Source organism: Micromonospora sp. WMMD730 (assembly GCF_049178955.1).
Taxonomy (GTDB): Bacteria; Actinomycetota; Actinomycetes; order Mycobacteriales; family Micromonosporaceae; genus Micromonospora; species Micromonospora wenchangensis.
Genome location: NZ_JBMHML010000002.1, coordinates 2,524,863 through 2,582,533 on the forward strand (window position 1 = coordinate 2,524,863; position 57,671 = coordinate 2,582,533).

At 74.8% G+C, this 57,671-nt stretch carries 31 protein-coding genes (2 of these 31 cut by a window edge); 15 read left to right on the plus strand and 16 right to left on the minus strand.

What is annotated here, in order from left to right; translation table 11 throughout:
• Positions 1-2,924, minus strand: the beginning of a protein-coding gene (locus tag ACN265_RS11120) for an SDR family NAD(P)-dependent oxidoreductase (RefSeq protein WP_421407232.1). 4,963 nt of this gene lie to the left of the window's left edge; the window shows 2,924 of its 7,887 coding nt (coding positions 1-2,924); its start codon is at positions 2,922-2,924; its stop codon lies off the left edge, out of view.
• An 836-nt stretch (positions 2,925-3,760) separates the two neighbouring features.
• On the opposite strand from ACN265_RS11120, the gene ACN265_RS11125 reads away from it, so the two are divergent.
• The gene (locus ACN265_RS11125; protein WP_204923165.1) at positions 3,761-4,690 is read left to right on the plus strand and encodes a sulfite exporter TauE/SafE family protein; all 930 of its coding nucleotides are present in this window, start codon (positions 3,761-3,763) and stop codon (positions 4,688-4,690) included.
• Positions 4,691-4,927: 237 nt separating this feature from the next.
• Positions 4,928-5,767, plus strand: a complete 840-nt coding sequence (locus ACN265_RS11130) for a fumarylacetoacetate hydrolase family protein (RefSeq protein ID WP_357933748.1) — start codon at positions 4,928-4,930, stop codon at positions 5,765-5,767.
• Positions 5,768-5,846: 79 nt separating this feature from the next.
• Here the strand turns inward: ACN265_RS11130 and ACN265_RS11135 are convergent, their stop codons facing one another.
• Positions 5,847-6,584 (minus strand): SDR family NAD(P)-dependent oxidoreductase, encoded by a 738-nt coding sequence (locus ACN265_RS11135; protein ID WP_420119187.1) that lies wholly within the window; start codon positions 6,582-6,584, stop codon positions 5,847-5,849.
• A gap of 261 nt (positions 6,585-6,845) precedes the next feature.
• On the opposite strand from ACN265_RS11135, the gene ACN265_RS11140 reads away from it, so the two are divergent.
• Genes ACN265_RS11140 through ACN265_RS11155 form a run of 4 tightly spaced genes read left to right on the plus strand, consistent with a single transcriptional unit; the run spans position 6,846 to position 11,119 of the window.
• Positions 6,846-7,532, plus strand: coding sequence for a (Fe-S)-binding protein (locus tag ACN265_RS11140; RefSeq protein ID WP_421407235.1), 687 nt, complete (start codon positions 6,846-6,848; stop codon positions 7,530-7,532).
• On the plus strand, positions 7,529-8,971 hold the full coding sequence (locus tag ACN265_RS11145; RefSeq protein WP_420119189.1) for a lactate utilization protein B: 1,443 nt from the start codon (positions 7,529-7,531) through the stop codon (positions 8,969-8,971). The genes ACN265_RS11140 and ACN265_RS11145 overlap by 4 nt, the downstream gene beginning before the upstream one ends.
• Entirely contained in the window at positions 8,961-9,482 is a 522-nt protein-coding gene (locus ACN265_RS11150; RefSeq protein ID WP_204923161.1) for a LutC/YkgG family protein, read from the plus strand. The genes ACN265_RS11145 and ACN265_RS11150 overlap by 11 nt, the downstream gene beginning before the upstream one ends.
• Positions 9,483-9,535: 53 nt before the next feature.
• Positions 9,536-11,119 (plus strand): DUF4139 domain-containing protein, encoded by a 1,584-nt coding sequence (locus tag ACN265_RS11155; protein WP_421407236.1) that lies wholly within the window; start codon positions 9,536-9,538, stop codon positions 11,117-11,119.
• A 45-nt stretch (positions 11,120-11,164) separates the two neighbouring features.
• On the opposite strand, the gene ACN265_RS11160 is transcribed toward ACN265_RS11155, so the two are convergent.
• From ACN265_RS11160 to ACN265_RS11170, 3 genes are all read right to left on the minus strand, one after another.
• Entirely contained in the window at positions 11,165-12,697 is a 1,533-nt protein-coding gene (locus ACN265_RS11160) for a polysaccharide deacetylase family protein (protein ID WP_421407239.1), read from the minus strand.
• A 112-nt stretch (positions 12,698-12,809) separates the two neighbouring features.
• A complete protein-coding gene (locus tag ACN265_RS11165; protein ID WP_421407242.1) occupies positions 12,810-14,186 on the minus strand; it encodes a glycosyltransferase family 2 protein in 1,377 nt (458 codons plus the stop codon).
• Position 14,187: 1 nt separating this feature from the next.
• Entirely contained in the window at positions 14,188-15,540 is a 1,353-nt protein-coding gene (locus ACN265_RS11170) for a nucleotide sugar dehydrogenase (RefSeq protein WP_204923157.1), read from the minus strand.
• 609 nt (positions 15,541-16,149) lie between these two features.
• Here ACN265_RS11170 and ACN265_RS11175 point away from each other — a divergent pair.
• The 5 genes from ACN265_RS11175 to ACN265_RS11195 are packed head-to-tail and all read left to right on the plus strand — an operon-like array spanning position 16,150 to position 28,330.
• The gene (locus ACN265_RS11175; RefSeq protein WP_204923156.1) at positions 16,150-17,025 is read left to right on the plus strand and encodes a DUF4132 domain-containing protein; all 876 of its coding nucleotides are present in this window, start codon (positions 16,150-16,152) and stop codon (positions 17,023-17,025) included.
• Positions 17,022-21,770, plus strand: a complete 4,749-nt coding sequence (locus ACN265_RS11180; RefSeq protein ID WP_421407244.1) for a hypothetical protein — start codon at positions 17,022-17,024, stop codon at positions 21,768-21,770. Before ACN265_RS11175 ends, ACN265_RS11180 begins: the two co-directional genes overlap by 4 nt.
• Positions 21,767-22,930, plus strand: a complete 1,164-nt coding sequence (locus ACN265_RS11185; protein WP_420118194.1) for an AAA family ATPase — start codon at positions 21,767-21,769, stop codon at positions 22,928-22,930. Before ACN265_RS11180 ends, ACN265_RS11185 begins: the two co-directional genes overlap by 4 nt.
• The gene (locus tag ACN265_RS11190) at positions 22,914-26,456 is read left to right on the plus strand and encodes a DUF5682 family protein (protein WP_421407246.1); all 3,543 of its coding nucleotides are present in this window, start codon (positions 22,914-22,916) and stop codon (positions 26,454-26,456) included. The genes ACN265_RS11185 and ACN265_RS11190 overlap by 17 nt, the downstream gene beginning before the upstream one ends.
• Positions 26,453-28,330, plus strand: a complete 1,878-nt coding sequence (locus ACN265_RS11195; protein WP_421407248.1) for a hypothetical protein — start codon at positions 26,453-26,455, stop codon at positions 28,328-28,330. Before ACN265_RS11190 ends, ACN265_RS11195 begins: the two co-directional genes overlap by 4 nt.
• Positions 28,331-28,355: 25 nt before the next feature.
• On the opposite strand, the gene ACN265_RS11200 is transcribed toward ACN265_RS11195, so the two are convergent.
• The 4 genes from ACN265_RS11200 to ACN265_RS11215 are packed head-to-tail and all read right to left on the minus strand — an operon-like array spanning position 28,356 to position 38,822.
• Positions 28,356-28,628 carry a phosphopantetheine-binding protein gene (locus ACN265_RS11200; RefSeq protein ID WP_420119049.1) on the minus strand — a complete coding sequence of 91 codons (273 nt, stop codon included), beginning with the start codon at positions 28,626-28,628 and terminating at the stop codon, positions 28,356-28,358.
• The gene (locus tag ACN265_RS11205) at positions 28,628-31,798 is read right to left on the minus strand and encodes a non-ribosomal peptide synthetase (protein WP_421407250.1); all 3,171 of its coding nucleotides are present in this window, start codon (positions 31,796-31,798) and stop codon (positions 28,628-28,630) included. Before ACN265_RS11205 ends, ACN265_RS11200 begins: the two co-directional genes overlap by 1 nt.
• A gap of 23 nt (positions 31,799-31,821) precedes the next feature.
• Positions 31,822-33,327 carry a class I adenylate-forming enzyme family protein gene (locus ACN265_RS11210; RefSeq protein ID WP_421407251.1) on the minus strand — a complete coding sequence of 502 codons (1,506 nt, stop codon included), beginning with the start codon at positions 33,325-33,327 and terminating at the stop codon, positions 31,822-31,824.
• Positions 33,324-38,822, minus strand: coding sequence for an amino acid adenylation domain-containing protein (locus ACN265_RS11215; RefSeq protein WP_421407252.1), 5,499 nt, complete (start codon positions 38,820-38,822; stop codon positions 33,324-33,326). The genes ACN265_RS11210 and ACN265_RS11215 overlap by 4 nt, the downstream gene beginning before the upstream one ends.
• A 139-nt stretch (positions 38,823-38,961) precedes the next feature.
• Between ACN265_RS11215 and ACN265_RS11220 the strand changes: the two genes are divergently transcribed.
• Positions 38,962-41,790, plus strand: coding sequence for a condensation domain-containing protein (locus ACN265_RS11220; protein ID WP_421407254.1), 2,829 nt, complete (start codon positions 38,962-38,964; stop codon positions 41,788-41,790).
• Between the two features lie 82 nt (positions 41,791-41,872).
• Here ACN265_RS11220 and ACN265_RS11225 read toward each other — a convergent pair whose 3' ends face one another.
• Entirely contained in the window at positions 41,873-43,978 is a 2,106-nt protein-coding gene (locus ACN265_RS11225) for a cellulase family glycosylhydrolase (protein ID WP_421407255.1), read from the minus strand.
• A gap of 551 nt (positions 43,979-44,529) precedes the next feature.
• On the opposite strand from ACN265_RS11225, the gene ACN265_RS11230 reads away from it, so the two are divergent.
• The gene (locus ACN265_RS11230; protein ID WP_421407258.1) at positions 44,530-45,582 is read left to right on the plus strand and encodes a LacI family DNA-binding transcriptional regulator; all 1,053 of its coding nucleotides are present in this window, start codon (positions 44,530-44,532) and stop codon (positions 45,580-45,582) included.
• 63 nt (positions 45,583-45,645) lie between these two features.
• Here the strand turns inward: ACN265_RS11230 and ACN265_RS11235 are convergent, their stop codons facing one another.
• On the minus strand, positions 45,646-46,725 hold the full coding sequence (locus ACN265_RS11235) for an SRPBCC family protein (protein ID WP_421407260.1): 1,080 nt from the start codon (positions 46,723-46,725) through the stop codon (positions 45,646-45,648).
• Between the two features lie 586 nt (positions 46,726-47,311).
• Between ACN265_RS11235 and ACN265_RS11240 the strand changes: the two genes are divergently transcribed.
• Positions 47,312-48,706, plus strand: a complete 1,395-nt coding sequence (locus ACN265_RS11240; RefSeq protein WP_204923146.1) for an endo-1,4-beta-xylanase — start codon at positions 47,312-47,314, stop codon at positions 48,704-48,706.
• A 245-nt stretch (positions 48,707-48,951) separates the two neighbouring features.
• Positions 48,952-50,265, plus strand: a complete 1,314-nt coding sequence (locus ACN265_RS11245; protein ID WP_421407261.1) for a PHB depolymerase family esterase — start codon at positions 48,952-48,954, stop codon at positions 50,263-50,265.
• A gap of 162 nt (positions 50,266-50,427) precedes the next feature.
• On the opposite strand, the gene ACN265_RS11250 is transcribed toward ACN265_RS11245, so the two are convergent.
• From ACN265_RS11250 to ACN265_RS11270, 5 genes are all read right to left on the minus strand, one after another.
• The gene (locus ACN265_RS11250) at positions 50,428-52,257 is read right to left on the minus strand and encodes an alpha-galactosidase (protein WP_421407263.1); all 1,830 of its coding nucleotides are present in this window, start codon (positions 52,255-52,257) and stop codon (positions 50,428-50,430) included.
• Between the two features lie 21 nt (positions 52,258-52,278).
• Positions 52,279-53,748: an arabinofuranosidase catalytic domain-containing protein gene (locus ACN265_RS11255; RefSeq protein WP_421407265.1), complete on the minus strand. Its 1,470-nt coding sequence runs from the start codon at positions 53,746-53,748 to the stop codon at positions 52,279-52,281.
• Positions 53,749-53,844: 96 nt separating this feature from the next.
• Positions 53,845-55,218, minus strand: coding sequence for a PHB depolymerase family esterase (locus tag ACN265_RS11260; protein ID WP_421407268.1), 1,374 nt, complete (start codon positions 55,216-55,218; stop codon positions 53,845-53,847).
• Positions 55,219-55,475: 257 nt separating this feature from the next.
• Entirely contained in the window at positions 55,476-56,459 is a 984-nt protein-coding gene (locus ACN265_RS11265; protein WP_204923141.1) for a LacI family DNA-binding transcriptional regulator, read from the minus strand.
• 485 nt (positions 56,460-56,944) lie between these two features.
• Positions 56,945-57,671, minus strand: partial view of a LacI family DNA-binding transcriptional regulator gene (locus ACN265_RS11270; protein ID WP_421407270.1) — the 3' portion only. Its footprint extends 638 nt past the window's final position; the window shows 727 of its 1,365 coding nt (coding positions 639-1,365); its start codon lies off the right edge, out of view — the gene reads right to left on this strand; its stop codon occupies positions 56,945-56,947.

Sequence of the window (57,671 nt, forward strand, 5' to 3'; positions counted from 1 at the left end):
GGGGAGATGCCGGTGCGGTGGTAGGCCCGGTCCAGGGCCCGCCGCTGCCCGTCGGGGCGCGGCGCGGTCAGGCCGAGGGCCCGCCCGTCGCTGGCCCCGCCGAGCCCCTTGATCACGCCGTAGATCCGGTCACCGTCGCGTTCGGCGTCGGCCAGCCGCTTGAGTACGACGCACGCGACACCCTCGCCGAGGGCGATCCCGTCACCGGTGCTGTCGAAGGGGCGGGACCGGCCGGTGGGGGACAGCGCGTGCGCCGAGGTGAACATCAGGTAGTCGTTGACCCCGTTGTGCAGGTCGGCGCCGCCGCAGATCATCAGGTCGCTGTCGCCGGCGACCAGTTCCTTGCAGGCGGCGTCCATCGCGGCCAGCGACGAGGCGCAGGCCGCGTCGATGGTGTAGTTCGGTCCGCCCAGGTCGAGCCGGTTGGCGACCCGGCCGGCGATCACGTTGGCCAGCACGCCGGGGAAGCTGTCCTCGGTGACCGTGGGCAGCAGCTCCTGCATCTGCTCGGGCACCTCACCGAGGTACGCCGGGAGCATGGTGCGCAGGGTTTGCGCGTGGCCCATGTCGCTGCCGGCCTCCGCGCCGAAGACCACGCCGGTGCGGGCGTGGTCCGCGCCGGGTGCGTCGTACGGGTAGCCGGCGTCGACCAGCGCCCGGTGGGAGACCTCCAGGGCGAGCAACTGGGTCGGGTCGATGCTGCTCAATGCGGCCGGGGGGATGCCGTAGCCGATGGCGTCGAACGGGACCGGCTCGATGAACCCGCCCCACTTGGAGACGCTGATCCGGCCGGTCTGTCCCGGCCCGACCTCGGGGGCGTAGTAGTGCTCGGTGTCCCAGCGTTGCGCCGGGACCTCGGTGACGGTGTCGACGCCGCTGAGCACGGTGCGCCAGAAGCTGTCCAGGTCGGGGGAGCCGGGCAGCATGCAGGCCATCCCGACGATGGCGATGTCCAGCGGCGCGGGCGGTTCCTCGATCTCGACGGCCGGCGGTGTGAGTCGGGCCCGCAGCGCGTCGAGCCGGTCGGCGTGGAAGCCGCGTACCGCGGTGGTGACGTCGTCGTGCAGCTCGGCGACGGTGGTGGCACGGTCGCGCAGCACGGCCACCTGGCCGGCCATGAACAGCCCCTCGCTTGCCTGGACGCCCTCGTCGACGGTCTCGACGACGTCGCCGGAGCGGCGCAGGCCCTTGCTGGCGATCCGCAGCCGGCCGACGTTGAGCAGCTCCAGCTGCTCCCACACCTCGCGGTTCTCCGCCCCGGCACCCTCCAGTTGGGTGCGCAGCTGGTGGAAGTCGTCGACGAACGGGGTGTGCAGGCAGCGGGTGGCGTGCCCGGGAGCGGTCTCCAGCAGCGCCGTGTGCTCGGCGGTGAGCGCCTCACGCTGGAACAACGGCTGGACCGCGCCGTGGGTCACGGCCTCGGCGGTGAACAGGTAGGCGGTGCCCATCAGCACGCCGATCCGGGCACCCCGGCGGGCCAGCGGGGCGGCCATCGTGGCCACCATCGCCGCCGACCGGGCGTCGTGCACCCCACCGGCGAAGAAGATCTGTAGCTGGGCGCCGGCGGCGGGATCGGTGTCGAGGTGGTCGTCGAGGACCGCCAGCTGGGCCTCCCACAGCGGGAAGCTCGCCCGGGGTCCGACGTGCCCGCCGCATTCGGCGCCCTCGAAGATGAACTTGCGCGCGCCGGAGCGCAGGAACTGGCGCAGCAGGCCGGGGGAGGGCACGTGCAGGAAGGTGCTGATCCCCTGCTCCTCCAGGGCGCGGGCCTGCGGTGGGCGGCCACCGGCGATGATCGCGCAGGCGGGCCGGATCTCCCGGATGACCTCCAGTTGGGCGGCGCGCAGCTCCTCGGGGGCGAAACCGAGCACCCCGACACCCCACGGGCGGTCGCCGAGCTGGGCGGCGGTCTCGGTGAGCATCCGGCGGCACTGGTCGGCGGAGTTGAGGGCGAGCGCGATGAACGGCAACGCGCCGCCGTCGGCGACGGCGGCGGCGAAGGAGGCCTCGTCGCTGACCCGTGTCATCGGGCCCTGGGCGACGGGCACCCGTACCCCGAGGGCCTCGGCCAGTGGGGCGTGCGGCTGGAGCAGGTCGGCGGCGTCGGGGCCGTCGACGGCGTCGAGCATCGCCGCGCGCATGCCGCGTACGGCGGTGGCGGTGTCGGGCCAGCGGTCGGCGAAGGCCGCCGCCAGCCAGCCGTCCTGGCCGACCGGGAGCAGTTCGCTGTCGCCCTGGTGCGGGCCGCCCCGGCGGATGCCGCGTACGCCGTCGCGCAGCACGGTCTCCGAGCCGTCCATCCGCCGGATGACGGCCTGCACGTCGGCCGGCAGCTCCGACTCGGGCATCAGGGCGAGTTGGGTGTCCAGCACGACGCCGGCCGCGCCACCGACCAGGCAGGCCCCGGCGGTGCGCGGGCCGATCCCGCCGGCCACCCAGACCGGCAGGTCGAGGGTGTCGTCGGCGACGAGCTGCTGGAGCAGGACGAAGGAGCTGAGCTCGCCGACCCGGCCGCCGCCCTCCATTCCGCGGGCGATCAGTCCGTGCGCGCCGGCGGCCGCCGCGGCGTGGGCCTCCGCCCGGCTGGTCACCTCCACCAGCACCCGGTGGTGCCCGGTGATCTCGGCCAGCGGCCACGGGCTCGTCGGCTCGACCACGATCAGGTCCACCCGGCCGGCGGCGGCGCGGTCCACCTCGGCGGGGCTGGCCTGGCAGCCGGCCGGGACCCGGATGCCGATCGGGGCGGACGACCAGCTCGCGGCGCGGGCGAGCGCCCGCAGCGACCAGTCGTCGCCGGTGGCCAGGTCGATGATGCCGCGTCCACCACCGGCTGCGGCGGCGGCCGTGATCCGTGGGCCGGGTTCCAGGACGCCGACGGGGTTGACGACCAGGATCAGGTCACGTGTGTACGGTGCGCTACTCATCGGGCTCCCACTTCGGTCGCGACGGATCGCGTGCTGACTAGGGGATTTGCCGGCAGTGGGCCGGCGAGCGCGTGCTGATTTGCCACAGTGAATGTCGCGCTGCGTCACAATCTAACGTCGCCTAGTTACAGCCCGGTTAAATTCGCCGATCATCGGGCGTGGGATGAAGATTTCCTACCAAGGCTACCGGATATGCCGTCGGGTTAACCAGGCACGATGTTCTTCGATGCGACCCTGCTGCCACCAGATCGTGCCATCGATGCTTGTCCGGTCATTTGCAGTTTTATTTCCAAACTGTTTTCTGGTGACCCGCGTAGTCCCTGGTAGTGGAGATCGGAGCTTCCCGTATCCCACTATGTGGAACAGGTCTTGCCATCGATTGCCGTATACATCAAAGATCCGTATCGGTATTCATGCCGTCATTACCCATAGATTAGCTATGGCATTCGTGAGGCGAGGTGGGATTGGTTTTCGATCTTTAGATTCCCTGGTGGGGCGCGGATTGATTGCCGACCGCGCATCCGTCCCACCCACCGCCGCTGACCTCGGCGGTGACCGCCGACCGGGCGACGAAGCCCTGCAGGCGTCACCGATAACGGCTCTGGGCTGGCAAAACGCCACCCCATGACGACGGTTGACGTACTCCCTTAACGAACGTTTCACGCGCTGTCCGCCGGGTGGTCGTACCCACCGGTGGCACACGCTCCGCGGGGGCGATTCCTCCGGCAGCACCGACCTCTGTACAGGCCGCGACCAGCCGGGACGGCCGTCACCGTGACGGTGGTCCGCCCCGGCCGCGCAGGCCTTCCCAATTCCCTTCCTGATCGGCGGTAATTGTGCGTAGCCTGCTTCTTCTTGCCCTTGTCGGCCTTGGTGCGCAACTGGTCGACGGCAGTCTCGGGATGGCGTACGGCGTGACATCCACCACATTGTTGCTGGCTCTCAACACGGGTGCGGCGAGCGCTTCGGCGACCGTTCACCTGGCCGAGATCGGCACCACCCTCGTCTCCGGCGCCGCCCACTGGAGGTTCGGCAACGTCGACTGGACGGTGGTCCGTCGGGTCGGCGTGCCGGGTGCCATCGGGGCGTTCGCCGGGGCGACCTTCCTGTCCAGCCTCTCGACCGCGACCGCGGCCCCGATCATGTCGCTGATCCTGCTGACCCTCGGCCTCTACGTGCTGATCCGGTTCACCGTCGCCGGCCTGCCCCGCGACCGGGTCGGCCTGCCCCTGCGCAAGCGCTTCCTCGGCCCGCTGGGGCTCGTCGCCGGCTTCGTCGACGCGACCGGGGGCGGCGGCTGGGGGCCGGTCGGCACCCCGGCGATCCTGGCCAGCGGCCGGCTGGAACCCCGCCGGGTGATCGGCTCGATCGACACCAGTGAGTTCCTGGTGGCGGTCGCCGCCAGCCTGGGCTTCCTGGTCGGCATCGGCTCGGAGAACATCAACTTCGGCTGGGTGGGCGCGCTGCTGCTCGGCGGCATGATCGCCGCGCCGATCGCCGCCTGGCTGGTGCGACTGGTCCCGCCCCGGGTGCTCGGCTCCGCCGTCGGCGGGGTCATCGTGCTGACCAACATCCGGACCCTGCTGCGCAGCGAGTGGATCGGCGCCCCGGACGCCGTCCGGTACGCCTGCTACCTGGTCGTCGTGGTGCTCTGGGTGGCGGCGGTGACCTGGTCGCTACGCCGGCACCTGGCCGACCGGCCGACGGCGCCGGTCGCCGTCGGGCCGGAGAGCGGTGCCGGAGAGCCCGCCACCACGTCGAGCTGACCCCCGGCGGCCGGCGGCTGCTCGACCTCCCGGGCCGGGAACAGGTCGACGAGCCGCCGGCCGTCCCCACCCGCCCGCCCGGGGCCACCGGGTACCCGCCCGTCGCCACCGGGTGCGGTTCGCCCACCGCAGTCGGGGCGACGCAGCGGGGCCGTCGTGCGGCACCGGGACGGCGGGTGCGCTGATCTACGATCCTGGATGGCGTCGGCGAGGCGCCCGATCGTGGAGAGGCAGCGGATGAAGCTGATGCGGGTTGGCCCGGCCGGCGCGGAACGGCCGGTGCTGTACGCCGACGGTCGGCACTACGACCTGTCCGCGCTCACCCCCGACATCGACGGCGCGTTCCTCGCCTCCGGTGGCCCCGACCGGGTCCGGGCGGCCCGCGACCTGCCGGAGCTGGACGTCACCGGGATGCGGGTCGGCCCGCCGGTGGCCCGCCCCGGCGTGGTGCTGTGCGTCGGGCAGAACTACGCCGCGCACGCCGCCGAGTCCGGAGCCGCCCCGCCCGAGACCCCGATCGTCTTCTACAAGGCGCCCAACACCGTGGTCGGCCCGTACGACGAGGTGCTGGTGCCCCGGGGCGCGACCGCGACCGACTGGGAGGTGGAGCTGGCCGTGGTCATCGGCCGGCGCGCCCGCTACCTGGAGTCGCCCGCGCAGAGCCTGGCCCACGTCGCCGGCTACCTGGTCGCCAACGACGTGTCCGAACGCGACTTCCAACTGCGCGACTCCGGTGGCCAGTGGTCCAAGGGGAAGTCCTGCGAGACGTTCCAGCCGCTCGGCCCGTGGCTGGTCACCCCGGACGAGATCCCCGACGTGCAGGACCTCGGGCTGCGCTCCTGGGTCAACGGCGAGCCCCGGCAGGACTCGCGCACCGCAGACATGATCTTCGACGTGGCGTACCTGGTCTGGCACCTGTCGCAGTACACCGTCCTCGACCCGGGCGACGTGATCAACACCGGCACGCCCGAGGGGGTGGCCCTGTCCGGCCGGTTCCCCTACCTGCGCCCCGGTGACGTGGTGGAGGTCGAGGTGGACGGTCTGGGCCGGCAGCGGGTCACCATGGCGGCGGCCTGACCGGCGGCCGGGGAGCCGCCGTCGGCACCGCCCGTCGGGTCGGCACCGGCCGGCGGGAGCCGGCGGCCGCAGCCCCGGGTCAGCGGACCAGCCGCAGGCCGGACATGCCGCCGTCGACGGCCAGCGCGGTGCCGGTGGTCGCCCCGGAGACCGGGGAGGCCAGGAAGGCGACCGCCTGGGCCACCTCGTCGGCGGTCACCAGCCTGCCGGTGGGCTGCCGGGCGGCCAACCGGCGCTTCTCCGTGGCCGGGTCCTGCGCCCCGGCGAGCAGCCGGGCCACCCACGGGGTGTCCACCGTGCCCGGCGCCACCGTGCACACCCGGATGCCGTCGCCCACCAGGTCGGCGGCCATCGCCAGGCTGAGCGCGTGCACCGCGCCCTTGGTGGCCGAGTAGACGGCCCGGTCCACCAGGCCCGCCGTCGCGGCGATCGAGGTGATGCTGACGATGGCGGCGCTGGCCGAGCGGCGCAGGTGCGGCAGGGCCGCCCGGCAGGCGCGGGCCACCCCGACCACGTTGACGTCCAGACACCGGTGCCACTCGGCGTCGTCGGCGGCCTCCACCGCACCGACCGCGCTGACCGCCGCACAGTTCACCAGCACGTCCAGACCGCCCAGGGTCGCCGCGACCCGGTCCATGGTCTGCTCCAGCGGGGCGGTGACGTCGGCGGTGAGCCGCAGGTGCGCCCCGCCGGCCCCGGGATCGCGGTCGAGCACGGCGACCCGCGCCCCGCGGGCGGCCAGCAGGTCGGCGACCGCCGCGCCGATGCCCGAGCCACCCCCGGTCACGGCGGCCACCAGGCCCTGGAAATCCGTCATCTCGGCACCTCGTCGACGGGCGGTGGAGGCCGGGGGACGCCCACCCGCGCCCGACGCCCACCGGGCCGGCACGCCGCGACGACCGACGGGCCACCGGCCCGCCCCGCCGGTGCGCAGGATGCCGCACCCCGCGCCGACTGCATAGATCATATAGAATTCGTCAATCACGTCCCGGCCGTGCGAGCGGGCACGGCAAGGTGGCGTGGCAAGGCGGCACGGCAACGAGGGCACGGCGAGGGGGAGCGGCGAGGGGGGGGCACGGTGCGCATCGCGTTGTTCGTCACCTGCCTCAACGACGCGTTCTTCCCCCGGGTCGGCATCGCCACCGTGACCCTGCTGGAGCGGCTCGGCCACACCATCACCTTCCCCGCCGGGCAGAGCTGCTGCGGCCAGTTGCACGCCAACACCGGCCACCGGGCCCCGGCCCGCGACCTGGAACGGCACACCGAGGCGGCGTTCGCCGGTCACGACGTCGTCGTCTCGCCGTCCGGCTCCTGCGTGGCCCACCTGCGGGCGCACACCCGGCTGCCGGTGCACGAGCTGTCCGAGCTGCTGGTGGACGTGCTCGCGGTGACCGACGTGGGGGCCCGCTTCCCGTACCGGGTCACCTACCACCCGACCTGCCACGGGCTGCGGATGCTGCGGCTGGGCGACCGGCCGCTGCGGCTGCTCGCCGCCGTGCGCGACCTGGAACTGCTGCCGCTGCCCGAGCCGGAGCAGTGCTGCGGCTTCGGTGGCACCTTCGCGCTGAAGAACGCCGCCGTGTCCGGGGCGATGCTCGCCGACAAGTGCGCCCACGCGGTCGCCACCGGCGCCGACTACCTGGCCGCCGCCGACAGCTCGTGCCTGGCCCACATCGGCGGTGGCCTGGCCCGCCGACCCGACGCCCCACGACCCGTCCACTACGCCGAGATCCTCGCCGCCACCGGCAGCCAGGCGATCGGATGACGCCCCCGCCGGGCCGGCACCTGCCCATCGTGGCGGCCACCCCGTTCCCCCGGGCGGCGGCCGGCGCGCTGCGCGACGCCCAGCTCCGGGCCACCCTGGGCCGGGCCACCCGCACCATCCGGGACAAGCGGGCCGCCGTGGTGGCCGAGGTGCCCGACTGGGAACGGCTGCGCGAGCGGGCGGCCCGGGTCAAGGACGACGTCATCGACCGGCTGCCCGAGCTGGTGGACCAGTTCGCGCGGGCGGCCACCGCCGCCGGGGCGACCGTGCACCACGCCGCGGACGCCGCCGCCGCCAACGCGCTGGTCACCGAGCTGGTCCGGGCGCGGGGCGTCGACCGGGTGGTGAAGGTCAAGTCGATGGCGACCCAGGAGATCGGCCTCAACGAGGCGCTCGCCGCGGCGGGGGTCACGGCGGTGGAGACCGACCTGGCCGAGCTGATCGTGCAACTCGCCGACGACACCCCGTCGCACATCCTGGTGCCGGCGATCCACTACCACCGGGGGCAGATCCGCGAGCTGTTCGCCCGCCGGATGCCCGGCTTCACCGCCGACTCGGACGAGCCCGCGGTGCTGGCCGGCGCCGCCCGGGAGTACCTGCGGCGGACCTTCCTGTCGGCCCGGGTCGCCATCTGCGGGGCCAACTTCGCGGTGGCGGAGACCGGTTCCCTGGTGGTCGTCGAGTCCGAGGGCAACGGGCGGATGTGCCTGACCCTGCCGGACACCCTGATCGCCGTGGTCGGGGTCGAGAAGCTGCTGCCCCGGTTCACCGATCTCGGTGACTTCCTGCGGCTGCTGCCGCGTTCGTCGACCGGTGAGCGGATGAACCCGTACACCTCGATCGTCACCGGGGTGACCCCCGGCGACGGGCCGCGCCGGCTGCACATCGTGCTGCTGGACAACGGTCGTCGCCGGATCGCGGCGGACCCGGTGGGGCGGGCGGCGTTGCGCTGCATCCGCTGCTCGGCCTGCCTGAACGTGTGCCCCGTGTACGAGCGGGTCGGCGGCCACGCCTACGGCTCGGTCTATCCCGGCCCGATCGGCGCGATCCTGTCACCCCAACTCACCGGGCAGGACGCCGGCCACAACGCGACCCTGCCGTACGCCTCGACGCTCTGCGGGGCCTGCTACGACGTCTGCCCCGTCAAGATCGACATTCCGGCGATCCTGGTGCACCTGCGCCAGACGGGGCCGAAGCCGGCCGCCGAGCGCGCGGCGATGGCGTGGCTCGCCTGGACGATGCGCGACCGTCGGCGGTGGCGGGTGGCGCTGCGCACGGTCCGCTCCGGCGGCCGGCCACTGCGGGTGCTGACCCGGCGGCACGGCGGACGGCTGCGCCGGGCGCCGTGGCCGCTGTCGGCCTGGACGGCGCACCGGGACGCCCCGCTGCCGGCCGGGGAGTCCTTCCGCGACTGGTGGCGGCGGACCCATGACTCCTGAGCTGAGCGCGCTCTTCGCCGCCCGCGCCGGTGACTACCGCGCCGGGGTGCACCCCTGCACCCCGGCGGAGCTGCCCGACCTGCTCGCCACCCTGCTCGCCGGGGCCACCGCCGTGGTGCTGCCGGCCGGGACACCTCCGCAGTGGACCGCCCGGCTGGGCCCGCCCACGCTGCCCGGGGACACCCTCACCGCCACCGAGCTCGACGCGCCCGGCCTGGCCGTGCTCACCGGCTGCGCGCTCGCCGTCGCCGAGACCGGCACCCTGGTCCTCGACGGGGGCCCGGCGCAGGGCCGCCGCCTGCTGACCCTGGTCCCCGACCACCACGTCTGCGTGGTCCGGGCCGCGCAGATCGTGGCCGACGTGCCCGACCTGGTGCGCGCCCTGCCCGACCCGACCCGCCCCGTCACGATGATCTCCGGGCCCTCCGCGACCAGCGACATCGAGCTGAGCCGGGTGGAGGGCGTGCACGGCCCGCGCCGCCTCGACATCGTCTGCCTGCCACCGGCGTAGCCGGCCCGCCTGTCGTTCCGGCCGGCGTGCGCACCCCGGCTACCCTCGCCGCCGTGGACGCTGTGGAGATCGAAGCACCCGTGGTCGCCGTCACCGTGTATCCGGACCGTGCCCGGGTCACCCGAAGGGCGAGCATCCGGCTGGCCGCCGGTGAGCACCGGCTCCGGATCGCCCCGCTGCCGTTGCGGCTGCGCCGGGACTCGCTGCGGACCGGGGGCGGGGGCCCGGCCACCGTCCTCGGTGTGGAGGTGAGCACCTGGCGGCAGGCCCGCAGCACCGACGGTCAGGTCGACGCGCTGACCCGGCGGGCCCGGGAACTGGCCGACGAACTCGCCGAGACCGACGACGCCGCCGAGGTCGAGACGCAGCGGCAACAGTTCCTCACCCGGCTGGCCGACCGGGCCGGCAGCACCTACGCCCGTACGCTGGCCGCCGGTGACGCCGCCCCGGCCGACGTGACGTCCTTCGCCGACGCGGTCGCCGCCCAGCTCACCGACTCCCACCGCCGCCGACGCGGGCTGGCCCGGCGACGTGTCGACCTGACCGAGGAACTGGCGGCCGTGCAGCGGCAGGTGGCCGACGCGGGCGGCAAACAGGCACCGGACCGGCTGGCCGCCGACGTGACGGTCGCCGTGGACGCCGACGACACCACCGTGGACCTGGAGCTGACCTACCTGGTCGACGGGGCCCGCTGGCAGTCCTCCTACGACCTGCGGCTGGTCGGCGACGCCATGACGGTCACCTGGTCCGCCCTGGTCACCCAGGACACCGGCGAGGACTGGCCGGAGTGCGCGCTCCAACTGTCCACCGCCCGCCCGGCGGCGGCCTCCGGCGTACCGGAGTTGTCGCCCTGGTACCTCGACCGGGTCCGGCCGGTCCCGGTGGCGCGGGCGGCGGCGAGCTTCGGTGCGCCGCCGCCGCCCGCGCCCGCCGCGGCCCCGGCCGGAGGCGGTGGGGCGGCCCGCGCGGGCGGGCCGCGCCCGGTCGTGCGGGAGAGCGTCGCCGAGGTCGAGCAGGGTGTCACCGCCGCGACCTACCGGCCGGCCCGCCCGGTGGCGGTGCCCGCCGACGGCAGCGCCTACCGGGCCGTCATCGCCGTACTGGACCTGCCGGTCCGCCTCGACCACGTGACCGTGCCGCTGCGGGCCGCCGAGGCGCACCTGCGGGCGACGGTCCGCAACACCTCCACGCACACCCTGCTGCCCGGCCCGGCGGCGGTGTTCCACGACGCCGACTTCGTCGCCACCACCCGGCTGCCGACCTGGGCGCCCGGTGAGGAGACCGAGGTGGCACTCGGGGTGGACGACCGGGTCCGGGTGGAACGCGAGCTGACCCGGCGCTCCGACACCCGGGCCGCGCTCGGCTCCACCCGGCGGCGGGACGTGGAGTACCGGATCAGCGTGGCCAACCACACCCCGCGACCGGCGACGGTGGAGGTCCGCGACCAGCTGCCGGTCTCCCGCGACGAGGCGGTGACCGTCCGGGAGGCCACCGTCGTCCCGCCGCCGGACGAGCGCACCGACCTGGGCGAGCTGACCTGGCGGCTGCGGCTCGGGCCGGGGGAGGGCGGCGACATCACCCTCGGGTTCCGGGTCGAACTCGGCAAGGGCGTGGAGCTGGCCGGCTGGCGGGAGTGACGGGCGTTCCCGCCGCGACCCGCCCGGCCGGGCGGGCCGCGGCGGTCACCCGACGGCCGTCACGGTGAGCGCGGCGACCGACGGGTGGGGCTGCCCCTGCGCGTCGTCGATCGCCACGGCCAACCCGCCGGTGGCACCCGGCCCGGTGGGGGTGGACACCCGCAGGGCCGGGCCGCCGTCGACCCGGGCCACCGTCACGCCGTCGCGCACGGTGACCGTGACCCGGTGGGTGGCCGCCGGGTCCACGGCGGCCTCGGCGACCACCCGGCCGGCACGCAGCACCGCCACCCGGCCGTGCGTCACCCGGACCGAGACCGTGGCGTCGCCGTTGACCCCGACCAGCAGGGTGACGGTGCCGCCGTCGGCGCGCAGGCCGCGCACGGTGGCGTCGGCCGTGTAGCCGGTCCAGTCCGCGCTGGCGTACGCGAGCAGGGTGCCGTAGGCGCGGCGTGGGCTGTCGGCGGGGAACCGGCCGCCGGTCAGCGGGGACAGGTCGGTCATCGGCTCACCGTGCTGGTCACGCCAGTCCCAGGGACGGGCGAACGGGTCGGTCACCACGGCGGGCACGGCCGTGCGTTCGACGACCGCGCTGACCAGTTCGGCGGCGGTGGTGCGGGCGTACACCTCGGCCCGTTCGACCTGCCCGTCGGCGGCCGACCGGCGGCTGCTCGGTTGCGGGGCGAGCGACTTGTTGGTCAGCGCGGCGACGAACCGGGTGGCGATCAGGTCGCGGCTGAACGCGGCGGCCTCCGGGTCGGTCGTCGCGTCCCCGATCTCGGAGAACGGGTACGCGAACAACTGCGGGCGGGGCAGCCGGTGGTCGGTGAACGCGGCGAACATCGCGTCGAAGTCGGCGGTCAACCGCTGCCGGTAGCCGGCCAGGCTCTCGCGCGCACCGGTGGCCGGCTCCCAGCGCCGGTGGGTCAGCGGGGAGCCGAGCCGCCCCGGCGCGGTCTGCACCCGGGTGTGCAGGTCGTGGGTGTGCGCCTGGAAGTCCCACCGACCGGAGCGGCGCATCCGGTCGATCTCCGCCCAGCTCAGGTAGTACGGCCGGTGGGTGCCCACCTGCGCGGTGATCAGGTAGGAGGCGGCCACCATGCGGTGCCGCCGAAGGATCGGGTCGGCGTACGACCACAGGCCTCGGGTGCCGTCGTCGAAGGTGAGGTAGACCGACCGGGGCGGGACGCTCCCGCCGCGCAGGTAGTCGACGTACTGGGCCGAGGAGATCGTCCGGTAGCCGGCGGTGCGCAGGGCGGTGAGCTGGGCGTCGAACGCCTCCGGGGTGACCACGTAGTGTTCCCGGCCGGTCGGTTCGGTCGCCGCCGGGTCGTCGCCGTGCGGCCGGATGTCGTGGTACGCGACCACCACCGGCGCGGCCCGGTCCGGCAGCCGCCCGGCCGTCTCGGTGAAGCGGCGCAGGTCGGCGGGGTCGACCCGGGTGACCGGGGTGTCGTGCTGCCCGCTGACGTGGCGGCGCAGGTCGTCGAGGTACCAGGACACCCCGAAGGGCGCCGCCACCACCAGCAGGGTGACCAGCGACAGCAGCCCGCCGAGCGCGCGTGGCCAGAGCCGGCTCACCGGAGCACCTCGCCCCGGGTGAACACCACCGCGTAGAGCAGCACCAGCGTCCCCGCCCCGGCGAGGGTGAGCGCGACCCGGGCCAGCCGGGTCAGCACCCGCCGCCCGGCGTTCACACCGTGCTCCGCGACCACACGCCGCGCCGGATCGTCCCCACCGACCAGGGCAGCAGCCAGGACAGCACGGTGGCGGACAGCACGCTCATCAACGGCCGGTACGCCCAGCGCGGGTCACCCGGGTTGTCCAGCCGGTAGGCCAGCCCCCACGCGGTGCCCTTGAGCAGCACCCCGCACAGGTAGAGCAACGGCACCGCCCACCAGCCGCGCAGCGGCGCCCAGACCAGGTGGGAGAAGGCCATCGCCGGGGCCAGCGCCACCCACAGCGCGTGTCCGTAGTAGAGCGCGGCCGGGCCGGGCCCCCGCCGCCACATGAACGTGCCGGTGAAGAACAGGTTCCGCACGTAGCTCTTCTTCCAGCGGGTCTGCTGGCGCAGGAACGGCCGCAGCCGGGCCGGCACGGTGGTCCACACCTTCGCCGAGCGGACGTAGCCGACCCGCCAGGCGCGCGGCGGGTGGTCCTCGTCGCGGACGAACGGCGAGTCGGCGAAGCGCCGCTTGAGCCGGTCGCCGATCCAGCGTTGCCCCAGCACGTAGCCGGTGAGCTGCCGGTCGGTGGCGAACCGGAACTCGCCGCCGAGGAACCGGTCGGCCGCCCAGGCGGGCAGGTAGTTGAGCACCGCCTCCCGCCGGAACACCGCCAGCGGGCCGGAGACGCAGGTGACCGCCCCGAACGACGCCTCGGCCGCCTTGGAGACCCGGAACTGGCCCTCGTACCAGACGTCCTGCACCCGGCTGAGCAGCGACTCGTCGGGGTTGAGCGCGCGGGCGTGGCCGCTGACCGCACCGAGGTCCGGTTGCCGCAGCAGCGCCTCGACGCAGCGTCCCACCGCGTCCGGGGCGAGTACGCAGTCGGAGTCGGTGAAGGCGAGCACCTCGCCGGTGGCGTGCCGGGCGGCGTGCACCAGGGCCCGCTTCTTGCCGACGTTGCGGGGCAGGTGCAGCACGGTGACCGGGAGTTCGGCGGCGAGCCGGTCGAGCACCTCGGCGGTGCCGTCGGTGGAACCGTCGTCGACCACGATCACCTGCAACGGGCGGTACCCGCTGCCGGTCATCGACCGGACGCACGCCTCGATGCCGTCGGCCTCGTCCTTCACGGCCACCAGCAGGCTGACCGTCGGGGACGGCGGCAGCGGCGGGAACGTGGCGGCGTGCCGGGGCTGCGCCGGGGCCTCGGCCGGGTCGACGTAGCGGGCGTAGGCCAGGTAGAACACGGCGACGGTGGCGGTGAGCACGGCGAAGCCGTAGAACGCCAGCAGCGGGGCGTACGGCAGCAGGGGCAACTGGCGAGCCAGCAGCACGATCAGCGGGAGCAGCGCGAGCACGGTGAGCAGCCGGCGCAGGCCGCGCCGGACGGGGGCGGTCGCCGGCATCTCAGACGACCTCCCGCCGGGGCAGTCCGGTGAGCCGGTAGGTGGCGTCGAGCACCATCGGCTGCCCGCGCAGCCACGCCTCGTCCAGGCCGGACTGGCGGGTGTGCACGACCACCAGGTCCCACTCCCGGTCGGCCGGGTCGGCGACCCGGTGCAGGAGCTGGCCGTCGGGGGTGCGGACCGTGTCGACGAGGTCGTCGACGAAGGCGACGTCCGCGCCGGCCCGGACCAGCTCGCCGATGATCTCCAGCGCGGGGGACTCCCGGACGTCGGCGACCCCGGGCTTGTAGGTCACCCCGGCCAGCAGCACCCGGGCCCCGAGCAGCGGGCGGCCGGCCCCGGCGAGCAGTTCCCGGATCCGGTCGACGACCCGGCGGGGGCGGGCGGCGATCCCCCGCATCGCGGTCTCGATCAGCGGTGCCTCGCGGCGCTGCCCACGGACCTGCCACAGCAGGTAGTGCGGGTCACACGGGATGCAGTGCCCGCCCACCCCCGGGCCCGGCTGGAAGGCCATGAACCCGTACGGCTTGGTGTCCGCCCCGTCGATCACCTCGGTGACGTCCAGGTGCAGGTCCCGGCAGAGGTCGGCGAACTCGTTGGCCAGGGCGATGTTCACCGCCCGGAAGGTGTTTTCCAGCAGCTTGGTCATCTCGGCGGCCTCGGGGGAGCCGAGCCGGTGCACCAGCGGGGTGATCCGGGCCAGCGCGGCGGCGGCCCGCGCGGTGCACTCCGGCGTGGTGCCGCCGACCACCCGGGGGGTGAGTTCCTGCCGGTGCCGGTCGTTGCCGGGGTCGACCCGTTCCGGGGCGAACGCCACGAAGACCTCCTGCCCGACCCGTAGGCCCCGGGCGGCCAGCGGCTCGACCAGCAGCTCCCGGGTGGTGCCGACGTAGCTGGTGGAGGTCAGCACGATGGTCTGGCCGGGGCGGGCGTGGGCGACCACCGCCGCGCAGGCGGCCCGCAACGCGGTGAGGTCGGGGGCGAGGTGCCGGTCCACCGGGGTGGGCACGCAGATCAACACCGTGTCGGCGTCGGCGATCTCGGCGACCGCGGTGGTGAGGCGCAGTGCCGGGTCGGTGGCCCGCAGCGTCTCGCGGAGCCGGCTCCGGTCGTCGTCGAGCAGGTCGGCCCGGTCGGCCCGGATGTCGTCGAGCCGGTCCGGGGAGATGTCCACCCCGGTCACCCGGGCGCCGCCGGCGACCAGGGCCAGGCTGGTCGGCAGGCCCACGTAGCCGAGGCCCACCACTGCGGTACGCGCACCGGGGCCGGCGACGGCCGGCTCCGGCGGGGCGACGGGGGAGACGGGGGCGGTGGTCGGGACGTCGGCCCGGGCGGCGGGCAGGAGCTGCGACATGGTCGGTGGCCCTCACGGAAGGTGAACGGGGATGACCCCAGAGTGCCGATCCGGTCGCCCCGTCGGCTGTCCGTCGAACAGCCGCCCGGCCGCAGAAAGACTACGGTCGGTGACTGTCCGTTCGGTCAGTTCTCGGCGCGGTGGCAGCCCGGACGCGTCGTTGTCGCCCCGGTGTCCTGACTCACGGTCGTCCCAGCCGACTCACCGGCCCCGCCGGTCACGGTGCCCTCGGCGGTCGACGTCGAGTAAGAATCATCACTGGCGGTGAGCCGCCGGCCGTGCTCCACCGCCCTGCCCCGGCCGGCGCGGCGGGCCGGGGCCGTGCCCCGGGGTGGCGCCACACCCCGGGGGTGGTCCGCCGGTCGCGGTCCGCGAAGCCTTGCCGGGCGCGGGTACGGCGGCTTGCCGGGCGCGGGTGCGGCGCGGTGCCGGGCGGGCGGGGTGGCGCGGCCCGCTGGACATCTCCCGGCACGCCCATCAATGGTCACCGACAGTGAGGTCGTCGTGTCGTTGCCGGGTCGTCACCGGGTGGCGGGACGACGCCCCGACTTTGTCGCCCGGGTGGGCTAGCCTCCGGTGTCTTCTTCCGTCGAGACGTGGAGTGTCCACATGGGATGGTCAGAGGTGTCGGGTGGCTACCAGGTCACTCTCCGCGATGGCGACGTCGTCGCCCGGAACGCGAAGGGGCGGGAACTGCGTTCCGTCCCGGCGTCCCTGCGCGACGATCCGACCGTGGTGGGGCTGCGGCAGCTCACCGAGTGGCTGGGCCGGCACGAGACCCAGTGCCGCACCGACATCGAACGCTGGATGGTGCGGTCGCTGCCGGTGCCGGTCGCGGTCCTGACCGAGGTGTGGCCGGACGAGGCGTGGCGCACCGCGCTCACCGACCTCGTCGTCGCGGTGCTCGACGACGAGGGCCGGCGCGACCCGGACGGCGTGGGCCTGCTCCGCGAGGTGGGCGACGGCCAGGTCGGACTGGTCGACCTCGACGGCGACAGCGTCCGCCGCAGCGCGGACCGGGTCGTCATCCCCCACCCGGTCACCCTCGACGACCTCGACGACCTGCGGGAGTTCGCCGCCGAACTCCAGGTCCGCCAGTCCGTCGACCAGCTCTTCCGGCAGACCTGGGTCCGGGGCACGGACGTCGACGCGACGGCGACCCGCTACGGCGGCTACGCCGGCGGCCGGTACGACCAGCTACGGCACCTGACCGCCCGCGCGACGTCGCTCGGCTACCCCGTCCGCGGCGGCAACGCGGTCTGCCGGATCGTCGAGAACGGCGTCACCGTCGAGGCCCGTTCCTGGGTCGGCGCGGACGACCCGTACTACGAGACCGAGACCGGTGACCTCGTCTTCACCGACCGACACGGCACCGCCCTGCCGCTGGGCGAGGTCGGCCCGGTGGCCTGGTCGGAGGGAACCCGGATGGCCGCCGCGCTGTACGCCGGCCGGGTCGTGGCAGCAGAGCAGGAGGAGGACCAGTGAGCGTCGACGCGACGGACCTGTTGGAGGCGGGCGCGGTGCTGCCCGTCGGCACGGTGGTGGCCAAGGACGACACCACCGACACCCTCACCGCCCGCCGGTACACCCACCCCGTCCTCGCCGGACGGACCGTGGTCCGGCTGGTCAGCGGCGCGCTCGGCGAGGCCGAGGACCTGTCCGTGGAGTTCCTCGGCTTCGCCCCACCCGAGCGGGTGACCCCGGTCGGCGTGGTCCGCCAGCAGGCGCTCGGCTTCCCGGCGTGGGCGCTGGTCAACGACCCCGCCAACGGCCACCACGCGCTCGCCCTGGTCAAGGAGATCGAGCGGCTGGCCCGCACGGCGCGCTCCCGGGTCGGCCCGGCCAAGGACGGCTTCAACGCCCTCGGCGAGCGGCTGGCCCGGTCGGTGCCGCACTTCCTGCCGACGTTCTACGAGGAGGCCGGCCGGGCGTTCCTCGCCGCCGACAGCGTCACCCACGCGGCGACGATGTTCGGCAAGGCCCGCGACGCCGAACGCGCCTACGGGCTGACCATCGACGAGGACCGCCAGCACGCCGTGTTCCTGGAGTTCGCGCTGGCCGGGGCGTTGACCGCGAAGGCGCTCTCCGGCCACGCCCGGGACCTGGCGACCCGGCGCACGCCCGCCGACGCGTACGCGATGTTCCTGCGGCTGTGCGTGGAGCGCACCCTGGGCGGCCTGCCGCCGTACGCGGCGATGCACACCGACCTGCGTCGGCTGGCCCGCGCCGCCGGCCTCGACCCGGCCACCGAGGACGAGCGGGTGCTCGGCGAGCTGCTGGCCGCGCCGGCCCTGCACCGGGCCCCGGAGGCGTTCTGGACGGCCTACCGGCAGCCACTGGCCCGGCTCGCCACGGCCGACCCCGCGCTGCGCGGCCGGCTGCTCGGGCTCACCCCCCGCAACTGCGGCGACGACGTCTGGCTGGCGGTGCTGGAGGAGGCCGACGCCACCCGCGCGCTGACCGGGCCGGCGGGTGCCGTCCCGGCCGAGGCCGAGTCGCCCGACGGGCCCGCCGGCTGGCTGCGCCGCTTCGACGAGCACCGGGAACGCCGCTCGTGGCGGGTCCGCAAGCGGCACCCCGGGCTGCTCGCCCTGGTGGAGCGGATGGCGGGACGGCTCAAGGCCGACGGGGTGCCGGTCGCGCTCTGCCGCGCCCACGACGCCGTGGACCTCGACCTGCTCGACACCTGCCTGGCGCTGGGGGTGCCCGTCGCGGATCCGGACGGCGACGTCCGGCACCGGCTGGACAACTGGTTCTCCGACGACACCGACGGCCGGCGTGACCTGGTCGCCGTCGCCGCCGACCCCCGGTTCCTGCCGATGCTGGTCGAGGGCGTCGAAAGGCGACTGCGCACCGGCGGGCGGGACCTGCGCGACCCGACGCCCCGGGTACGGGAGATCGTCGCGGTGCCCGGCCTGCGGACCGCCCTGCGCAGCTGGCTGGACGCCCTCGCCGACGCCGTCGGGCGACAGGGGCTGCCGACGCTCGACCACCACCTCGACCGGGTCGGCACCGTCGCCTGCCCGACCGGCTTCGCCGTCAACCCCGACGCGGTACGCCGGCTCGTCGACCACGACCTCGGCCCGGTCCTCGGCCGGACGCTGCGCTCCGGCCTGCTCGACGAGTACGGCTGGCCCGCCCTGGACGCCGCCGCCGAACGGCTCACCGGGTCGACGGCGGACGTGCAGCTCACCGGGCAGTGGCCGAACCTGCTGCTGCTCACCGGCGACCTGGTGACGGTCATCGGGCCGGACGGGGTGGAGCAGGAACACCTGATGCGGATCCCGGCCGGGGAGAACCGGTACCGCTGGCGGCTGGTGCTGCGCCACGTCGACGGGCAACTGCTGGTCTGCTGGGACCGGGGCCGGGACCGGGCCGCCTACTGGAGCGGCACCCCGGACGACGTCTTCACCCTCGCCGACGACGCCTTCACCACCTACCCCCAGTTGTCGCTGCCGCTGCCCGGCGGCGGGCGCACCATGGGGCGACGTCCGTTGCGGGTCGGCGACCGGGCCGAGCGGACCGGTGGCCGGGTCATCAGCGACGGCACCACCTACTGGCTGCGCGCCGCCGACAACCCGCTCGGCTGGCAGGAGTACGACCCCACGACGGGCGAGCGTGGACGGTTCTCCCGGCCGACGTTCTTCGAGGACGGCACCGTCGACGGCCGACCCCTCGACGCCGGCGCGTCCTGGCTGCGCCCCACCACGTCGTCCGACAGCCCGCTGGGCCGCGCCGACGGGCTGGCCGGCTGGCGGGTGCGGCGCACGGCGGACGGCGGCTGGTCCGGCGAGGCCGTGAACGGGCGGTCCTTCGCCCTGCCGGCGGGTGCCGCCGACGGCAGGCTCGCGGCGGCGGTGCGGTTCCCCGGCGCGGACACCACCTTCGGGCTGCTGCACGGTGGCCGGGGCGCCAACGGCGAGCTGCTGCTCTGCGCCGAGGACGGCTTCCTGCTCGGGCGCTACCCGTCCGGCGGTGAGCGGTCCGCCTTCGCCGCCGGCAGCCGGCTGGTGCCGCCGCCGGAGTACTGGCACTTCCTGCGGCCCCGCGACGAGGTCGGCTCGGCGGCGCTGCGCGGCGTCACCGACGCGCAGGCCGGCGCCCTGCTGGCCGAGGCCGCCGGGCTGGACGCCGACCAGGTGCGTGCCCTGGTCGCCCGGCACCTGCCGCAGCTCACCGCGCCCGCCCTCGTCGCCGGGGTCGCCGGGCTCGTCACCCGGGCCGCCGAGCAGGTGACGCGGCTGCGGACGCTGGCCGCCGTGCTCGACGGCGAGCAGGACAACGCCCTGCCGGCGCAGGAGGCCCCGGCCGGGGCACCGGCGGTCGACCGGCTGCTCTCCGAGGGACTCGCCGGGCTGATTCAGTACTGCTACAGCGCGGAGGACAGCTCCCTGCGGCTGATCTCCCGCGCGGGCGCCGCGCTCACCGGCACCGACCCGACGCCTGCCGCCCGGGTCCAGCTGGACGGTGACCTCGACTGGTTCGACCTGCTGGGGGTGCTGCCGGCCGCGATGTACCGGGCGGTGGCCCCGATCTGCCTGTCCGAGGTCCGCGAGGCGCTGCTGACGCTGCTGGAGGTGTGCGCCCGCTCCGGGCTCCTCGCCCCGGGCAGCCGGCTGCGGCGGGCCACCCTGGTCGCCGACGCCCACCAGCCGGTCGACCAGGTCCGGGGGCAGCTGCTGAGCGCAGGCGACCGGCGGCTGCTGGTGCTCGCCGTCGACACCGACGACCGGGAGGTCGACGTCCTCGACTGGACGCCGACCGGGCGGTTCTCGGCGGTGCCCGGCTTCCGGATCACCGAGGAGCAGATCCTGCCTACCGGTGACGTCACGCCGCAGCGGATCGACGGGTTCCTCCGGCTCGCCCGGGCCAACGAGCCGCTGGAGTGGCAGCCCGAGTGGGCCCGCACCCTGTCCGAGGCGGCGGGCATGAGCCACGCCGAGGCGGTCCTGCTGCTGGCGGGCCTGCCCCGGCTCGTGTGGGAGAAGGCCCCCGCCGAACTGCTGACCATCCTGGAACTGCCCGACCCGGCGGCACCCGCCGCGGCGGCCCGGTTCTGGGGCACCGGCGGTCGCGGCCGGCAGGCCTTCGCCAACCTGCTCGGGCGGCTGATCCCCGAGGACCCGGCGCGGCTGTGGGTCGACGGGCCCCGACAGGATCTGATCGTCGAAGAGTGGGTGCGGCGGCACGGGCCCCGGCGACCCGTGCCCGACGAGTTGATCGTCGGAGTGGACAAGGCCGAGGTGACCAGCCCGCTGCCGGCCTCGACGGTGCTCCACTGGGTCGCCAACGCGGCCACCGGCCGGTGGCTGGCCGGAGCCGACACCGGCGTCGTCGACGACGACGCGCTGATCGCGCTGACCAGGACGCTGCCGTGGCTGGCGTACCACCTGGCCGTCGACGACCCGATGCGGGCGGCGCTGCCGGTCGCCGCCGACCTGGCCCGGCAGCGGCTGGCCGACCCCGGCTTCACCGTCTCCATCGGGCACGTCGACGGCGCCAAACTGCCGGCGTTCACCGCCGCGTTCGGCCTGCCGGTGACGACCGGCCCGGCCGGCACCGAGGTCGGCCCGGTGCTGGTCCCGCCGACCGACCGCTGGCACCGGGTCCGGTTGTACCCGTCCCGGCTGTCCGGAACGGACGATCCGGCGCTGGCCGTGCTGCGGGCCCGCCTCGACCACGTCAACGAGCAGCTGCTCGCGGCGCTGCGGGCGCTGGTCGGCGGCCAGCTCACCGAGGTGGTGTCGCACGTCGTCCCGGCGATGGACGACGGCTTCGCGCAGGACCCGACCCGCTCGGCCCCCGACCTGGTCACCACGGTCGCCACGACGCTCGGGCTGGGCCTCGACGCGGCGGCGCTGTATCTGCAACTGCTCGCCCTGCCCGATCCGACCGACCGCAACGTGGCCCGGTGGACCGGCTGGAAGCCGGCCCGGCTCAAGGCGGCCCGCGCCGAGCTGGCCGCGATCGGGCACGTCGTGGTGGCGAAGCGGCCCCGGGCCGGGCGGTCGCTGTTCCTGCCCGGCGGCTGGTTGGCGCTCAAGGCGCCGCTGCTGCCGCTGGAACGGTGGAAGCTCCCGCTGCTGATCGGGGGCGAGGGCGGCGTGACCGCCCTGGGCATCGTCTCCCCGGTGGCTCCCCCGCCCCGGCTGTTCGCGCTCGCCTGGGCCCGGCTGTGCGACGGCGACGCACCCCGCTTCGACGATCTCGTTACGGAAGGCCGCCGATGACCACCACGACCACGCCTGCGGCCCGGCAGGTCCAGCCGGCCGAGCACGCCCACGCCGCCGAACTGGCGTTCCTCGCCGCGTACGACGACGGGCCCCGGCCGCCGGGCTGGCGGTTGACCCCGCGCGCGGTCGTCACGTTCATCGTCGGCAGCGGCGGTGTCGCGCTGGAACTGCCCCGGCAGGCCCGCCGCGACGACCTGCCCCGCACGCTGACCGTCACCGCCAAGTTCGTCGGGGAACGGGCGCTCGTCGAACGCTGCGTCGTGACCCTCGCCGGGGAACGGGGCCTACTGCTCGTCGGCGAACCGGGCACCGCGAAGTCGATGCTGTCGGAGCTGCTGTCCGCCGCGATCTGCGGCAGCAGCGAACTGGTCGTGCAGGGCACCGCCGGTACCACCGAGGACCAGCTCCGTTACGGCTGGAACTACGCGCTGCTGCTCGCGCACGGGCCGAGCGCCGCCGCGCTGGTGCCCTCGCCGATCCTGGCCGCGATGCGCACCGGCGCGGTGGCCCGGGTGGAGGAGATCACCCGCTGCCTGCCGGAGGTCCAGGACGCCCTGGTGTCGATCCTGTCCGACCGGCGGATCGCGGTGCCGGAGCTGTCCGGCACCGCCGACGCCACCGTTCCCGCCGCACCCGGGTTCACCCTGATCGCGACCGCCAACCTGCGCGACCGGGGGGTGTCGGAGATGTCGGCCGCGCTCAAGCGCCGGTTCAACTTCGAGACCGTCGGCCCGATCGGCGACCTGGCCCAGGAGATCGCCCTGGTGCAGCGGCAGGCCCGCGCCACGCTGGAGCGGGTGCACGCCCCGTTCGCCGTCGACGACGCCGTGCTGGAGGCGTTGGTCACCGCGTTCCGCGACCTGCGGGCCGGGCAGTCGGTCGAGGGCTGGGAGGTGGAGCGGCCGTCCACCGTGATGAGCACCGCCGAGGCGGTGGCGGTCGCGTCGTCGCTGGCGCTGGCGGCGGCCTACTTCCCCGGCGACCGGGACGTGGTGTCGCTGCTGCCGGGGCACCTGCTCGGCGTGGTCCGCAAGGATGACCCGGCCGACGGGGCCAAGCTGCTCGGCTACTGGGACGGCGCGGTGCGGCGACGGGCCGAGGACGGCGCACGCCTGTGGCGGCGGCTGTGGGAACTGCGCGATGTCCTCACCGACTGACCCGCCCGTGCCCGCCACCGGGGAGCCGACGGCGGTCGACCCCACGGTCGCGGTCGCCGCGCTGGCCGGGCACCGCCGCCCGTACCTGATCGGGGTACGGCACCACTCGCCCGCGCTGGCGGTGGCCCTGCCCCGGCTGCTGGCCGGGTACCGGCCGGAGGTGCTGCTCCTGGAACTCCCGCCGGAGCTGGGGCGGTGGCTGCCGTGGCTCGCCGACCCGGCCACCGTCGCCCCGGTGGCGCTGGCCGGGGTCCTCGGCGACGGCGGCGGGCCGGCGTTCTACCCGTTCGCCGACTTCTCCCCGGAGCTGGTCGCGGTGCGCTGGGCCGCCCGCAACGGGGTTCCGGTCGTGCCGTGTGACCTGCCGCTGGCCGACCCGGCCTGGCGGGAACGCGAACCAGGTGCCGCCCCGACGCCGGGCCGGTCGTTCGCCGACGCGCTGCGCGCCGCCGGCAGCGGGCGGGCCGACGAGGACCTGTGGGACCGCACGGTCGAGGCCCGCGCCCCGGGCGCCGACCCGGAGGCGGTACGCCGAGCGGCGCTCGCGGTCGGCTGGGCGCTGCGCGCCGACGCCGAGCGGGGGCCCGGGGTGTCCGCCCTGGACCTGCGCCGCGAGGCCCGGATGCGGCAGTGCCTGGCCGAGGCGGGGCAGCGGCGGGTCGCCGCCCTGGTCGGCGCGTTCCACGCCCCTGCGCTACTGGCCGGGGAGGAGGCCCCGGTGCTGCTGACCGGGCGGGAGGCCCCGCGACCGGCCGGTCCGGCCGGCGCACCGGCGGTGGTGACGTCGCTGGTGCCGTACACGTTCGGGCTGTTGGACGCCCGGTCGGGCTATCCCGCCGGCATCCGCGACCCGCAGTGGCAGCAGTCGGTCCTCACCGCCGACGGCGACCCGGTCGCGGTCGAGTCGGCGACGACGGACGCCGTGGTGGCGGTCTGCGCGGCGATCCGCCGGGCCGGTCACCCGGCGGGCCCGGGGGAGGCCCGGGAGACCGTCCGCCTCGCGCTCGACCTGGCCCGGCTGCGCGGCCTGCCCGCGCCGGGCCGGGGTGAACTGGTCGAGGCGATCCAGAGCGTGCTGGCCCACGGCGAGGTGCTCGGCCGGGGCCGGGCGGTGGCGCACGCGATGGAACACGTGCTCGTCGGGGACCGGCGTGGCGTGCTGGCCCCCGGCACCCCCCGTTCCGGGTTGGCCCCGGCGGTCCGTGAGCTGCTGGCCGGGCTGCGGCTGCCCGGTGCCGGCGACCCGGCCAGGGAGCTGCGGCTGGACCCGCTGCGCTCCGCCCTGGACCGGCGGCGGGAGGTCGCGCTGCACCGGCTCCAGGTCTGTGACGTCGCGTACGCCGAACAGGTCGGCGGCGCGGGCGTCGGCGGGGTGGACCCGGTCACCACCCGGTGGCGGGTGCAGTGGTCACCCCGGACCGAGGCGACGATCGAGGTGGCCGGGTTGCGCGGGGTGACCCTCGGGCAGGCCGCCGAGGGCGCGCTGGTGCAACGACGACGGCGGGAACGCGCCGAGGACGGCCCGACCGTCGCCGCCGTGATCACCGGCCTGGCGGACGCCGCGCGGTGCGACCTGACCGCGCTGGCCGCCCGCCGGCTCGCGGAAGTGGCGGTCACCGTGCCGGCCGAGGGCACCCTCGGTGAGCTGGTCACCGCGTTGGCGCTGCTCGACCGGCTGCGTCTGGGTCACCTGCCGGGCGGTGCCGACCTGCCGCCCGACGAGCTGGGCCGGGTCGCCGAGGCGCTGGAGAGCGCGGCGGTCCGCCAGGTCGACGGGCTGGCCGGCGCGCAGGACGTGGCCGACGCCGAGGCGCTGGCCACGCTCGCCCAGCGGGCCGACGCCGCCGGGGCGGGGTTGCGGCTGGCCGACTGCCTGGCCCGGCTCGCCGCCCGGGGCACCCCGCTGATGGCCGCCGCCGCCGGGGCGGTCCGGGTGCTGCTGGGCCTGCGGGAACCCGCCGCCTTCGGGCGACTCGTCGCGTCCTGGGTGGACACCGCGTCCACGCCCGCCGGGCGGCAGCAGCTCCAGGGCCACCTGACCGGGCTGCTGGTCGTCGCCGAACCGCTGCTGCGGGCCAGCGGTGAGGTGTTCGACGGGCTCCTGGAGCGGGTCGAGACCCTGCCCGACGAGGAGTTCCTCACCCGGCTGCCGGCGCTGCGCGCCGGCTTCCACGTGGTCAGCCCGGCCGGCCGGGACCGGCTGCTGGAGGTGGTCCGGGGTCGGCTCGACGACGCCGGCCCGGACGCCGACGTGGCGGTGCTCGACGATCCGGACGCCCTGCTGGTCCGGCTGCGGGCCGACGCGGCGGGCCGCCGGGCGCTCCTGGCGCAGGGCCTGCTCGCCGCCGAGCCGGCGGATCCGTCGCCGGAGCCGCCGACGGCCGCCGACGCGCCGCGGCCGGCCACCCGGCGGGCCCCGGCCGGCGGGCTGTCGACCGTGGACCGGTGGCGGCTGGTGCTCGGCAGGGAGTCGACCCGGGTCGGGTCGCGCGCCCGCCGGTACGCCACCGCCCTCGACGAGTTGTACGGGGCGGGCCGGGGCGAGGGGGCGGCGGCCGAGGCGGCCGGTCGCGCCGGTCGGGAGGCGTCCTTCCCCGGCGTACGGGAGTGGGCGCAGGAACTGTCCGCCCTGTTCGGCCCCGGCGTGCGCGAGGAGGTGCTGGCCCGGGCGGTGGAGGCGGGCCGGCTGGACGCGGTGACCGAGCTGGACCCGGCGGCGGTCCGTCCGTCCGTGGAACTGCTCCGCGACGTGCTCACCCTCGCCGGTGGGCTGCCGGAGTCCACGGTGGCGAGGCTGCGCCCGCTGGTGGCCCGGATCGTGGCGGAGCTGACCCGACAGTTGGCCGCCCGGCTGCGCCCGGCGCTGACCGGGCTGACCACCCCCCGCCCCACCTACCGGCCGGGCGGGCCGCTGGACCTGCCCCGGACGCTGCGGGCCAACCTGGCCACCGCCCGCCGTGACGCGCAGGGCCGGATGCTGCTGGTGCCGGACCGGCCGGTGTTCCGCACCCGGGCCCGCCGGGGGGTGGACTGGCGGCTGGTGCTCGTCGTCGACGTCTCCGGGTCGATGGAGGAGTCGGTGATCTGGTCGGCGCTCACCGCCGCCGTGCTGGCCGGTGTCCCGGCGCTGAGCACGCACTTCGTCGCGTTCTCCACCGAGGTGGTGGACCTGACCGAGCGGGTGGACGACCCGCTGGCCCTGCTGCTGGAGGTCAGTGTCGGCGGGGGCACGCACATCGCGGCCGGGCTGCGCTACGCCCGGTCCCTGGTCACCGTTCCGCAGCGGACGATGGTGGTGGTGATCAGCGACTTCGAGGAGGGGTACCCGATGGGTGGTCTGCTGGCCGAGACCCGGGCGTTGGTCGAGGCGGGTTGTCAGGTGCTGGGCTGCGCCAGCCTGGACGACACCGGCCGACCCCGGTACTCGGTGGCGGCGGCGGGCCAACTGGTGGCGGCGGGGATGCCGGTGGCCGCGTTGAGCCCGCTGGAGCTGGCCCGGTGGGTCGGGGAGCAGGTGCGGCGGTGACCGGCCTGCCACCGGTGACCGCACCGGTGCTGGCCGAGGTGTTGGACGCGCTGCCGGCCCGGTTGCGCCGCAAGGTCGACGACGCGGTCGTGCGGGCCGGCGGCTGGCCGGTCACCGGCACGGCCGGTGGGGTGAGCGTCCAGGTCGACGAGGCGACCACGGTGACCCTGGTGACGGTCGACGGGGTGGTGCGCCGCGCCGCCGACGCCCGGTGCAGTTGCCTGCTCGCGCCGAACTGCCTGCACCGGATGGCGGTGCTCGCCCTGGCCCCGGTGGACGACGGGGTCCCGGTGGACGACACGCCCCCGGTGGACGACGCGGCCCCGGTGGGCGACGCGGCCCCGTCGCCGGCCGCCGACCGGCCCGTCGATCCGGCTGCCGCCACCGGTCCGCCCACCGGGGTGACCGGAGACGCGGTGGCGGACGGCGCCGGATCGCCCCCCGCGCCCACCGGTCGGCAGCGGGCCGCCGCCGACGGGCTGTGGCGGGTGGGCGTGGCGGTGCTCGCGGCGGGGACCGTCGGCTGCGGGGTGGTGCTGCGGACCGCCCTGCTGCGGGCGGTGCACGAGGCCCGGGCCAACGGCCTGCACCGGGCGGCGGCGTCCGGCACCCGGGTCGCGGCCGGGCTGCGGGCCGCCCGGGAGGGCGAACCCCAGCACCGGCTGGCCGACCTGACCGACGACCTGCGGGAGCTGTTGTCCGTGTCCCGCCGGCTGCGCGGGGACACGCCGGCCGGTGACCCGGGTGCGTTGCTGGGCACCGCCCGGCGGACCTACGACCCGCAGGCCGGCCTGCGACTGTACGGGCTCTGCACGGTCCCCGTGGTGGCCGATTCCGGTTACGCCGGGGTGGTCACCTACCTGGCCGACCGCACCGGTCGACTCTGGACGATCGCCGATCTCGCCCCGGGCGACGTGGGCCGGGCCGCCGGGGCGGGCGACGCGACGGTGGCGGTGGGCGAGTCGGGGCTCAGCCACCGGCAGCTCACCCGGGCCGGGCTGGTGGTGTCCGGCGGCACCGCCTCCGAGTCGGGGCAGCTGGGTGCCGGCAAGGCGGTCCGGGCGGCGCGGGCCGCCGGGGTCGGCTGGGCCGACGAACCTCTCGCCGGGCTCTGGGCGCAGCCCCTGTCCGAGCAGGTCCGCCGGGCCTTCGGCGCGGTGGCCCTGCCGCTGCCGGAGCGCCCCGCCGGGGCCGACCTGCTCTTTGTGACCGTACGGGTGCTGGGCGGGCACGACCACACCGTGCTGGTCGGCACCGACGACGGGGTGGTCCTGACGCTGACCGTCGCCGACGAGCACGCCGCCCTGCCGCACCGGGCCAACCTGCGCCTGCTCGGGCAGGCGGTGGGGGCGCGGCTGCGCCTGGTGGGCCGCCTCGATCCGACCCGCCGGGCGACGGTGCAGGCGCTCGCCGTGGCACCTGTCGACGGCGACGGGCCGGGGCTCATCCTGCCGCCGAGCTGGGCGGGACACGCCGACCTCGGCTACGACCGGCTGCACGCGAGCCAGCTCAGGGCGGGCGACGGCGCGGTGGCGGTGGCACCGGACCGGCTCCCGGAGGCGGCCGTGCCGCGTCCCCGGCTCGGCGATCCCGCCCTGGGGCTGCTGCGCCGGCAGGTGGAGCGGGTCGTCTCGGGTGGCCGGGCGATCCAGGCGTTGGCCGATCCGACGGAGCGGACGCTGCGGCTGGCCCGCCTCGACCTCGGCGCGCACCTGCTCGCCGCGATGGGCTCGGCGGCCCGGGCCCGGCCCCGGGACGCCTTCGGGCGGCTCACCGACGACGACGGGCAGGCGTTCGCCGAGTCCTGGCTGGCGGTTGCGGTCTACGAGGAGGCGGCGTCCCGGGCGTCGGCGGAGGCGTCCTGGCTGCCCTGACAGTCCACGCCCGGGTGGCACGCCGTCAGCGGGTGTGGTCGTCGGGCCCGGCGGCGGTCAGCAGCGCGACCAGGTCGTCGAGGGTGTCCAGGGGACGACCCGGACCGTTCAGCTCGACCTCGACGTCGTACTCCGACTCGATCGCGTCGACCATGCGCAGCAGGCCGAGGGAGTCGACGCCGAGGGCGACCATCGAACCGCCGGTGAGCAGGTCGGTGGCCGCGACCTCACCGCCGGTGGCCTCGCTGACCAGGTCGGCGAGGCGCCCCCGCAGGTCGGTGGTGTCACTGGTGTCCATCAGCACTCCTTCACGGACGGCCGGACGATCTCGGCGATCTCGGCGATGGTGGGGGTGTCGAAGAAGGCGTCCAGGGGCACCTCGACGCCGAGCCGTTGCTGGATGCGGCCACTGATCCGGGTGATCGTCAGGGAGTGGCCGCCCAGGTCGAACAGGTCCTCGTGCACGCCGATGTCGGGAATCCGCAGCACCTCCTGCCAGATCGTCCGCAACTGGGCCACCACCGGGTCGTCGGCGGCCGGGGTGACGGCCCCGCCGGGTGCCGGTTCGCCGGGCGGCCCACCGGTCCCGGCCGGGTGGACCGGGTCGGTGGCCGGCGGTCGGGTGAGGTCGGCCGTGCGGTCCCGGGCGGCCAGGGCGGCCCGGTCGACCTTGCCGTTCGGGCTCGACGGCAGCCGGTCGAGCGGCACGAAGTCGGTCGGCAGCACGGCCTGCGGCAGGCTCGCCGCCAGGTGCCGGCGCAGCCCGGCCGGCTCGACGACGGCGTCGGCGCGGGGCACCAGGTAGGCGACGAGCCGGGGTTCGCCGGCGTCGGAGCGCAGCACCGTCGCCGCGTCGGCCACGTCCGGATGGTCGAGCAGCCGGGCGTCGATCTCGCCCAGCTCGACCCGGTGCCCCCGGATCTTGACCTGGTCGTCGGTGCGGCCGAGGAAGTCCAGCCGCCCGTCCGGCAGCCACCGGCAGCGGTCACCGGTGCGGTAGAGCCGCTGTCCGGGCCGTCCGAACGGGTCCGGCACGAACACCTCGGCGGTCAGGTCGTCGCGCCCCCGGTAGCCGTCGGCCAGTCCGGCGCCGGCCAGGTGCAGCTCGCCCGGCACCCCGATCGGCGTCGGCTGTCCCGTGGCGTCCAGCAGGTACGCCCGCACGTTCGGCAGCGGCCGTCCGATGGTGACCTCCTCCGGGTCGGCGGGGAGGTCGGCCATCGTGGCGTACACCGTCGCCTCGGTGGGGCCGTACCCGTTGACCAGGCGGGCGGTGCGGGCCCGCAGGTCGCGGGCCAGGGCGGGCGGCAGGGCCTCGCCGCCGGTGACGGCGACCAGCGGGGCCGGCGCGACCCCGGTGGCGTCCGGACCGGGCGTGCCGAGGCCGGCCTCCAGCAGCACCCGCCAACCCGAGGGGGTGGCCTGGGCGTGGGTCACCCCGGCGGCGCGGACCAGCCGCAGCACGCCCGCGCCGTCCAGCGGGCCGACCGTCGAGGCGACGACCACCCGGCCGCCGGTGACCAACGGCAGGAACACCTCCACGGTGGAGATGTCGAACGACAGCGAGGTCAGGTGCAGCCACCGGTGCGTGGGGCCGCCGCCCAGCAGGTCCCGGACGCCCAACAGCAGGTTGGTCAGCGCCCCGTGCCGCACCGCGACGCCCTTGGGACGGCCGGTCGAGCCGGAGGTGTAGAGCAGGTAGGCGAGGTCGTCGGGGGTCGGCGGCGCGAGGGGGGTGGTCGGCACCGGCCCGGCGAGCAGGTCGATCCCGTCCAGGGCGAGGGTGGGCCGGTCCGGCCCGGTCGCCGTGGCCGTCACCACCAGCGTGGGGTCGGCGTCGGCGAGGACGAGTTCCCGGCGGGCCGGCGGGTGCTGCGGGTCCACCGGCAGGTACGCCGCCCGGCAGCGCAGCACCGCCAGCAGGGTGACCACCGCCCGCCAGGACCGGTCCAGGGCGACCGCGACGATCGCCCCCGGCCCGACCCCGCGCTGTCGCAGCAGCCCGGCCAACCGGTCGGCGGCGGCATCGAGCTGGGCGTAGCTGAGCGTCAGGTCGTCGTCGACCACGGCCGGCGCGTGCGGGTCGGCGGCGACCCGGGCGGCGAACAGGCCGGGCACGCTCGCCCCGGCGGGGTACGCCCGGCCGGTGTCGTTCCACTCCCGGGTGACCCGGTCGAACTCGTCGGCGGGCAGCACCGGCAGCTGCGCCACCGGCCGGTCGGGGTCGGCGAGCGCGGCGGCGAGCAGGGTATGCAGGTGCGCCCCGATCCGGCGTACCGCGTCGGTCGGGATCGCCGCCGGGCTGTGCTGGAGGCTGACCGTGAGGCCGGTGGGGGCGTCCACGATCTGCACGTGCAGGGCGTTGCGGGCGGCGCCGCCGTACAGCGTCCAGTCGACCTCGCCGGCCACCCCGGGGAAGCTCGGCTCGCCGCCGCGTCGCCGGTAGCCGACGCTGACCGGGGTGACCGCCGGGGCGGGGCGCAGGCCGGGCACCGCGTGGGCCAGCGGCACGGCCCGGTACCGGTACACCTCGCGCAGCCGGTCCCGGACGGCGCGGGCGTGCGCCCGGAACGTGCCGTCGGCCGGCGCGACGGTGACCGGCAGTTCGTTGACGAACAACCCGATCCGGTCGGCCTGGTCCGGGGTCCGGGTGGACAGCGCCACCCCGATCGGCAGGTCCCGGTTGCCGTACCGCCCCAGCAGGGCGTGCAGCGCGGCGAACAGCAGCTCGAAGCGGGTGACCCCGAGCGACCGGGCCGCCGGGTCGATGCCGTCGACCACGTCGGCGGGCAGCGCCACCTCGACGGCGACGCCGGGCTCGGCACCGGTGGGCAGCCGGCGCAGGCCGGGCAGCAGCACGTCGCCGGGGCCGGACCAGTGCCGCGCCCAGAAGTCGCGGGCGGCCGGCAGGTCGGCGGCGATCCGCTGCTGCTCGGCCGCCGCGAGGCCGGCGTGGTCGTCGCCGGGCTGCCCCGGCGCGGTGCCGGTGCCCCGGGTCGGGTCGGCGGACCGGGCGGTGGCGTATCCGGCGGCGAGGTCGGCGACCAGCACGTCCTTGGAGGTGCCGTCGAAGACCAGGTGGTGGGCGGTGACCAGCAGCAGGTGGTCGCCCGCTGCCCCGGTCAGCAGGGTGAACCGGGCCAGCGGGCCGGTCCGCAGGTCGTACGGCCGGGCGATCTCCTCGGCGACCCGTTCGTCGGTCAGCGCGCCGAGGGTGACCGCCGGGCGGGTGTCGGCGGGCGTCAACCGGGGGGTGCCGTCCTCGTCGGTGTCGATCCGGGTGGCCAGGACGGGGTGCCGGGCGACCGTCGCCGCGCACGCCGCGACGAGGGCCGCCCGGTCCAGCTCCGCGCCGAACCGGATGCCCACCGCCAGGTGGTACGCCGTGCCGGCGACCCCGGCCTGTTCGGTGAACCAGACGGCGTGCTGCGCGAAGGTCGCCTCGGCGGTGCCCACATGCTCTCCCATGGTCGTGCTGTCGGTGCGGGTGGTCAGTTGTCGAACAGGGCGGTGAGCTGCCGTTTGAGCACCTTGCCGCCCTCGTTGCGGGGCAGCCGGTCCAGTAGCAGCAGCCGGGCGGGCAGCTGGTGGTCGGCGAGCCGGTCGGCGAGGAAGCCACGCAGCACCGGCAGGGTCAGCCCGTCCGGGCCGGCCTGCGGTCGGGCCACGACGGCGGCGGCCACCGCCGAGCCGAGCACCGGGTGCGGCACCCCCACCACGGCCACCTCGGCGACCAGCGGATGCTCGTGCAGCGCCGCCTCGACCTCGACGGTGGAGACCTTGAACGCACCGGTCTTGATCACGTCCTGGTGCCGGTCGGTGAGGTAGAGGTAGCCGTCGGCGTCGATCCGGCCCACGTCGCCCATCCGCACCCAGCCGTCGCGGAAGGTGGCCCGGTTCGCCGCGTCGTCGCGGTAGTAGGCGCGCGGGTGCGGGGCGCGCAGCCACACGTCGCCGGTCGTCCCGGCGGGCAGCGGGCGGCCGTCGGCGTCGGCGACCATGAGTTGCCCGCCGACCGGCCGGCCGACCGCGTCCGGCCGGGCCGGGTCGTAGATCATCGTGGTCTGCGCCGGGGCGGCCTCGGTGGAGGTGTAGTAGTTGACGATCGTGGCCTGCGGGAAGGCCGTGGCCAGCCGGGCCGCGACCGCCGGTGGCAGCGGCGCGGCGGTGGACCCGATCAGCTGTACGCCGCTGGTGTCGCGGTCCCGCAGCGCGCCGGAGTCGAGCAGCTCGATGGCGATCGACGGGACCACGAACACCGTCCCGGTGCCGGGGGCGGCGACCAGCCGGGCGAACCGGACCGGGGTGAACCGGGGCAGGGTGAGCGCGGCGGCCTTCGCGGTCAACGCGTTGAGCAGCATCGTCTGCCCGGCGTTGGTGCCGATCGCGAAGGCGTGCAGGAACCGTTGCGAGTGGGCCAGGGCCAGCCGGCGTGGGTGGTGCGGCGCACCGGCGGTGAGGTTGGCGTGCCGGGCGGCCACCCCCTTGGGTCGGCCCGTGGTGCCCGAGGTGTAGAGGATCTGGGCGAGGTCACCGGGGCGGGCGGCGGACGGGTCCCCGTCGTCGGGCCGGTCGGCGCGCAGCTCGGCGTCGCCGTACACCGCCACGCCGGGTGGGGCCGGCGGGGCGGGGGTGTCGTCGCCGTGCACGACGGCGGTGGCCGCGCAGTGGGTGAGCGCGTAGCCGAGCTGCCCGGCGGCCAGCCGGTCGGACAGCGGCACCGCCACCCCGCCGGCCCACAGGACCCCGCAGTACGTCACCGCGTACCGGACCCAGTCGCGGGGGCCGAAGACCAGGCCGACCCGGTCGCCGGGGCGCAGCCCCCGACGGCGCAGCGCGGCGGCGACGGCCCGTGCCCCGGCGGACCACCCGGCGAAGGTCAGCGTGGCCACCTGGTGCACCTCGACCGCCACCCGGTCGGGGTGCAGCCCGGTGCGCCAGTCGAGCAGCTCGGGCAGGGTACGCGGCGGTGGCGTCCCGGCGGGTGTCGTGGTCACCGCAACCCTCCCGCCGTCCCGACGCCCACCGGGGTCCGGTCGGCGGGGCCGGTCGTCCGGGTCCGGCGTTCCTCGAGGCCGACCAGGTCGTCCGGGGGCGCGTCGGGCACCTCGTCGTCGAACCGGGCCAGGGTGGGGGTGGCCAGCGACACCAGCGCGGTCAGCGCGATGCAGACCCCGAACAGCACGTAGAGCAGCCCGTGCCCCCGACCCGGTCCGACCCCGAGCACCGCGCCGACGGTGCCGGCCAGCGCACCGTCGGGCAGCAGCGTCGGCTCCACCACCCGGGCGGCGAACGGGGCGACGAGGCCCCAGCCCAGCGGCAGGGTGGACTGGGCGACCATCTGGTTGACCGCGAACACCCGGCCGTGCACCCGCGCCGGCACCTTGGTCTGGATGATCGTCTGGTAGACGCCGTTGACGATGCCCAGCGCCAGGTACATGCCGAACGCGCCGGCCCCGATGAGCAGCAGGTTGGGCCGCAGCCCGGTCAGTACGGCGGCCACCGCGATGCCGAGGGTGCCCAGCAGCACCGCCCGCATCCGACGGTGCCGGGGGCCACCCCACAGCAGCATCACCAGGCCGCCGGTGGCCGCGCCGACCCCGCCGGTCAGCGCGACGCGGGACACGTCGGTGAGGTCGGCGAAGCCGAGCACCAGCGGGGAGAGCAGGAACAGCACGGGGAACAGGAAGAAGTTCAGCGCGGCGAAGAACGCCAGCATGGCGCGGAACTCCCGTCGCCGCAGCGCGTAGCGCAACCCGGCGACGATCTCGGTGCCGATGCCCTCGCGGCGGCGCAGGGCCAGCGTGCGGGGGAACCTGACGACCGCCAGCACCCCCACCGCGAACAGGTACGACGCCACGTCGACGAGCAGGATGCCGCGCAGCCCGATGGTCTCCAGCAGGGCGACGGCGAGCAGCGGCACGGTGAACTGGGTGAGGCCGACGGCGGTCTGGGTGAGGCCGTTGGCGTGCCCGAGGAAGCGTTTGGGCACCAGTTGCGGCACCGCCGAGACGAACGCGAGCCGTTGGAAGGCCAGCGCCACCGACAGCCAGCCGACCAGCGGATAGAAGTGCCACACCTGCACCCGGTCGGTGAACACCAGCCCGGCGAGCACCGCGTTGGCGCTGCCGGCGGCGAGCCCGGCGCACAGCAGCACCCGCCGCCGGCTGGTGCGGTCGATCAGCGCCCCGGCCAGCGGCGCGACCAGCAGGCCGGGCAGCAGGCCGAGCACGGCGAACAGGGCGAACCGGGCGAGCGACCCGGTCTGCGTGTAGATCCACAGTGGGATCGCGAAGGTGGTCAGCGCGGTGCCCAGCCCGGAGACGACCTGACCGGCGGCGACCAGGCCGAAGCGGCGCAGGCTCGGCGGCGGGTCGCCGCGGTCCCGGTCGCCGTCGGCCGTCGGGGGCCCGTCGGTGCGGGAGACGGCGGCGAGCTGCCAGGGCGGTGGCGTGGCCGGTGACCCGTCCGCGACGGGCCGGGGCGGGGCGTCGAGCCGCCGGTGCACGTCGGTGACGATCTCGGCCAGTTCGGCGGCCCGGTACTTCAGGAAGTAGTGCCCGCCCTCGTCGATCACGGCGAGGGCCGTGCGGTCACTGAGGAAGTGCCACTCCCGGTACCGCTCCTCGTGGTAGTCGGTGCTGCGGTCCCGCTCGCCGACCACGGAGACGACCGGTGCCCGTAGCGGGGTGACCCGCTGACGCATCAGCGTGGTGAAGTAGTCCTCGCTGACCCGGGCGTCGTGCCGCATCGCCCGCACCAGGAACCGCACCTCGTCGGGGGCGAGCGAGCCGACGGCCGTGCCCTGCGCCTGCAACCAGGTGCGGTAGATCCGGTCGCTGCGTAGCCGCTCGGCCAGCCGCAGCCGCAGCAGCGGCGCGAGCGGCCCGTCGGCGGGCCGGGCGAACGGGAACACCGCACCGAGGTAGACCGCGAGCAGGTCCCGTCCGGCGGCCTCCAACCGGCGGGCGACCTCCACGGCCAGCGCCCCGCCGGGGCCGCAGTGCCCGTACACGATCAGCGGGCCGGTGACCCGGCCCAGCACCTCCGCGACCACGTCGGCGGCGACGTCGGCGATCGGCGCGGGCTCGTCGGCGAGACCGATGTCGTGTCCGGGTACGGCCACCGACAGCAGTCGGTACCCGGCCGGCAGCGCGTCGGCCAGCGGCTGGTACACCACCGCGCTGCCCCCGCCGTACGGGACGCAGAGCAGGGTGGCGACCCGGTCGACGGCGGGCACCGGCGGGGTGAGTTCGTGCAGCAGCCCGGCCCGGCCGGCGTCGGGTCCGGCGACCAGATCCGCCAGTTCACGTACGGTGCGGTACCGGAACAGGTCCATCACGCTGACCGTCGGCGGGGTCCCGTCGACGACGGCGGGCAGTTCCCGGCGCAGCCGGGCCACCACCCGGGTGGCCAGCAGCGAGTGCCCGCCCAGGTCGAAGAAGTCGTCGGTGACGCCGACCTCGGGCACCCCGAGCACCGCCCGCCACACGTCGGCCACCAGCGTCTCCACCGGCCCGACCGGGGGCACCCGTTCGCCGGTCGGGCGGTCGTCGGTCGGCTCGGGCAGGGCCCGCCGGTCCACCTTCCCGTGTTCCTGCAACGGCAGCCGGTCCAGCACCACCCAGCGGGTGGGCACCATGTGCTCGGGCAGCCGCCCGGCGAGCAGGCGACGCCAGTGCGCCGGGTCCGGTCCGGCCGCGTCCGGCTCCGCCTCCAGGTAGGCCACCAGCCGGTCGTCGCGCAGCAGCACCGCTGCCTGGCGTACCCCGGGGCAGTCCCGCAGGGCGGCCTCCACCTCGCCCAGCTCGACCCGGTAGCCACGGATCTTCACCTGGTGGTCGCGCCGGCCGAGGAAGACCAGTTCCCCGTCGGCCCGCCAGCGGGCCAGGTCGCCGGTGCGGTACAGCCGGGCCCCCGGCGGCCCGTACGGGTCGGGCACGAACCGTTCGGCGGTCAGGCCGGGCCGGCGCAGGTAGCCCCGGGCGAGCCGGTCACCGCCCAGGTACAGCTCACCGGGCATCCCGACCGGCACCTGGCGCATCCGCTCGTCGAGCACGTGCACCGAGGCGTACGGCAGCGGCCGGCCGGTCGGCACCGGGCCGACGTCCGGCGCGTCGGCCGGCACCCGGTAGGTGGCCACGCCGACGGTGGCCTCGGTGGGCCCGTAGTGGTTGAACACCCGGGTCGGCCCGGCGGCGAGCGGGGCGATCCGCTCCAGGTCGGACGCCTCACCCCCGAGGACCAGCGCGCGGGCCGGCAGCAGGTCCTCCGGTGCGGTGTCGGCGGTCAGCGCGGCCAGGTGCGACGGGGTGATCTTGAGGTAGTCGATCCGTTCGTCGCGCAGCCGGGTGGCCAGTTCGGCACCGGTGCCCCGGCGGGGGAGCAGGTGCACCGCGCCGCCGGTGGCCAACGCCAGATAGAACACGGTGACGGCGAAGTCGAACGACATCGACTGCATCAGCCCGTACCGGGCGGCCGGGGCGACCGCGAACCGGTCCGCCACCCCGTCGAGATAGCGCAGCACCGGCCGGTGCGGCACGGCCACCCCCTTCGGGGTGCCGGTCGAGCCGGAGGTGTAGATGACGTAGGCCAGGTGCCCGCCGCCCACCCCGGTGGCCGGTCGGTCGTCCGGCTGGGCGTCGACCTCGGCGGTGATCTCGTCCAGGCAGGTCGCGGTCGTCCCGGCGGGCAGCCGGTCGCGCAGCCCGGTGCCGGTCAGCAGCACGGTCGGTCGGGCGTCGGCGAGCATCAGCCCCAGCCGGGCGGCGGGCTGCTCCGGGTCCAGCGGCAGGTACGCGCCGCCGGCCCGCAGCACCCCGAGCAGCGTCACGGCCAGCTCGACCGACTGCTCCAGCAGCACCCCGACGAGGCGGTCCGGGCCCACCCCCCGGGCCCGCAGCCAGTGGGCGAGCCGGTTGGCCCGCCGGTCCAGCTCCCGGTAGCCGATCCGGTCGGTGCCGCAGACCACGGCCGGCGCGTCGGGGCTCGCGGCGACGTGCGGGTCGATCAGGTCGGCCAGGGTGACCGCCGCCCCGGTGACCCCGGCACCCGACGGTGGCCTGCCGGCCGGGTCCCCGGCGAGGGCCAGCAGCCGGTCCCGGCCGGCCGGGTCGAGCAGGTCCAGGTCGACCACGGGCCGGTCCGGTTCGGCGACGGCGGCGCGCAGCAGGGCCCGGAAGCTCTCGGCCAGTCCGGCGACGGTGCCGGCGTCGAACAGGTCGGTGTGGTAGACGAACGTGCCGCGCAGCCCGTCGGCGCCCTCCGCGACGTACAGCGCGAGGTCGAAGCGGGCGCTGGCCGCGTCGGTGCCGACCGGTTCGGCGTGCAGGCCGGCGGGCCACCGGTTGCCGCCCCGGGCGTAGTTCTGCAGGGTGAACAGCACCTGGAACACCGGGGCGCGGGCGACGTCCCGGGTGACGTTCAGCTCCTTGACCAGGCGTTCGAACGGGATCTCCTGGTGGGCCAGGGCGCGCACCACGGTGCCCCGGTTGCGGCGCAGCAGGGTCGCGAAGCCCGGCTCGGCGGCGGTCGCCGGGTCCGGTGAGAGGTCGGCGCGCAGGGCCAGGGTGTTGACGAACAGGCCGACGAGGTGTTCCAGCTCGGGCACCACCCGCCCGGCCACCGGGGAGCCGACGGCGAAGTCCCGCTGCCCGCTGTACCGGAACAGCACGGCCTGCAGGCCGGTGAGCAGGGTCATGTAGAGGGTGGCCCGGTGGGCGCGGCCCAGCCGGCGCAGCCCGTCGGTGAGGTCGGCGTCGACGGTGAACCGGTGGGTCGCGCCCGCGTAGGACTGCACGGCCGGTCGGGGCCGGTCGGTGGGCAGCTCCAGCGGCGGCACCCCGGCCAGCGCGCGGATCCAGTGGGTGAACCCGTCGCCGGTCGGCGGCCCGTCGAGCCGGTCCCGCTGCCAGCCGGCGTAGTCGACGTACCCGGTGGTCGGCGGTTCGGGCGGGTCGCCGCCGTCGCGCAGCGCGGCGTAGCCGGCGGCGATCTCGCCGAGCAGCAGGTCCAGCGACCAGCCGTCGCTGACGATGTGGTGCATCGCCAGGTGCAGCAGGTGCTCGGTGTCGGCCAGCCGGACGACGAGCACCCGCAGCAGCGGCGCGACGGCCAGGTCGAACGGGGTGTGCACGGAGTCGGCGACGAGGGCGTGGGCGGCGTCGGTGCCCGGCGCGTCGGTGACGGTCACCGGCACCCGTACCTCGGGCAGCACCGTCACCACCGGCTCCCCGTCGGCGCTCTCGGTGAACCGCATCCGCAGGCTGTCGTGCCGGGCGGCGGTGCCGTCGAGGGCGGCGCGCAGCAGGTCGACGTCGAACGTCCCGCGCAGCCGCACCGTCGCGTGGACGACGTACGCGGCGGTGCCGGGGGAGAGCTGTTCGGTGAACCAGATCCGCTCCTGGGCGAATGACAGCCGGGGATTTCCGGCGGCCCGGGGGATGGTGGAATGCGGCGGGGCGGCCCGCGTCGGTACGTCAACGTTCGTCACGCGGTGCCTTACTCGAAACGGTGCGGGCAGTGGCCAGTAGTCTGCCCGGCGGGCCCGAACCGCCGGATCGGCTGATCGGTCCACTATGGAAAGGCCCTTCGAGCGATTCGGTGACGGTCGTCGCGTCGTACGGTCGGGAATGCGATTCGCTGACGTGGTGGTGCCCGCGCAATGGGCGTCGGAGACGCTGCTGTCCGCCGAGTTCTCCGGCGACGGGGCCGGGTCGGCGCCGTTGACGTGGGCCCAGCAGGTGATGTGGCGGTCCCTCGCCCGGTACGGCTCCCACCACGTCTTCCTCAACCTGCGCCGTACCGTGCCGGTGTCCGCGCGGGCCGGGGCGGACCCCGCCGCCGTGGTCCGGGCGGTCGGCGCGCTGGTCGGCCGGCACGGTGCCCTGCGCACCCGGGTACGGGTCGTCGACGACGTGCCCCGCCAGGAGACGGCGGCGGCCGGGGTGCTGCCGCTGCTGGTCAGCCCCGGGGTCGACGACGGTGCGCGGGCCGCCCGGGAGGTGGCCGCCCGGTTCGGTGACGTCGCGTTCGACCACGCCGCCGAGTGGCCGCTGCGGGTCGCGCTGGTGACCGTCGACGACCGGGTACGGCAGATCGTGGTGGTGTTCAGCCACTCCACCGTGGACGCGCACGCCGCCGAGGTGGTGCTGCGGGACCTGCGGCTGCTCGTGCTGCGCGGCGACCTGCCCACCCCGGCCGGCCCGCAGTCGGTGGACGTGGCCCGCTGGCAGCACGGGATCGACCAGGGCCGTTCGGCGCGGGCGGTCGGGCACTGGCTGCGGGAGTTCGACATGCTGCCGCCGTCGCCGCTGCCCGCGCCGGGTCCGGGCCTCACCCCGCCGTGGCGACGGGGCGTGCTGGTCTCCACGGCGGTCGACACGGCCATCCGGCTGATCGCCGCCCGGCACCGGGTCAGCGGTTCCGCGGTGCTGCTGGCCGGGGTGACGGCGATGGCCGTCGGCCACGGTGACCGGGAGCGCACCGGCATTTTCCCGATGGCCCACAATCGGTTTCGGGCCGGGTACGCGAATGCCGTCGCCAATCTCGGCCAGATCGGTTTCGGCGTGCTGGATCTGTCCGGTCGCCCCCATTTCGGGGAGCTGTTGTCCCGGGTGTGGCGGGTGTCCCTGGACGCGTTGCGGCACGCGTATTACGACCCGGTCGCGCTGCGGCTCGGATTCGAGCAACGGGGGGTCGACCCGGCGTCGGCGTTCCAGCCGTACCACTACTTCAACGACGTCCGGTTGCCGGTCGGCGGCGTCGACCGGCTGCCGGCGGTGACCCCGGAGGCGTTGCGGGCGGCCACGGCCGGCAGCACGTTCGGCTGGACGGCGGGGCTCGACCGGGCGGCCTGGCACCTGCTGACCCACGTGGTGGACGAGCCGGCCGGGGTGGGCGTCACGCTCACCGTCGACACCCGGCAGCTTCCGCTGGAGACCGTCGAGCCGTTCCTGCGCGGCCTGGAGGAACTGCTGGTGCGGGCCGCCTTCGACGACGTCCCCTGGCCCTGGTCACCCGCCACCTCGACGCCCGCCATTGGGACAGCCGCCGCCGCGCCGGTCGGGCGGACGACCGCCGCCGACGGGTCGACGTACGCCGAGTTCGCCGGGGGACGGGTCGCGACCGCGCCGCTGACCTGGGGGCAGCGGGCGATGTGGCGGACGGTGGCGGAGTTTCAGGCCCCCGCCGCGTACCGGGTGCTCACCCTGCCCCGCACCCTGGCGGTCTCGGCGCGGGCCGGGGTGGACGTGCCCCGGGCGGTACGGGCGGTGGGTGCGCTGCTCGCCCGGCACGAGTCGCTGCGTACCCGGGTCCGCCCCTACGACGGGCAGTTGTGCCAGGAGGCGTCGGCGGCGGGACGGCTGCCGGTGGGCGTGCACGCCGTACCCCGGCCGGCCGACGACCCGGACGGCGCGCGGGTCGCGGCGGAGCTGGCCTCGCGACTGGCCGGGTCGCCGTTCGACCACGCCGTCGAGTATCCGCTGCGGGTCGCGCTGGTCACCGTGGCCGACACGGTACGGCAGGTCGTGCTGGTGTTCAGCCACTGCGCCGTCGACTTCCACGCGGCGGCCACCGTGCTGCGGGACCTGCGTCTGCTGCTGCTGCGCGGGACGGTCGACGACCCACCCGGTCTCCAGTCGCTGGACGTCGCCGGGCAGGAGCGCACGGTGCAGCAGCGGCGGTCGCAGCGGGCGGTGGCGTACTGGCTGCGGCAGTTTCCCGGCCTGCCGATGACCCTGGCCGACCCGGTCGGGGCCGGTCCGGGGCCCCGCTACCGGCAGGGCTCGCTGGTCTCCCCGGCGGTGCTGCACGCGACCCGGCTGGTCGCCGCCCGGTACGGCGTCAGCACCTCCACCGCCCTGCTCGCCGCGACCGCCGCCGTGCTCTGCGGCGACACCGGGCAGGACGCCTGCGGCATCGTGGTGATGGCCAACAACCGGTTCCCACCCGGGTACGACCGGGCGGTCGCCACCCTCAACCAGATCGGGCTGTGCCGGCTCGACCTGACCGGGCGGCCCGACTTCGGCACCCTGCTGGCCCGGGCCGGGCGGGCGGGCCTGGACGCCTACCGGCACGCCTGCTACGACCCGGTGGAGTTCGAGCGGGCGTTCACCGGGCGGGGCGACGACCACCGCAGCGTGCTGGCCCCGCTGTGCTACCTCAACGACACCCGGCTCGCCCCCGAGGTGCACCCGGGGGTGGCCGGCCCGGACGAGGCGGCCCTGCGGGCGATGGTGGCACCGGACGGGGTGCGCTGGGTGGGGGAGCTGGACCGGTTCGCGTGGCGCTGCCGGGTGCAGGTGCGCGACGCCCCCGGCGCGGTGGAGCTGGCCGTCACCGCCGACACCCGCTACCTGCCGGTGGAGCGGGCCGCGCGGCTGCTGACCGGCGTGGAGGCGCTGCTGGTCGAGGCCGCCTTCCACGACGTGCGCTGGCCGTGGTCCCCGGCGGGGTGAGGGTGGCCCTGAGGCCCGGCGGGACACCCTCACCCCTACGGCCGGGGCGTCGCGGTCCACCGTCCGCGACGCCCCGGCCGGCTCAGGCCGGGCTGCCGGTGACCGTGCTCCCGGACTTCGTGATCCGGTACGTCTTCTGCGTGCCGCTCCAGAAGTGGAAGGTCAGCGTGACCGGGCCGTCGTTGACCTCGGCGAAGAACTCCGGCTTCAGCAGGATGGTGTTGGCGGTGTAGTCGGGCTGGAAGTGCGTCCAGAACTCCTTGTAGGAGGTCCAGTTGGCCGGCCCGGCGCCGCTGCCGTCGGCGTACTTCGCCTCCATGGTGGCGAGCTGGTCACCCCGGAACTGGGTGGGGACGGCGAACGAGGCGGTCGTCCCGCTGGCCGCCGACTGGGTCGGCGGGTCGTAGGAGATGATGCTGATCTGCCACGGCACGCCCTGGGAGAAGCGGGCTTCGATGGTGGCGTTGACCCCGGCGGCGCGGTTGCCGGCGAGCCGGGTCAGCGCCGACGCGGTCAGGGTCAGCGTGCTGCCCGAGACGGTGTAGTCGGTGCCGGCGACCAGGTTGGTGCCGCCCTGCCGCAGGCCCTGCAACGACGCGCCGTTGAGGTTGAGGGTGAGCGATCTGCCGGTGATGGTGCCGCTGCGCGGCAGGTAGACCTGGTCGGTGGAGGCGGTGGCCGAGCGGGTGGTCAGGTTCGCCTTCATCAGGTCGTAGATGCCCTGGTCGCGCCATTGCAGGGTGGTGCGGTTGAGGAACGAGCCGGCGTCCCAGAGCATCGTGGTGAGGTTGCGGGTGCGGGCGTGGTAGCCCACGGCCTCGAAGAACTTCAGCAGTTCACCGCGTTCGATGATGCCGGGCCGGGTGTAGTCGTAGCTGAGCAGCGCCCACTCCCCGATGATCACCGGGATGCCCCGGGCGACGAACGACGCGCGGGCCCGCTCGAAGGTGCCGACCAGGTCCTGTTCGACGTTGCTGTCGTAGCGGGTGCCCCCGGCGATGTTCACGCTGAACGGCCAGTACCCGTAGAAGTGGATGGTCGCGGCGATGTTGGGGTCGCGCAGCTGGCTGATCGTGGTGTTCAGCGCGTCCATCCGGGCCTGCTCGCCGCTGGTGTGCAGGGTGGGTAGCACCAGCAGCCGGGTGGCGTTGCCGCCGCCGGACTGGCGGATCAGGCGGACGAACGCCAGGTGCAGCTCCCGCAGCACCTCGTCGCCCTGGGCGTCGTCGGCGGTGCCGGTGAACTGCGGCTCGTTGATGTTCTCGAACACCAGCTTGGCCGGGTGGTCGCGGAACGTGGTGGCGATCTGGGTCCACAGAGCGGTGTAGCGGTTCATGACGGTGGTGCGGTCGCCCGGGTAGCCGTTGAGCCACTGCCACGAGTCGTGGTGCAGGTTGATCATCACGTAGAAGCCCTCGGCGAGCGACCAGTCGACCACCTGGCGGACCCGGGCCAACCAGACCGGGTCGATGGTGTACGTCGGGGCCGGCCCGGTGTGGTCGGTCCAGGTCACCGGGAGGCGGATGCTGCGGTAGCCCTGCGAACGCACCTGCCGCAGCAGGGCCTGGGTGGTCAGCGGGTTGCCCCACGCGGTCTCGTCGGGGATCGCGTCGAGGGTGTTGCCCAGGTTCCAGCCGGGCTGCATCGCGGCCACCGCCGCCATCGGGTCGCCACCGGGTGACGGCGACGGCGAGATCGTGGGGGAGGGGGAGACCGTCGGGGACGGCGGCGCGGTGGTGCCGGTGGGCGTCGGCGTGCCCACACCCCCGGTGCAGGCGACCCCGTTGAGGGTGAACGAGGTCGGCACCGGGTTGCTGCCGGTCCACGACCCGTTGAAGCCGAAGGAGACGGTGCCGTTGGTGGCGATCGCCGCGTTGTAGCTGAGGTTCTTCGCGGTGACCTGGTCGCCTGCGGCGGTGGTCGTCGCGTTCCACGCCTGGGTGACGCGCTGGCCGGCCGGGAAGGTCCAGGCCAGGCTCCAGCCGTTGACCGGGTCGCCGAGGTTGGTGACCTGGACGTCGGCGTTGAAACCGCCCTGCCACTGGGCCGGCACGGTGTACGCCACCCGGCAGCCGGCGGCGGCCTGGGCGTTGCCGGCGACCATCAGGCCCGCCAGGAGCAGCGCGGCGAGGGTGCCGGCGAGCAGGCCGGCCCGCTGTCGCATTCGTCGGAGGTGCTGGGTACTCATCAGGGGAACTCCTCGCCGGGATGACACCGGTGGGTGGGGGTTGGTGGGACGTCGCCCCGGCCGGGTGGCCCCGGCCGGCCCGACGTCGACCGGGTCGGGGGTGGGCCACGGCGTCGTGCCGACGTGACCGGGGGTCGGATGGCCGTCCGGCGGCCCGGCCGCAACGGGGCGGGTGTGGACGCTGCCCGGGGCGTCCACGGTGAGTGGCGAGGCTCCCGCCTGGAAACGATCGGACAACTTTCCTGGAAAGTTTCCGTCGCAGACCTTACAAGTATCGGTCGACGTGCGTCAATGACCGGGTGGGTCCCCGCCCTGGGGCCCATCCGATGGCGATGACCTGCCGCTCGACCCGGCGTGCTCACGGAGCACTTTCACTGGGCGAGGGAAAGTTTCCGTCCCGGCGGTACCCGCACCCGGAGAGCGGACATCGATGGTCGGGTTATCCTGGGTCCCCCTGAACGATGCCGGCGCTCCCCGCGGCGGTGCCGGCGGCCCGGTCGCGTGCGGAGCCGCCGGCGTGACCGGCAGCCACCGCCGGGGAGGAGGCCGGGTTGAGCCACGTCGAGTCGGGCGGGCCGGGCGGCGACCTGGCGTCGCTCGCCGATCCCGGCAGACCCGTGACGATCGCGGCGATCGCCGCGTCGGCCGGTGTGTCGGTGCCGACCGTGTCGAAAGTGATCAACGGCCGGTCCGGCGTCGCGGCGGACACCCGGGCCCGGGTCGAGGCGGCGATCAGCCGGCACGGCTACCGCAGGGCCGCCCCCGTCACCCGCAGCAACATGATGGAACTGGTCTTCGACGAGATCGAGGACATGTGGGGCCTGGAGATCATCCGGGGGGTCGAGCGGGTGGCCCGGCAGCACCGCGTCGGCGTCGTCCTCACCGAGTTCGGGCCGCAGCGCAACGCGATCCGGTACTGGATCGACGACACCCTCGCCCGACGGCCGGACTGCCTGGTCATGGTGGCCCAGCTGGACGCGGAACAGCACCGGCTGCTGCGTGCCCGGGGCATTCCGTTCGTGGTCTTCGACCCCACCACCGAGCTGCCCGAGGACGTCCCGTTCGTCGGCGCGACGAACTGGGCCGGCGGCCGGTCGGCCACCCGCCACCTGATCGGGCTCGGCCACCGGCGGATCGCGATGGTCGCCGGCCCGGAACACGTCCTGTGCTGCCGGGCCCGGCTCGACGGCTACCGCTCCGCCCTGGAGGCCGCCGGGTTGCCGGTGGCGTCCGACCTGGTCCGGCATGCCGGCCTGACCGACGCCGACGGCCGGACCGCCGCCCTCGACCTGCTGCGTCGCCCCGACCGGCCGACGGCGGTGTGCACCGGCAACGACCTGCAGGCCGTCGGGGTCTACCAGGCCGCCCGCGCGCTCGGGCTACGGATTCCCGCCGACCTCAGCGTGGTCGGCTTCGACGACCTGCCGGTGGCCACCCTGGTCGACCCGGCACTGACCACCGTGCACCAACCGCTGCGCGAGATGGCGGTCACCGCCACCGAACTGGCCCTCGCCCTCGGACGGGGGGAGCCGACCGGCCAGGTCCGCCTGGAGCTGGCGACCACCCTGACCGTACGCCACAGCACCGCGCCACCGCCCGCCTGACCGGCGACGTCGGGTCGCCGCCGCCCGGGTCCACGACGGACCCCGGCCGGCGCGGGGCGTCGCTCACAGCCCGGCGCAGGGGCGCTCGTCGAGCGTGCAGCCCTGTGGCGCCTTGGTGACCGGGTCGGCGGTGCGGACGTCGAAGCGGATGGCCTGCGTCCCGCCCGCCGCGACGGCCGGGCCGGTGAAGGTGACCGACTGCCCGTCCTGTCGCCAGTCGGCGCCGGTCACCTCCGCCGCCGAACTGCCCCGGGGCAGCGTGACGACGACCGTCCAGCCGATGGCCGGCGTCGCGCCCGGGTTGGCGACCACCACCTCCCCGGTGTACCCGAAGACCCGGGTCGACACCGTCGCGTACCGGGCGTCCAGCGGCCCCGCGACCGCCGGGGTCGGGGTGGGGGTCCGCGACGGGGTAGCCGACGGCGACCGGCTCGGCGGGGCGCTGCGCGACGGCGGGGCCGACGTCGGGCGTGCCGACACGACGGACCGCGACGGGCTCGGCGTGGCGGTCGGGCGCACCGACGGCGCCACCGGAGCCGCCCCGGTCGGTTCCTCCCGCTCCGGCGGCAGCAGGGCCCAGCCGGCCAGTCCGAGCGCCAGCGCCGCCGTGCCCGACCCGACCACCACCCAACCGGTACGGCCCCGGGTCGACGGCCGGGCCACGTCCGCCATCAGCGCCACCGGCAGCACGGCGGTCGGCGCGGCGCTGTCCCGCCGCAGGTCGACCTCGCGGAACGCCAACCAGTCGAGCAGCGCGGGCAGGCGTCCGGCCAGCGACTGCCGGTAACACTCCTCGCGCCGCGCGCCCTGCCCGGCGGCCCAGTCGCCCTGCTGCACGGTCTCCCGTACGGTCACCCGGCAGCCCTCGGCGGTGGTGGTGAGGACGCAGGTCAGCTCGGTGTGCCGCGCCCCCTCGACACACCGCACCACGAGCAGCTCCGGCGCCCGCTGGCGCACGGCCGCGATCTCGACGTCGCCGTCGAAGCCGGGCAGCCCCGCGGTGCCCACCCGCCACCGGCCCGGCCGGTCGGGCACCGCCTCGGCCCCGGCGAACCAGCGGGCCAGCAGCGCCGGATCGGTCACCGCGCGCCAGACCCGGTCGGCGGGGTGCGGCAGGTCGACCTGCGTGCCGATCTCGATCACGGCGAGAGACTCTACGGCCCGCACGCCCCCTGGGTGAATCTGGTCGCCACGATCGACACGGCTCACTGCGGTACGACTTGACGAAACACATGTTATCGCTCACAGTCGATGTCGAGGACCACCGCACCTGATGGCTCACCGGGCGAGCCGTGCTGGTCGAGCCTCGGATCGCGACGTCCCCCCAGGGCATGTGGGACGTCGGGTCAGGATTTCCCATCAGTAGCTGCCGGCGACGGCGCGACCGGCCCCGAGCAGGGGCGGGACGACTCCGTCGACGGCCGGCCCGGTCTCCTCGAAGGAGGATCATGGCGCCCTTTTCGGGAGGCGCTGCGCCGTTGCCCACAGCGGGTGATCCTCTCGCCGATCCGGGCTGCGGCCCCGGCGTCGAGGTCACCGGGGTCGACGGCCGGCACGGACCGCGACCGGGACATCGCCGACTGTCCCTCGTCCGGGCCGGGTACGGCGGCCACGATGGTCCGTCCTGGCCGACTGGACGGCGGACCCCGCCGGCCGGCACGACCCACCGCACCGGGAACCGGGCACCTCAGCACCACCACCGCTGCACCCACCTCGAGAAGGATGCGACATGAGACCCAAGAGAGCCCTACTGGCCACGGCGACCCTCGCCGTGGCCGGCGCACTCACCGTCGGGATGACGTTGGCGATGGCCCCCGCAGCCAGCGCCGGGACGACCCTGCGGGCGGCGGCGGCCGAGAAGGGCCGCTACTTCGGCGCGGCGGTCGCGACGGGCAAGCTGTCCACCAGCACCTACACCACCATTCTCAACCGCGAGTTCAACTCGATCGTGGCCGAGAACGAGATGAAGTGGGACGCCACCGAGCCGCAGCAGGGCCGGTTCAACTACACCGGCGGCGACCGGATCGTCAGCCACGCCCAGGCCAACGGGATGAGCGTGCGTGGCCACGCGCTGCTCTGGCACCAGCAGGAGCCGGGCTGGGCGCAGGGCATGTCGGGCAGCGCGCTGCGCAGCGCGATGATCAACCACGTCACCCAGGTCGCCACCCACTTCCGCGGCAAGATCTACGCGTGGGACGTGGTGAACGAGGCGTTCGCCGACGGCGGTAGCGGTGGGCGTCGTGACTCGAACCTGCAGCGCACCGGTAACGACTGGATCGAGGCGGCGTTCCGGGCCGCCCGGGCCGCCGACCCGGGCGCGAAGCTCTGCTACAACGACTACAACACCGACGGGGTCAACGCGAAGTCGACGGGCGTCTACAACATGGTGCGGGACTTCAAGTCCCGGGGCGTGCCGATCGACTGCGTCGGCTTCCAGTCCCACCTGGGCACCACGATCCCGGGTGACTACCAGGCCAACCTCCAGCGCTTCGCCGACCTCGGCGTGGAGGTGCAGATCACCGAGCTGGACGTGATGACCGGCGGCAACCAGGCCAACATCTTCGGCACGGTCACCCGGTCCTGCATGGCCATCTCCCGGTGTGCCGGCATCACCGTGTGGGGGGTGCGCGACTGCGACTCGTGGCGCGGCTCTGACAACGCCCTGCTGTTCGACTGCAACGGCAACAAGAAGCCGGCGTACGACTCGGTGCTGAACGCGCTCAACGCGGGTCCGGGCATCCCGAACCCGACGACCACGCCGCCGAACCCGACCACCACCCCGCCGAACCCGACGACCACCCCGCCGAACCCGACGACGCCCCCTCCGGGTGGGTCGGGGTGTTCGGCGTCGGTGTCGTTGAATTCGTGGACCGGTGGTTTCGTGGCCACGGTGAAGGTGACCGCGGGTTCGTCGGGTACGCGTGGGTGGACGGTGAGCATGACGTTGCCTGGTGGTTCGAGTGTGACCGGTACGTGGTCGGCGACGGCCAGTGGTAGTTCCGGGACGGTGCGGTTCACGAATGTGGACTACAACGGTGCGCTCGGTGCGGGTCAGTCGACCGAGTTCGGGTTCCAGGGCAACGGCAGCGGGGCGGGGATGACCCCCACCTGCACCGCCAGCTGAGTACCGCCTCACTCCAGTACCACAGTCAGTTGAGTACCACCGTGAGTTGACTACCACCGCCGCCGGCCCGACCCGGGTGCACCGGGTCGGGCCGGCGGTGCATCTCCCACCCGCCGGCCGGTGCGACGCGCCCGGCCGGACCATCGTCGGCCAGCCCCGGACCGGGCCAGTCCGGACCGTCGCCCCGTACGCCGGGACGGCCCGTCGTCCGTTGCTGACCACCGACTCCGACAGAGGAACCGTCGATGAAACCCCGACTCGCACTGCTGGCCGCCGCGCTGGCGACCGCCCTGGCGACCGTCACCGCCGTGGTCGCGGCCCCCAACCCGGCCTCGGCCGCGACGCTGACCCAGGTGACCAACTTCGGCACCAACCCGACCAACCTGCAGATGCACCTGTACGTGCCCGACCGGGTGGCCGCCCGGCCGGCGCTGCTGCTGGCGCTGCACTACTGCACCGGCAGCGGCCCGGCGCTGCACACCGGCTACGGGCTCAGCTCGCTGGCCGACCGCTACGGCTACATCGTGATCTACCCGTCGGTGACCCGCAGCAGCAAGTGCTGGGACGTCTCCTCCCCGCAGGCGCTGCGGCGCAACGGCGGCAGCGACCCCGTGGGCCTCATGTCGATGATCGACTACGTGCGTAACCGCTACCCGGTCGACGCGAACCGGATCGGCGTCGCCGGGTTCTCCTCCGGCGCGATGATGACCAACGTGATGGCGGGGGTCTACCCGGACGTGTTCAACGCCGGCGTCAGCTCGTCCGGCGTGCCGTTCGGCTGCTTCGCCACCACCAACGGCTCGGAGTGGAACAGCGAGTGCTCCGGCGGGCGGATCGTGAAGACCCCGCAGCAGTGGGGTGACCTGGTCCGTAACGCCTACCCCGGCTACACCGGCAAGCGGCCCCGGATGCAGATCTGGCACGGCACCACCGACACCACGCTGAGCTACGTCAACTTCGGCGAGCAGGTCAAGCAGTGGACCAACGTGCTCGGTGTCTCGCAGACCCCCAGCTCCACCGACTACCCGCAGACCAGCGCCACCCGTACCCGCTACGGCGGCACCGGTGGCACGCCGCCGGTGGAGGCGATCAGCTTCCAGGGCTACGGGCACTCCATCCCGTTCGACGCCGCCCAGGCCGTCCGTTTCCTCGGCTTCGACAGCGCCAGCCCCACCACCCCGCCGCCGAACCCGACGACCACCCCGCCGAACCCCACCACCCCACCGCCGAACCCGACCACCCCGCCGCCGACGACCCCGCCGGCCACGGGTGGCTGTTCGGCGTCGGTGTCGTTGAATTCGTGGACCGGTGGTTTCGTGGCCACGGTGAAGGTGACCGCGGGTTCGTCGGGTACGCGTGGGTGGACGGTGAGCCTGACGTTGCCTGGTGGTTCGAGTGTGACCGGTACGTGGTCGGCGACGGCCAGTGGTAGTTCCGGGACGGTGCGGTTCACGAATGTGGACTACAACGGTGCGCTCGGTGCGGGTCAGTCGACCGAGTTCGGGTTCCAGGGCAACGGCAGCGGGGCGGGGATGACCCCCACCTGCACCGCCAGCTGACCGACGCGGCCGACGGCTCCGGGCGGCGCACCCCCCGCAGAGGTGCTCCGCCCGGAGCCCCGTCGCGCCCGGAACACTCCGGGCGACCAGTGGCAGGGCGCAGGGCCGGGGAGCGAACCCGACCCTGCGCCCGGCCTCACCGACGCAGACCTCTGCGCGGTGTCACACAGGCGTACGCCGCCACTGCTGGTTGGCGCCGGTGCCGCAGGTCCACTGCACGACCTGCACCCCGTCGGTCAGCCCGGCGTTGAGCACGTCGAGACACTTGTTGCTGTGCCGGGCCACCAGCTGCACCCAGCCGTCACCGACGTCCTGGAGCCGCCACTGCTGGTTGGTGCCCCCGTTGCAGGTCCACTGCACCACCCGGGCGCCGTCGGCGGTCGTGCCGGCGCCGCCGTAGACGTCGAGGCACTTTCCGCTGCTGACGCTCACCACCGTGGACCAGCCGCCGCCGACGTCGGAGAACCGCCACCGCTGGTTGGCCTGACCGTTCGCGGCCCACTGCACGACGTTCGCGCCGTCGGTCGTGGCGGCGTTGCTGACGTCCAGCAGCTTCGCGCTGTGCCGGGCGGTCAGCGTCGCGGTCGTCGGGGTCGGGGTGGTGGTCTGCGGCGTCAGCCGGTAGAGCCCGGCGCCGTGGGCGGGCAGCGAGCGGCTGAACGTCCCGGTCGAGGTGCCCAGGGCCGCACCGGACCACAGGTCGGTCGCGGTGGCCGAGCCGATGCCCAGCTCGGCGAGGTTCAGCGACACGGTGGCCGCCGTACCCTCCCGGTTGAACAGCGCGACGTACCGGTCCGTGCTGTCCGGCACGTCGGCGACCCACACCTGCCGGGTGCCGCCGGTGAGCTGCCGGTTGTTGGCGCTGCGCTGGTCGACCGCCAGCACCGCGCTGTTGGTCATCAACGCCAGCTCCGCCGGCCGGTTCTCCACCAGGTTGCCACCCCACATCAGCGGGGCCCGGTTGATCACCCAGAGCGACATGAGGGTGCGTTGCTCGTCCGCGCTGAGGTTCGAGTAGCGCGGCGAGCCGACCGGACCGTACTTCGACAGCCGGCCGATCGGGATCATGTCGGGATCGGGCCAGGCCCCCGTCCTGCGGTACGGCGTCCAGTTGCGTAACTGGTCGAACAGGGCGTCCACCGACGACCAGTTGTCCCACAGGTCGTTGACGATCCGCCACATGTGCGCGTTGCTCTGCACGTGCGGGCCGGCGGACAGCGGCGTCGCCCCCGGCGACAGGCTCAGCACCATCGGCCGGCCGCTGCGCCCGATCGCCGTCCGGTAGCCCTCGACCTCCGCCTGCCGGTACGTCGGCGCGGCGATGTCGTCGACCTTGACGAAGTCGACGCCCCACCCGGCCAGCAACTGGAACACCGAGTCGAGGTACGCCTGCGCGCAGGGGTTGGACATGTCCAGCCCCCACATCAGGTTGAGCCAGGCCGCGCTGTTGCCGGCGTCGATCTGGTTGGCCCGGCACGAGGTGCCGAGGATCGGCACGTTGTCCGCGACCGCCTGCCGTGGGATGCCCCGCATCAGGTGTACGCCGAACTTCAGCCCCTGGGCGTGCACGTGGTCGGCCAGCGGCTTGAACCCGTTGTCGCCGGCCGCCGACGGGAACCGGGTGGTGTCGGGCAGCAGCCGCCCGTTGGCGTCCATCCGGAGCCGGGGTTGCAGGTTGGCGTCCTGATTGGGGCTGCCGTTGTGCTGCCCGGGGAAGTACCAGCCCCAGTCGACGACGATGTACTGCCAGCCGTACTGGCGCAGGTTCGTGCCCATGTAGTCGGCGTTGGCCCGGACGTCGGCCTCGGTGACGCTCCAGTTGAACGAGTCGTAGCTGTTCCACCCCATCGGCGGGGTGTCGGCGACGCCGTTGTCCCACGCCTGCGCCGGTTGGGGCCCGGCCGCGCCGACCAGGCCCGTCACGAGCAGGAGGGCGGTGGCGAGCAGGACGGCCACCCGTCGGGTCGCCGGATCAACGACACGGTGCTGCATCGGACCTCCTCGACCATCGGGTCAGCGGTAGCCGGCGGCGGTGATGTTGGCCTGCACCGCGTTCTCGGTGGCGTCCGACGGGTAGCCGGCGACCATCGCCCCCTCGTAGAACGTGCCGACGCTCTGGTTGGTGTTGTCGATGCAGCAGTCCCCGCCGCTGCCCAGGATGATCGCGCCCTGCTTGCGCATCGGGCTGTACCCGCGCGGCAGCGACCCGTCGTAGAGGGTGTAGAGGCCGCCGGACTGGGCGTTGCTGCCCTTGATGGCGAACCGGGAGGTGCCGTTGTTCTTCAGGGTGGCGGTGACGAACTTGCTGGTGAACGCCCGCTGGTTGGAGTTCCACGAGCTGCTGCCGCCGGGGTAGAGGCCGTACTCCAGGTCGGCCTGCACCCACGGGCCGGAGCCGGAGCAGCCACCGAACCAGCAACTGGTGCCGAAGTAGATCGCGTCCATCGCGCCCGCGCCGTCGGCCCGCCTGGTGGTCTCGCTGTTGCCGTAGTCGAAGCAGCAGCCGCTGTTGACGTGGGTGCCGCTGGTGACCATGTACATGCCCTCGGGCGCGGACCCGGTCGGCACCCCGGTCAGGTGCCCGTCACGCCAGTAGCTGCTCTTGCCGGGGATGTAGAGCGAGTAGACCTTGTCCCCGCCGACCGTCACCGACTCCTTGTTCGCGACCGCCGGCTGGACGGCGCCACCGACACCGCCGGCACCCTGGTAGCCGAGGTTGTTGCCGCGTCCGGACTGGTCGAAGATGATCGTGATGACGCAGGTGGTGTTCGCGCAGAAGCTGTCCTGGCTGGCGGCGTTGGCCCGCCCGCCCGGCGACAGCACCCCGATGTTGCGGGTGGTGTTGTCCGAGGACCGGCGCACCTGGTAGAGCGAGCCGTTGTAGGCGGCGTAGAGCGCCCGGGTGGTGCTGTGCGCCGCGATGCAGGCGGTGCCGCCGGCGGCGTAGATGTCACACGGCTGGCTGGTGCCGGGCGGCGGCGTGGTCGGTGGCGGGGTGGTGGGCGGCGGCGTGGTCGGCGGTGGGGTGGTCGGCGGTGGCCCGCTGGTGGGGTTCACCCCGCCGGTGCAGGTGGTGCCGTTGAGACTGAACGCGGTGGGGGCGGGGTTGCTGCCGGTCCAGGAGCCGTTGAAGCCGAAGCTGGCGGTGCCGTTGGTGGGGATCGCGCCGTTGTAGCTGGCGTTGGTGACGGTGACCTGGGCGCCGGCCTGGGTGAAACTGCCGTTCCAGAGCTGGGTGATGGTCTGCCCGGCGGCGTAACTCCAGGTCAGACGCCACCCGTCCACCGGGTCGCCGAGGTTGGTGATGGTCACGTTCGCGCCGAAACCACCCTGCCAGGACGAGCTGACGGTGTAGTTCACCTGGCAGCCGGCGGCGGCGGCCGAGGCCGAGGTCTGGGTGGCGGCGGCGGTGACGAGCAGGAGGGCGGTGGCGGTGGCGGCGACCAGCGCCGGCCGTCGGCGGAGGAATCGGTTTTCTCGCACGGGATCTCCTGGTGGTGGACGGATGGTGCGGTCGGCGGCCGGGTCACCCTCCGCCGCCGTGCGGGGACGACGACGGGGTGACCCGGCCGTGGCGGGTCAGGCGGTCACGCAGGTCGCACCGTTGAGGGTGAACGTCGCGGGGGCGGCGGCGTTGCCGGTGTGGGTGGCCTGGAAGCCGATCGTCGTCGACGTCCCAGGGGCCAGCGTGCCGTTGTAGCTGACGTTGGTGGCGGTGACCTGGCCGCTGCTCGGTGCGTAGCTGGCGTTCCAGCCGCCGGTGATCACCTGCCCGGTGGGCAGGGTGAACCCCAGGGACCAACCGTCGAGCGTCGTGCTCCCGGTGTTGACGATGGTGATGCTCGCGGTGAGCCCGTTGTTCCACGCGCTGATCGTGTCGGTGACCCGGCAGGCCCCCGACTGCGGCGACGACGTCGGCGTGGGCGTCGGGGTGGAGGTCGGGGTGACCGTCGGCGTCGGGGTCGGCGTGACCGTCGGCGTGGGGGTGGGGGTGGCCGTCGGGGTGGGGGTCGGCGTCGGGGCGCTGCCGTCCAGGCCGAGGAAGGTGATGGCGTACGCGAGTTGTCCGGCCATCGGCAGCTGGTGACCCACCCCGGCGATGCTGATCCCCTCGACGGGGGCCTGTGACCCCGTCCCGCCGTAGCGGGTGCGGGTCCAGGACGACTGGGGACGGTCGGTGACGGTGGGCGTGGTGCTCAACCCGTGCAGGTTGGTCCACTGCTTGATCTCTTCACCGAAGTTGGGGTACGCCAGGGTGGTGTCCGTCGCGCCGTGCCACAGTTGCATCCGGGGATAGCGGCCCGTGTACCCGGGGTACATGGCGCGGGCCTGGTCGCCCCACTGCTGCGCCGTCTTGATCACGTTGCCGCCCGAGCACCTGCTGTTCCACAGGGAGCCGTCGGTGGTGGCGAAGCAGCCGGCCGGCACGCCGGAGAACGCCGACGCGGCGGAGAACACGTCGGGGTACTGCGCCGCGAGCACGTTGGTCATCATCGCGCCGGAGGAGAAGCCGGAGACCACGATCCGGGCCGGGTCGACCGGGTAGCGCTGCCGGGCGTACGCGACCATGGACATGATCCCGGTCGAGTCACCGCCGCCGTTGCGGGTGAGCGCGGCGGGGGTGGAGACGTCGAAGCAGTTCCCGCTGCGGGTGGCCTCGGGCACCACGATGAGGTAGCCGTAGCGGTCGGCGGCGGTCACGTAGTCGTGCCCGTTGCCGTTGAAGATGCCGCTGGCCGAGCCGCCGCAGTAGTGCACCAGGAGCAGCAGCGCCGGGCGGGGCGCCAGGGTGCTCGGGGCGTACAGGTACATGTTGAGGTTGGTGGGATTGTTGCCGAATCCCGTCACTCTGGTCAGGGTCGCCGCGGTCGCTGGCTGTGCCGTCACCAGGACGGTGGCTGCCGCGACACCGAGGACGACGGCTGCCAGCGCGGCGCGCAGACTGCCCTTCATCGGTGGCCTTTCTTCCAGGGTGGGAGCGCCGCGCCGGGGGCGGTACGGGCCGTCACGCCGGCGTCGGCCGGGCCCGGGATCGACAGGAGGTCACCGGGCGGTCCGAGGGTCGTTCCCGAGAATTGACGAACGTCGTTACGTTAACGTTAACAGTGACCGCTGTCCATAGCTGGCGGTCGCGGCACGGAGCCGGCGCGGCCGGGGTCTGGGGTGGCGGTGGGTCCTGCGACGGTGGCGGCGGCGACGCGGCCGGCCGGTCACCGGGGTGGGGCGACGCTGTCCCGGGTGATCAGGGTGGGGGAGACGGTCCGCCGCAGGGTGTGGTCGACGCCCGCGTCGATCTGCGCGAGCAGCAGGTCGAGGCTGGCCTCCGCCACGGTGTCGAAGTCCGGCCGGACGGTGGTCAACGGCGGGATGAAGTACGCGGCGTCCGGCACGTCGTCGAAGCCGACCACGCTGACCTCCTCCGGCACCCGCCGACCGTGCTCGTGCAGCGCGTGCAGCACGCCCAGCGCGAGGTCGTCGTTGGCCGTGAAGATCGCGGTCACCTCCGGGGTCCGGGCCAGCATCTGCCCGCAGCGGTATCCCGAGGCGGCGGACCAGTCGGCCTGGAGCACCGGCGGGATCTCCGCGCCCGCCGCCTGCAACGTCTCCCGCCACCCCGCGATCCGCCCGGCGCTGTCGAACCAGTCCGCCGGGCCCGACACGTGCCAGACCGTGCGGTGGCCGGCGTCCAGCAGGTGCCGGGTAGCCAACCGGCCACCCTCCACCTGGTCGATGGTGACCAGCGGCACCGGTCGACGGGGGTCACCGTCCACGGTGACCAGCGGAATGTCGGTGGGCAGGCACTCCAGCGCCTCGCCGGCCGACTCCACCGGCGCGATCACCACGATCCCGGCGACCCGGTGGGCGAGGTGCCGTTCGACGACGGCGGTGATGGAGGTCCGGTCCAGGTTGCGCACGCTGCCCACGCTGACCGCGAAGCCGGCCTCGGCCGCGGCGAGTTCGAACGCGGACAGCAGGGAGGCCGGGCCGTAGAGGGTGGTGTTGAGCGCCACCACACCGAGCACCTGGGACCGTCCGGTGACCAGGGTGCGGGCCGCCCGGTTCGGCCGGTAGCCGAGTTCGGTGATCGCGGCCTGGACCCGCAGGCGGGTCTGCTCCCGCACGTGCGGATGCCCGTTGAGGACCCGCGACACGGTCTGGTGGGACACTCCGGCGAGGCGGGCCACGTCTCTCATCGCTGGAGCGCGCACAGTCATCCCACACCTCTCGGTCCGCCCCGCAGCCCGTTGCCGGCGCAGCGGCCCGGCTCGGCGTCCGGGCAGGGACGACGGACACGAGGCATGGGCGCACACGCCGTGGACAACGCTGGATCAGCGAGAGTCTACGCGGCGTGTCGCCCCGGATGGGTCGGTGACGCGGCCGAGTGTCGTCCGCGTGCCGTGATATTCGTCATCACGGAGCGCGGGCGGTGGGCGAACTGGCGGTTACGGGTGGCCTGGTCCCTCCCTGGATCCTCGCGGGGCCCGGCCCGCGTCGCGCCGGGCCGGCCGACCTGTGGTGCAGCATGTCCTCGACCGGTGCGTCGGAGGCGTGTCGACGGTGCGCCACCGGTGGGCAAGCCACGCCACGACGAGCTGCCGTATCGATCGAATCGGATGCTACTCGAAACCGTTCGGTAACGACAAGGACAGGTTTCTGCGATCCGCCGACACCGCCCGGTTCAGTGGTCGTACGCGACGGCGGTGCTGTCCCGCACCACAAGCGTGGTCGCCAGCTCCACCCGGGTCTGGGCGAGGCTCTCGTTGGCGGCCAGGGTCAGCACCATCCGGGCCGCCACGGCGCCCATCTCGGTCAACGGCTGCCGCACCGAGGTCATCGGCGGCCCGCAGAACATGGTGTACGGGATGTCGTCGAAGCCCACCACGCTGAGGTCCCGGGGGATCCGCCGCCCGGCCAGCCGGGCCGCCTCGTAGACCCCGAGCGCCTGCAGGTCGTTGCCGCACACGATCGCGGTCGGCGCCGGGTCCTGCCGGAGCAGTTCCTGGCCGTGGTTGAGGCCGTCCTCGAAGGAGAACCAGTAGCCGTGGCGCAGCCAGCGCGCGGGTAGTCCGACCCCGGCCGCCTCCAGGGCCGCCCGCGCGCCGTCCAGCCGGGCCTTGGCGCAGAGCCGTTCGGTCGGTCCGGAGATCACCCCGATCCGGCGGTGGCCGAGGTCGAGCAGGTGCCGGGCGGCCTCGAAGCCGCCGCTCCAGTTGGTCGAGGTCACCGACGGGACGGCGTGCAGCGGCGGCTCGCCGGTGGGGTCGAGGACCACCAGCGGGATCGCGCTCGCCGCCAGCAGGGCGTGCTGTTCGGAGGTGAAGCCGAGGTGGACCGCGATCACCCCGGTCGGGCGGCGGGCCAGCAGGTCGCGGGCCCAGAACCGGCCCTCCGAGACCTGCCGGCGG

Coding starts and splice junctions, on each gene's coding strand:
- ACN265_RS11130 (WP_357933748.1), top strand. CDS start 4,928: ATGAAGCTGATGCGGGTTGGCCCGGCCGGCGCGGAACGGCCGGTGCTG.
- ACN265_RS11135 (WP_420119187.1), bottom strand. CDS start 6,584: ATGACGGATTTCCAGGGCCTGGTGGCCGCCGTGACCGGGGGTGGCTCG.
- ACN265_RS11145 (WP_420119189.1), top strand. CDS start 7,529: ATGACGCCCCCGCCGGGCCGGCACCTGCCCATCGTGGCGGCCACCCCG.
- ACN265_RS11150 (WP_204923161.1), top strand. CDS start 8,961: ATGACTCCTGAGCTGAGCGCGCTCTTCGCCGCCCGCGCCGGTGACTAC.
- ACN265_RS11165 (WP_421407242.1), bottom strand. CDS start 14,186: ATGCCGGCGACCGCCCCCGTCCGGCGCGGCCTGCGCCGGCTGCTCACC.
- ACN265_RS11170 (WP_204923157.1), bottom strand. CDS start 15,540: ATGTCGCAGCTCCTGCCCGCCGCCCGGGCCGACGTCCCGACCACCGCC.
- ACN265_RS11175 (WP_204923156.1), top strand. CDS start 16,150: ATGGGATGGTCAGAGGTGTCGGGTGGCTACCAGGTCACTCTCCGCGAT.
- ACN265_RS11185 (WP_420118194.1), top strand. CDS start 21,767: ATGACCACCACGACCACGCCTGCGGCCCGGCAGGTCCAGCCGGCCGAG.
- ACN265_RS11190 (WP_421407246.1), top strand. CDS start 22,914: ATGTCCTCACCGACTGACCCGCCCGTGCCCGCCACCGGGGAGCCGACG.
- ACN265_RS11200 (WP_420119049.1), bottom strand. CDS start 28,628: ATGGACACCAGTGACACCACCGACCTGCGGGGGCGCCTCGCCGACCTG.
- ACN265_RS11205 (WP_421407250.1), bottom strand. CDS start 31,798: ATGGGAGAGCATGTGGGCACCGCCGAGGCGACCTTCGCGCAGCACGCC.
- ACN265_RS11220 (WP_421407254.1), top strand. CDS start 38,962: ATGCGATTCGCTGACGTGGTGGTGCCCGCGCAATGGGCGTCGGAGACG.
- ACN265_RS11225 (WP_421407255.1), bottom strand. CDS start 43,978: ATGAGTACCCAGCACCTCCGACGAATGCGACAGCGGGCCGGCCTGCTC.
- ACN265_RS11240 (WP_204923146.1), top strand. CDS start 47,312: ATGAGACCCAAGAGAGCCCTACTGGCCACGGCGACCCTCGCCGTGGCC.
- ACN265_RS11245 (WP_421407261.1), top strand. CDS start 48,952: ATGAAACCCCGACTCGCACTGCTGGCCGCCGCGCTGGCGACCGCCCTG.
- ACN265_RS11250 (WP_421407263.1), bottom strand. CDS start 52,257: ATGCAGCACCGTGTCGTTGATCCGGCGACCCGACGGGTGGCCGTCCTG.
- ACN265_RS11260 (WP_421407268.1), bottom strand. CDS start 55,218: ATGAAGGGCAGTCTGCGCGCCGCGCTGGCAGCCGTCGTCCTCGGTGTC.
- ACN265_RS11265 (WP_204923141.1), bottom strand. CDS start 56,459: ATGAGAGACGTGGCCCGCCTCGCCGGAGTGTCCCACCAGACCGTGTCG.